This is a genomic window from Pantoea sp., assembly GCF_039594315.1.
GTDB lineage: Bacteria > Pseudomonadota > Gammaproteobacteria > Enterobacterales > Enterobacteriaceae > Pantoea.
This window is the reverse complement of sequence record NZ_JBCNNP010000031.1, coordinates 1-46,981: the sequence shown is the minus strand read 5'-3', so window position 1 is coordinate 46,981 and position 46,981 is coordinate 1. Positions and strand designations below refer to the sequence as shown.

Annotated in this window: 39 protein-coding genes; 16 read left to right on the top strand and 23 right to left on the bottom strand. The window is 54.8% G+C overall.

Annotated elements, in window-relative coordinates; genetic code table 11:
- The coding region (gene tyrS, locus ABDW13_RS16325; RefSeq protein WP_343553602.1) for a tyrosine--tRNA ligase at nucleotides 1-1,149 on the top strand (1,149 nt) is incomplete at its 5' end.
- Between the two features lie 68 nt (nucleotides 1,150-1,217).
- The gene (pdxY, locus tag ABDW13_RS16320) at nucleotides 1,218-2,078 is read left to right on the top strand and encodes a pyridoxal kinase PdxY (protein WP_343553601.1); all 861 of its coding nucleotides are present in this window, start codon (nucleotides 1,218-1,220) and stop codon (nucleotides 2,076-2,078) included.
- 99 nt (nucleotides 2,079-2,177) lie between these two features.
- On the opposite strand, the gene gstA is transcribed toward pdxY, so the two are convergent.
- The 3 genes from gstA to dtpA all read right to left on the bottom strand — a co-directional run bounded on the left by gstA (nucleotide 2,178) and on the right by dtpA (nucleotide 5,407).
- Complete coding sequence (gene gstA / locus ABDW13_RS16315; protein WP_343553603.1) at nucleotides 2,178-2,783, bottom strand: glutathione transferase GstA; 606 nt, start codon at nucleotides 2,781-2,783, stop codon at nucleotides 2,178-2,180.
- A gap of 99 nt (nucleotides 2,784-2,882) precedes the next feature.
- Complete coding sequence (locus tag ABDW13_RS16310; protein ID WP_343553600.1) at nucleotides 2,883-3,764, bottom strand: LysR family transcriptional regulator; 882 nt, start codon at nucleotides 3,762-3,764, stop codon at nucleotides 2,883-2,885.
- Between the two features lie 137 nt (nucleotides 3,765-3,901).
- The gene (gene dtpA, locus ABDW13_RS16305) at nucleotides 3,902-5,407 is read right to left on the bottom strand and encodes a dipeptide/tripeptide permease DtpA (RefSeq protein WP_343553599.1); all 1,506 of its coding nucleotides are present in this window, start codon (nucleotides 5,405-5,407) and stop codon (nucleotides 3,902-3,904) included.
- 653 nt (nucleotides 5,408-6,060) lie between these two features.
- On the opposite strand from dtpA, the gene ABDW13_RS16300 reads away from it, so the two are divergent.
- Nucleotides 6,061-6,750 (top strand): CTP synthase, encoded by a 690-nt coding sequence (locus tag ABDW13_RS16300; protein ID WP_343553598.1) that lies wholly within the window; start codon nucleotides 6,061-6,063, stop codon nucleotides 6,748-6,750.
- Nucleotides 6,751-6,783: 33 nt separating this feature from the next.
- On the opposite strand, the gene ABDW13_RS16295 is transcribed toward ABDW13_RS16300, so the two are convergent.
- The 10 genes from ABDW13_RS16295 to ydgT form a co-directional block, all read right to left on the bottom strand.
- Nucleotides 6,784-7,776 carry a zinc-dependent alcohol dehydrogenase family protein gene (locus tag ABDW13_RS16295; RefSeq protein ID WP_343553597.1) on the bottom strand — a complete coding sequence of 331 codons (993 nt, stop codon included), beginning with the start codon at nucleotides 7,774-7,776 and terminating at the stop codon, nucleotides 6,784-6,786.
- Nucleotides 7,748-8,383, bottom strand: coding sequence for an endonuclease III (gene nth / locus ABDW13_RS16290; protein ID WP_343553596.1), 636 nt, complete (start codon nucleotides 8,381-8,383; stop codon nucleotides 7,748-7,750). The genes ABDW13_RS16295 and nth overlap by 29 nt, the downstream gene beginning before the upstream one ends.
- Entirely contained in the window at nucleotides 8,380-9,081 is a 702-nt protein-coding gene (locus ABDW13_RS16285) for an electron transport complex subunit E (RefSeq protein WP_343553595.1), read from the bottom strand. The genes nth and ABDW13_RS16285 overlap by 4 nt, the downstream gene beginning before the upstream one ends.
- Nucleotides 9,074-9,709, bottom strand: coding sequence for an electron transport complex subunit RsxG (gene rsxG, locus ABDW13_RS16280; protein WP_343553594.1), 636 nt, complete (start codon nucleotides 9,707-9,709; stop codon nucleotides 9,074-9,076). The genes ABDW13_RS16285 and rsxG overlap by 8 nt, the downstream gene beginning before the upstream one ends.
- Nucleotides 9,706-10,770 carry an electron transport complex subunit RsxD gene (gene rsxD, locus ABDW13_RS16275; protein ID WP_343553593.1) on the bottom strand — a complete coding sequence of 355 codons (1,065 nt, stop codon included), beginning with the start codon at nucleotides 10,768-10,770 and terminating at the stop codon, nucleotides 9,706-9,708. The genes rsxG and rsxD overlap by 4 nt, the downstream gene beginning before the upstream one ends.
- Complete coding sequence (rsxC, locus tag ABDW13_RS16270; protein WP_343553592.1) at nucleotides 10,771-12,960, bottom strand: electron transport complex subunit RsxC; 2,190 nt, start codon at nucleotides 12,958-12,960, stop codon at nucleotides 10,771-10,773.
- On the bottom strand, nucleotides 12,953-13,531 hold the full coding sequence (rsxB, locus tag ABDW13_RS16265) for an electron transport complex subunit RsxB (protein ID WP_343553591.1): 579 nt from the start codon (nucleotides 13,529-13,531) through the stop codon (nucleotides 12,953-12,955). Before rsxB ends, rsxC begins: the two co-directional genes overlap by 8 nt.
- Nucleotides 13,531-14,112, bottom strand: a complete 582-nt coding sequence (rsxA, locus tag ABDW13_RS16260; protein WP_343553590.1) for an electron transport complex subunit RsxA — start codon at nucleotides 14,110-14,112, stop codon at nucleotides 13,531-13,533. Before rsxA ends, rsxB begins: the two co-directional genes overlap by 1 nt.
- 123 nt (nucleotides 14,113-14,235) lie before the next feature.
- Entirely contained in the window at nucleotides 14,236-14,679 is a 444-nt protein-coding gene (locus ABDW13_RS16255; RefSeq protein ID WP_343553589.1) for a DUF2569 domain-containing protein, read from the bottom strand.
- 110 nt (nucleotides 14,680-14,789) lie between these two features.
- Entirely contained in the window at nucleotides 14,790-15,005 is a 216-nt protein-coding gene (gene ydgT, locus ABDW13_RS16250; RefSeq protein ID WP_036622212.1) for a transcription modulator YdgT, read from the bottom strand.
- Between the two features lie 674 nt (nucleotides 15,006-15,679).
- On the opposite strand from ydgT, the gene ytfQ reads away from it, so the two are divergent.
- Genes ytfQ through yjfF form a run of 4 tightly spaced genes read left to right on the top strand, consistent with a single transcriptional unit; the run spans nucleotide 15,680 to nucleotide 20,205 of the window.
- Nucleotides 15,680-16,636, top strand: coding sequence for a galactofuranose ABC transporter, galactofuranose-binding protein YtfQ (ytfQ, locus tag ABDW13_RS16245; RefSeq protein ID WP_100699935.1), 957 nt, complete (start codon nucleotides 15,680-15,682; stop codon nucleotides 16,634-16,636).
- Nucleotides 16,637-16,692: 56 nt separating this feature from the next.
- Nucleotides 16,693-18,213 carry a sugar ABC transporter ATP-binding protein gene (locus ABDW13_RS16240; RefSeq protein ID WP_343553588.1) on the top strand — a complete coding sequence of 507 codons (1,521 nt, stop codon included), beginning with the start codon at nucleotides 16,693-16,695 and terminating at the stop codon, nucleotides 18,211-18,213.
- Entirely contained in the window at nucleotides 18,206-19,222 is a 1,017-nt protein-coding gene (gene ytfT / locus ABDW13_RS16235; protein WP_343553587.1) for a galactofuranose ABC transporter, ATP-binding protein YtfT, read from the top strand. Before ABDW13_RS16240 ends, ytfT begins: the two co-directional genes overlap by 8 nt.
- Nucleotides 19,219-20,205: a galactofuranose ABC transporter, permease protein YjfF gene (yjfF, locus tag ABDW13_RS16230; protein ID WP_343553586.1), complete on the top strand. Its 987-nt coding sequence runs from the start codon at nucleotides 19,219-19,221 to the stop codon at nucleotides 20,203-20,205. Before ytfT ends, yjfF begins: the two co-directional genes overlap by 4 nt.
- Before the next feature lie 164 nt (nucleotides 20,206-20,369).
- Here the strand turns inward: yjfF and araA are convergent, their stop codons facing one another.
- Both araA and ABDW13_RS16220 read right to left on the bottom strand, forming a co-directional pair.
- Nucleotides 20,370-21,860 carry an L-arabinose isomerase gene (araA, locus tag ABDW13_RS16225; RefSeq protein ID WP_343553585.1) on the bottom strand — a complete coding sequence of 497 codons (1,491 nt, stop codon included), beginning with the start codon at nucleotides 21,858-21,860 and terminating at the stop codon, nucleotides 20,370-20,372.
- Nucleotides 21,861-21,871: 11 nt separating this feature from the next.
- A complete protein-coding gene (locus ABDW13_RS16220) occupies nucleotides 21,872-23,557 on the bottom strand; it encodes a ribulokinase (protein ID WP_343553584.1) in 1,686 nt (561 codons plus the stop codon).
- Nucleotides 23,558-23,922: 365 nt separating this feature from the next.
- On the opposite strand from ABDW13_RS16220, the gene ABDW13_RS16215 reads away from it, so the two are divergent.
- From ABDW13_RS16215 to ABDW13_RS16195, 5 genes are all read left to right on the top strand, one after another.
- Nucleotides 23,923-24,906 carry an arabinose ABC transporter substrate-binding protein gene (locus ABDW13_RS16215; protein WP_061720153.1) on the top strand — a complete coding sequence of 328 codons (984 nt, stop codon included), beginning with the start codon at nucleotides 23,923-23,925 and terminating at the stop codon, nucleotides 24,904-24,906.
- 122 nt (nucleotides 24,907-25,028) lie between these two features.
- Nucleotides 25,029-26,549 carry an L-arabinose ABC transporter ATP-binding protein AraG gene (gene araG, locus ABDW13_RS16210; RefSeq protein ID WP_343553583.1) on the top strand — a complete coding sequence of 507 codons (1,521 nt, stop codon included), beginning with the start codon at nucleotides 25,029-25,031 and terminating at the stop codon, nucleotides 26,547-26,549.
- A gap of 17 nt (nucleotides 26,550-26,566) precedes the next feature.
- Complete coding sequence (araH, locus tag ABDW13_RS16205; protein WP_343553582.1) at nucleotides 26,567-27,553, top strand: L-arabinose ABC transporter permease AraH; 987 nt, start codon at nucleotides 26,567-26,569, stop codon at nucleotides 27,551-27,553.
- 64 nt (nucleotides 27,554-27,617) lie between these two features.
- Nucleotides 27,618-28,535 carry an arabinose operon transcriptional regulator AraC gene (araC, locus tag ABDW13_RS16200; RefSeq protein ID WP_343553581.1) on the top strand — a complete coding sequence of 306 codons (918 nt, stop codon included), beginning with the start codon at nucleotides 27,618-27,620 and terminating at the stop codon, nucleotides 28,533-28,535.
- 77 nt (nucleotides 28,536-28,612) lie between these two features.
- Nucleotides 28,613-29,653, top strand: a complete 1,041-nt coding sequence (locus ABDW13_RS16195; protein WP_343553580.1) for an oxidoreductase — start codon at nucleotides 28,613-28,615, stop codon at nucleotides 29,651-29,653.
- 64 nt (nucleotides 29,654-29,717) lie between these two features.
- Here the strand turns inward: ABDW13_RS16195 and add are convergent, their stop codons facing one another.
- From add to malX, 3 genes are all read right to left on the bottom strand, one after another.
- Nucleotides 29,718-30,716 carry an adenosine deaminase gene (add, locus tag ABDW13_RS16190; RefSeq protein ID WP_343553579.1) on the bottom strand — a complete coding sequence of 333 codons (999 nt, stop codon included), beginning with the start codon at nucleotides 30,714-30,716 and terminating at the stop codon, nucleotides 29,718-29,720.
- A 118-nt stretch (nucleotides 30,717-30,834) separates the two neighbouring features.
- On the bottom strand, nucleotides 30,835-32,013 hold the full coding sequence (locus ABDW13_RS16185) for a MalY/PatB family protein (RefSeq protein ID WP_343553578.1): 1,179 nt from the start codon (nucleotides 32,011-32,013) through the stop codon (nucleotides 30,835-30,837).
- On the bottom strand, nucleotides 32,013-33,599 hold the full coding sequence (gene malX, locus ABDW13_RS16180; protein WP_343553577.1) for a maltose/glucose-specific PTS transporter subunit IIBC: 1,587 nt from the start codon (nucleotides 33,597-33,599) through the stop codon (nucleotides 32,013-32,015). The genes ABDW13_RS16185 and malX overlap by 1 nt, the downstream gene beginning before the upstream one ends.
- Before the next feature lie 174 nt (nucleotides 33,600-33,773).
- Between malX and malI the strand changes: the two genes are divergently transcribed.
- A complete protein-coding gene (malI, locus tag ABDW13_RS16175; RefSeq protein WP_343553576.1) occupies nucleotides 33,774-34,802 on the top strand; it encodes a Mal regulon transcriptional regulator MalI in 1,029 nt (342 codons plus the stop codon).
- 32 nt (nucleotides 34,803-34,834) lie between these two features.
- Here the strand turns inward: malI and ABDW13_RS16170 are convergent, their stop codons facing one another.
- Both ABDW13_RS16170 and manA read right to left on the bottom strand, forming a co-directional pair.
- Complete coding sequence (locus ABDW13_RS16170; RefSeq protein WP_343553575.1) at nucleotides 34,835-36,334, bottom strand: YdgA family protein; 1,500 nt, start codon at nucleotides 36,332-36,334, stop codon at nucleotides 34,835-34,837.
- 130 nt (nucleotides 36,335-36,464) lie between these two features.
- Nucleotides 36,465-37,640 (bottom strand): mannose-6-phosphate isomerase, encoded by a 1,176-nt coding sequence (gene manA, locus ABDW13_RS16165; RefSeq protein ID WP_343553574.1) that lies wholly within the window; start codon nucleotides 37,638-37,640, stop codon nucleotides 36,465-36,467.
- Between the two features lie 197 nt (nucleotides 37,641-37,837).
- Between manA and fumC the strand changes: the two genes are divergently transcribed.
- On the top strand, nucleotides 37,838-39,235 hold the full coding sequence (fumC, locus tag ABDW13_RS16160) for a class II fumarate hydratase (RefSeq protein ID WP_343553573.1): 1,398 nt from the start codon (nucleotides 37,838-37,840) through the stop codon (nucleotides 39,233-39,235).
- A gap of 39 nt (nucleotides 39,236-39,274) precedes the next feature.
- On the opposite strand, the gene tus is transcribed toward fumC, so the two are convergent.
- On the bottom strand, nucleotides 39,275-40,204 hold the full coding sequence (gene tus, locus ABDW13_RS16155; protein ID WP_343553572.1) for a DNA replication terminus site-binding protein: 930 nt from the start codon (nucleotides 40,202-40,204) through the stop codon (nucleotides 39,275-39,277).
- A 158-nt stretch (nucleotides 40,205-40,362) separates the two neighbouring features.
- Here tus and ABDW13_RS16150 point away from each other — a divergent pair, with 158 nt between their 5' ends.
- Both ABDW13_RS16150 and ABDW13_RS16145 read left to right on the top strand, forming a co-directional pair.
- Nucleotides 40,363-41,550, top strand: a complete 1,188-nt coding sequence (locus tag ABDW13_RS16150; protein WP_343553571.1) for an MFS transporter — start codon at nucleotides 40,363-40,365, stop codon at nucleotides 41,548-41,550.
- Between the two features lie 159 nt (nucleotides 41,551-41,709).
- A complete protein-coding gene (locus tag ABDW13_RS16145) occupies nucleotides 41,710-42,195 on the top strand; it encodes an Rrf2 family transcriptional regulator (RefSeq protein ID WP_008110154.1) in 486 nt (161 codons plus the stop codon).
- A gap of 111 nt (nucleotides 42,196-42,306) precedes the next feature.
- On the opposite strand, the gene oqxB is transcribed toward ABDW13_RS16145, so the two are convergent.
- Together oqxB and ABDW13_RS16135 are read right to left on the bottom strand one after the other, a co-directional pair.
- Nucleotides 42,307-45,459: a multidrug efflux RND transporter permease subunit OqxB gene (oqxB, locus tag ABDW13_RS16140; RefSeq protein WP_343553570.1), complete on the bottom strand. Its 3,153-nt coding sequence runs from the start codon at nucleotides 45,457-45,459 to the stop codon at nucleotides 42,307-42,309.
- Nucleotides 45,460-45,476: 17 nt separating this feature from the next.
- The gene (locus ABDW13_RS16135; protein WP_343553569.1) at nucleotides 45,477-46,631 is read right to left on the bottom strand and encodes an efflux RND transporter periplasmic adaptor subunit; all 1,155 of its coding nucleotides are present in this window, start codon (nucleotides 46,629-46,631) and stop codon (nucleotides 45,477-45,479) included.
- Between the last annotated feature and the right edge of the window lie 350 nt (nucleotides 46,632-46,981).

Sequence of the window (46,981 nt, the reverse complement as noted above, 5' to 3'; positions counted from 1 at the left end):
ACCGCTGATAGCTTGCATTTGGGCCATCTGGTGCCGCTGCTCTGCCTGAAACGTTTTCAGGATGCCGGACACAAGCCGGTCGCGCTGGTGGGTGGTGCCACCGGTCTGATTGGCGATCCCAGCTTTAAAGCAGCAGAACGTAAACTTAACACCACGGAAACGGTCGGTGAGTGGGTCGAAAAGATCCGCGGTCAGGTAGCACCGTTCCTCAGCTTCGATTGTGGTGACAACAGCGCCATCGCTGCGAACAACTACGATTGGTTTGGCGGTATGAACGTGCTGACTTTCCTGCGCGATATCGGCAAGCACTTCTCGGTAAACCAGATGATCAACCGTGAAGCGGTGAAGCAACGTCTGAATCGTGAAGATCAGGGGATCTCTTACACCGAGTTCTCTTACAACCTGCTGCAAGGCTACGACTTTGCCGAGCTGAATAAGCGTCACGATGTGGTGCTGCAAATCGGTGGTTCCGATCAGTGGGGCAACATCACTTCAGGTATCGATCTAACGCGTCGTCTGCATCAGCAGCAAGCGTGGGGCTTAACCGTTCCATTGATCACTAAATCGGACGGCACCAAATTCGGTAAAACCGAAGGTGGCGCGGTATGGCTGGATGCGAAGAAAACCAGCCCGTACAAGTTCTATCAATTCTGGATCAACACGGCGGATGCCGATGTTTACCGCTTCCTGAAGTTCTTCACCTTTATGAGCATTGAAGAGATCAATGCGCTGGAAGAAGAAGACAAAAACAGCGGTAAAGCGCCACGCGCCCAGTATGTGCTGGCAGAACAGGTTACACGTTTGGTGCACGGCGATGCAGGTTTAACTGCCGCCAAGCGCATCACCGACAGCCTGTTCTCAGGCAGCCTGAGCGAGATGACGGAAGCAGACTTCGAGCAACTGGCGCAGGACGGTATGCCGGTGATCAATCTGAACGCTGAAGACGATCTGCAACAAGCGCTGGTGGCAGCTGAACTGGTGCCATCACGCGGTCAGGCTCGTACCATGATCGGTTCTAACGCCGTCTCGCTGAATGGCGAAAAACAGTCTGATGCGGAATACCGTTTTAGCGATAGCGATAAATTGTTCGGACGCTTCACCTTGTTGCGTCGTGGTAAAAAACATTACTGCCTGATTAACTGGCAGTAAGCGTTCAGGGCCGGTTTCCGGCCCTTTTTTATGGCAAGGCAGTTCAGGGCAATCAGTACAGGTTAACAATGAAAAATATTCTCGCGATTCAATCTCACGTTGTTTACGGACATGCCGGTAACAGCGCCGCCGAATTTCCAATGCGTCGTATGGGCGCAAACGTTTGGCCGCTGAATACCGTGCAATTTTCCAACCATACGCAGTACGGTCACTGGACTGGCACGGTGATGCCTGCCACGCATTTGACCGATATCGTGAAAGGTATCGCGGCCGTGGATCGTTTGAAGACCTGCGATGCGGTGTTGAGTGGCTATTTGGGATCGGCAGAACAGGGCGAGCAGATTCTTGAAATCGTGCGTCTGGTAAAAGAAGCCAACCCGAATGCGTGGTTCTTCTGCGATCCGGTGATGGGGCATCCAGAAAAAGGCTGCATCGTGGCGCCGGGCGTGGCGGAATTCCATTGTAAATTGGCGTTACCGGCCAGCGATATCATCGCGCCGAATTTGCTGGAGCTGGAAATGCTCAGCGGCCATGAGGTTGCCAATATTGAGCAGGCCGTGGTTGCCGCGCGCGATCTGATTGCCAAAGGGCCAAAAGTGGTGTTGGTGAAACATCTGGCGCGTGCCGGACGTCGTAGCGATCGCTTCGAGATGCTGCTGGTGACCGCTGATGAGTGCTGGCATATCAGTCGTCCGCTGGTGGACTTTGGCGTGCGTCAACCAGTCGGCGTGGGTGATTTAACCAGCGGATTGCTGCTGGTTGATTTGCTGCACGGTAAATCGCTGCAAGATGCGCTGGAGCACATCACCGCCGCGGTATATGAAGTGATGCTGAAAACCCATGAAATGGGCGAGTACGAATTGCAGTTGGTAGCGGCGCAGGATGCAATTGCTAAGCCAACGCAGCACTTTGCTGCCGAGAAGCTGTAAATCGTCAGGTGCGTATTGATACGCACCTGCAATCCTGGTCGCTATTCATGGCGACCATCACGCGGGCAAGAATGTTTCAGCCCTGAGCGCAGTCCTCAATTACACCAAGCCTTCCGCTTTCAACGCCGCTTGCACCGCCGGGCGTTCTGACACACGATCAAACCAGGCTTCCAGCGCATCCAAACCTGTTAGATCCAGCTTGATGGCTTTGGCCCAACGCGTCACCACAAACAGATACGCATCCGCCACGGTAAAGCGCAGCCCCAGCAACCACTGTTTGTCCTGCAAGGCGTCATTGACGATTTGATACTTCTTCTGCAACAACCCGCGCGCGGTGGTTTTGTACTCTTCCGGCGTATCCTGACGGAACAGCGGGCTAAAGCCTTTATGTAATTCGCTGCTGACAAAGCTCAACCACTCGATGGTGTGATAGCGCGTCAAACTTCCGGTTGGTGCCAGCAGATTGCGGTCCGGCTTAAGATCCGCCAGATATTGCACAATCGCTACGCCTTCAGTCAGCAGGCTGCCATCATCAAACTGCAGTGCTGGGACTTGTCCTTTCGGGTTGATCTGCCAGTAATCTTCCCCTTGCTCAGTCAATTTTTTCTGCAAATCGACATTCACTTGGGTAAAGTCCAACCCACATTCAAGCGCGACAATATGCGGTGACAGCGAACAGGCACCGGGCTTGCAATAGAGTTTCATCATAGCTTCTCCTTAAGTGTTGTAGCGATCGAAGCAGCATAAGTCTGCCCGTCATTTTTGCCAGTGACCGCGATCAGTTTTGCGGTAACCGTTCAGAATTTATTCAGTAAAGCAGGGCAGTAACGGCAGTTTTTCGAGAGCGAAATCCCAAAACTGTCTGACCTTTGGCGTCATATTCTTCACCCGTTGCGTCACCAACTGTACTGGCAAAGCCGCGGGTTCCCATTCCGGCAGCAAACGCACTAATTTGCCCTGCTGAATATCGTCGAGCACTTGATACGACAACAAACGCCCAATGCCGTGCGCGTCGCGTAATGCCTCAAGCTGTCCTTCAACGTCATTAACGCGCAAGCGCGGGGTGATACGCACCCGTAAATCCTGGGCAAAGCGCCACTCGCGAGTGTGGCGAAGATTGGCGACTAAAGCGTGCTGGGCGAGTTCTGCAGGATGCGTCGGCGATCCCGCGCGCTGCAAATATGCGTGGCTGGCAACCAGTGTTGATCGCACGCTACCGACTTGCCGCGCCACCATCGACGAATCCTGCAACTCGCCAATCCGTAACGCAATGTCGAGCCCATTTTCAATCAAATCCTGATAGCTATCGCTCAGCACTACTTCAATTTGTATTTCAGCATGCTGTTGCAGGAAGGCGTTGACCAACGGCATCACGTGGCGTCGGCCAAACAATACCGGCGCGGTAATACGCAGCAGGCCATACAGGCCGCTGTGGTGCGCGCTATCGATAGCGCGTTGATAATCGTGTAATACGCGCTGCGCATGCTCAAAGAGCTGCCAGCCCGCTTCGGTGGGGGCTAATTGACGCGTGGTGCGTTCAATCAAAGTGGTGGCGAGACGGCTTTCCAGCGTATTGAGCGTGCGAGTGATCACCGGCGGTGAACGCTGTAATACTCGTGCCGCGCCAGCCAAACTGCCTTGCTGAATCACTGCGACGAACACTTGCAGCTCATCGAACCTGTCCATGCGAGTTCCCGCTTGATTAACCGTGAGCGGCTATCATGAAGTTAACTAAGGCAAAAGCGAAGAGTGGACAGCAGAAAAGGTTAAAGCAAATGTAAAAGCGGGCAGAAAAAAGCCGGGACTCGCCCGGCTTGTTTTGATTACTGATTGGCGCTGGCGCGTTTCAGTTCAGGTTGCACATCATCCTGCGTCATGCGGTTCAGCAATGGCGCGGTGATCAACATCAGAATCGCAATCACACCGGTAGCAATCCCGATCTGCTGGAACACCTGGCTGTAAACTGCCAGTGAAGCGTGTGGATCGGTAACGTTGTCTGGCACCGCCATCAGATTCGCCACTTTACCGGCGATCATCGCTGCGCCAGCCGTGGTCAGGAACCATGAACCCATGATGAAGCCCATCAGACGCTGAGGCACCAGCTGCGCCACCATCGCCAGGCCGAGGCCAGAAATCATCAACTCACCGATACTTTGCAGTGCATAGCTGATGATCAGCCAGTTAACGGAAACGATACCCGCGTCATTCGCGAACTTAGCACCGAACGGCAGCACCAGGAACGCCGCTGAACACAGCACCATACCGATGGCAAATTTGTGCGGCATCGGCAGCTTGTCGCCTAATTTGTTGTACACCGCCGCCAACAGCGGGCTGGCCAGCATGATCCAGAATGGGTTCAATGCCTGGAACTGCTCTGGCTCAAAGGTGATACCTAGAATCGCGTGCTCAACGTTGCGGATGGCAAAGAAGTTGAGTGAAGTTGGCATCTGCATATACAGCACGAAGAACACAATCGCTTCGACCATCAGCAAGAAAGCCACGATCATTTTACGACGTGCCGCGCCTTTCAGGGCGAACGCTTCTTTAGCGAAGATCAGCACGATGCCGGCGGCAATCACGCCCAAGGTGATACGTGCAATGCTCTGGTGATGCAGCAACCAAGCCGCCAATGCTACCAATACCACCACGCCAACCAGCGTCATCAGCAATTTGCCGACTTGCAGCGGAGCGAAGTCAGGTTTGGAACCGTAGTTTTTCACCAAACGTTGGCAGAACAGGAAGTTCAACAGGGTGATCACCAAACCGACCACTGACAGCGAGAACGCCGCGCCCCAGCCATATTTCGCGGCCAGCCACGGTGTCAGCATCATTGAGAACAGTGAACCGATGTTGATCGACATGTAGAACATGGTGAATGCACCGTCGAGGCGCGAATCATCTTTCTCATAGCAAGTCGACAGTAAGGAAGACGGGTTAGCTTTGAACAAGCCGCTACCGACGGCGATGGTCGCCATGCCGATATACACCATCGAAACATCATGGCCTGAGAAGGCAATCAACGCATAGCCCAGTGCCAGCACGATCACGCCGAGCACGATGACGCGCTTGGTGCCCAGCACTTTATCGCCGAGCCAGCCGCCGATCGCCACCAAACCGTAAACCAGGGCGCTGAATGAGGTGAACAGGGTGATGGAATCCGCTTCGGACATCCCCAGTTGTTTCACCAGATAAACCGCCATGATGGCTTGCAGGCCATAGAAACCGAAACGTTCCCATAACTCGATGGAGAAGATCAGATAGAACGCTTTTGGTTGCTTAAAAGCGTTGAGGCTTGGCGCCCCGTCAGTGTGTTTGTTTGCAGTTGACACGTGTACCTCAGTTTATACATAGCCTGTTTTGTGACAGGAATTAAGTCTGCGTCGGGCTGGGTAATCCCGCGCAACATTGTTATTAGAAAGGAAAAACGGCGACTAATTTGGCTGAATTAGCGCATCAGGGCAAGAATTTTCTGCACGCTGAAATACTTGCAGTAGGTAGGGTTAATGCCGTCTTACGAAGTTGTTAATCAGTGTTAAATCTTGCTTAGTGGCATTATATCAGGATAAAGATGTTAATTGGAGATCTGGAAGGCGGTTTTCCTGATATAAACTGCGAAATGGTTATTTAGCAGCATATTACACCGATGAACAGCAATTAAGCAGAAAATAGGCTGTCACATGTCCACTTATTAAGCATATTAGCTTGATTGCTGAGCACAATAAGCAGTCAAAAGCTTCCAGAACGCTAATTTGTTGATCTTGCGCACATAACCACGAATTAATTAAAACCGTAAAAGAAGTAATCGATTGCGTGGCTGACAAGTGGCGAAGATTAGCGCGATAAACCGCGAGTTTAGCCAGATAAATGTGCGGATTTTGTCAAAGTTAGTCGCGTTTAAAACAGCAAAAATAGGTCATTCAAGTGCTTTAGACAGCCAGACTACTTTGCTGTAACCTCCTTTTTTCCCTGAAAGGACGTAATCATGACGCAGTCGATTCGTGTCGCCCTGATAGGCGATTACCGTGCCAATGCCGTTGCGCATCAGGCCATTCCTCCCGCCGTGCAACTTGCCGCTAAAACCTTATCCCTCACCGTCAATGCCGATTGGATCGCGACACCCGAACTCGATCAGCTCAATCTTGCCGATTATGATGCGATTTGGCTGGTGCCGGGCAGCCCGTACCTTAATGATGAGGGCGTATTCGCCGCGATTCGTTGGGCGCGCGAAAGCGGTAAACCGTTTTTAGGTTCGTGCGGTGGCTTCCAATACGCGATTGTTGAGTACGCACGCAACGTGCTGGGTTGGGAAGATGCGGGACATGCCGAAACCGATAGCGGTGGGCGCTGGGTGATTGCGCCATTGGCTTGTTCGCTGGTGGAACAGCGGGGCACGGTGACCTTCCAGCCGAAGTCGCGCATTGCGCAAGCTTACGGTGCACTGGAGAGTGATGAAGGCTATCACTGCAATTTTGGTGTTAACCCGGAATTCAGCACGGCGCTGGCCACGCAGAATTTGCAGATCACCTCATGGGATCTGGAGGGTGATGTGCGTGGTATTGAATTGAGCGATCATCCGTTCTTTGTCGCCACGCTGTTCCAGTCTGAACGCGCCGCGTTGCAAAACCGCTTATCACCGCTGGTGGTGGCGTGGTTACAGGCTGCAAAAGGCTAATCTGTCGGGTCGCCATTTATGGTGACCTGGTTTTCACATCCCGCTCAATTGCAACAGTGGCTTACGCGCACGCCCCGATTGCTGATAACAGCGAATCGCCTCCTGCCATTGCGCTATAGGAAAAATCTCCACCTCACCACATTCACTGCTGCGCAACAGCGGCCACAATTCGGTAAACCATTGCTGCCAATCCTGATGCGCTAAATCCGCGAGTGAATGCCGCACGTGAAACCAATGCAGCGCCGGACGCGCCGCCGTCACCTGCAGCGGTTTACCGCTCAACACGCCATAGGCAACAAACTGCGCCTCTAGCGGCAGCGACTGCCACAGCAATTGGCCGATTTCGCCGCCCACCGCATCAAACACCAGATCACAGCGTTGCGCAGCGGCAGTAACCGCATCACGCTGCGTCTCCAGCAATGTATCAATGCCCAACGCCTGCAACCGTTTGGTATGCGCAGGCGCACGGTGAATCGCCGTCACGGAATCTGCACCCATTTGCCGCGCCCATTGCGCCAGTAACAGAGCACAGGCAGAACCGCCTGCGGTGATCAGCACACGTTTATTCTTCGGCGACCACTTTTTCAGCATCAACCATGCTGCAATGGGATTGATATAGGCGCGCGCCGCCAGCGAGCTGCTGATATCTGCCGGAACGGGGATTGCCAGCAACGGAGCGCAATCGATATAACGCTGCCAGGTTCCGCCACTGCGCAGCGGCAACACGCGCTGCCCTAATAAATAGGCAAAAGCAGGCGGCGCAGAAATCACCGTGCCAACACCTTCATAACCGGCGATCAGCGGTGGCTGCACACGATGGCGATAGGCGCCAGTTATGGGGATCAGATCGGAGGCGTTGATCGGAGCAAATTGCATGGCAACGCGCAGCTTTTCCGGCGCGCAGGGTAATAAAGAGGGAGATACCAGCGCGAGCACGCTGAGCGGATCGCCAAACTGCCGATAAACGAGCGCAAGGTTATCGTTTATCGGCAGCGACTCAGAGTTCGGTTTTGGCGTCGAATTCACACAAATCTTCGATCAAGCAAGAACCGCAGCGAGGCTTACGCGCCACGCAGGTATAGCGACCGTGCAGGATCAACCAATGGTGGCAATCGACTTTGAACGCGGCAGGCACTACTTTCAGCAATTTCTCTTCGACTTCTTCGACATTCTTGCCCGGCGCAAAGCGGGTACGATTGCTGACGCGGAAAATGTGCGTATCCACCGCGATAGTCGGCCAGCCAAAAGCGGTATTCAGCACCACATTAGCGGTTTTGCGTCCCACGCCCGGCAAGGCTTCTAGCGCTGCACGATCTTCCGGGACTTCGCCGCCGTGCTGTTCCAGCAGAATGCGGCAAGTTTTAATCACGTTTTCGGCTTTGCTGTTAAACAAGCCGATAGTTTTGATGTATTCCTTCACGCCATCAACGCCCAACGCCAGCACGGATGCGGGCGTGTTGGCGACCGGATAGAGCTTGGCAGTGGCTTTATTGACGCTGACATCCGTGGCCTGTGCCGACAGCAGCACCGCAATCAGCAATTCAAACGGTGAGCTGAAATTCAGTTCGGTGGTGGGATGCGGATTTTCATCGCGCAGGCGCGTGAGAATTTGCGCGCGTTTCTCTTTATTCACAACGCTTTCCCGGTTGCACCTTGCGGCTCAGCTTCTGGCGCAGCAGCACGATTCGCCGCGCGCTGTTTCATTTTCTGATCAATCAGATATTTCGCCGCCAGCAGCATGCCGAGGCCAATGAACGCGCCCGGCGGCAGCATTGCCAACAGCATTGGGGAATCGAAATGCACCACTTCGATACGCAGCGCTTTGGCCCACGGGCCGAGCAGTTGATCCGCACCGTTAAACAGCGTGCCGCTGCCAATCAGTTCGCGAATCGATCCCAACGTCACCATGGCGCAGGTCGCGCCCATGCCGATGGCAAAACCATCCAGTGCGGAGAGGGGAATGCTGCTCTTTGATGCCACCGCTTCGGCGCGGCCCACCACGATGCAGTTGGTCACAATCAGCGGGATGAAGATGCCTAATGACTGATACAAACCGTAAGCATACGCGTTGATCAGCATCTGCACGCAACTCACCACCGAAGCGATGATCATCACGTAAATTGGAATACGAATTTCCGACGGTACCCAACGGCGCGAAGCGGAAATGGCGCTGTTGGTGATAGTCAATACCAGCGTGGTGGCCAGGCCTAAACCGAGGGCATTGGTCGCGGTTGAGGTTACCGCCAGCAGCGGGCATAAGCCGAGCAACTGCACCAGCGCGGAGTTATTTTTCCACAGGCCGCCGACCAGCAGGTTCTTCGCTTCACTCATTTGCATCTCCACATTCAGGCAGCGAAGCGAGCTTCGCTGGCAGTGTTTCAATCAGCAGCGCGGTACGTTTGGTGGCATTCACCACCGCACGCGGCGTAATGGTTGCGCCGGTGAATTGATCGAATTCACCGCCGTCTTTTTTTACGGCAAAATTCTTATCTTCTGCGCCATGAATCACTTTGCCATTAAAGCTGTTGATCCAGTCAGAAATGCGCAGTTCGATCTTATCGCCCAGGCCTGGCGTTTCATGATGTTCCACCACGCGTACGCCCAAAACTTTGCCGTGGAAATCGGCACCGACCAACATTTGAATCGCACCAGAATAGCCGTCTGGCGCGGTGGTCTCAAGCGCGGCAGCAACCGGCTGATCGCCTTTGCGCGCCAGATAGAGATGATGTGGTTTGCTGTTGCCCAGCGCGACCGCATCGGTAACCAGATAACACTCTTGCTGGATGTGATTGTCATACAGATCGGTCGGCACCACCTGATCCAGCAGGTTTTTCTGTTGGAGCGCCGTTTGATGTTCAACCGTCGGTTTAGTGACATAGTTCACCACCGCTGTGACGCCGGTGGTGATCACCGCGAAGGCGGCAAGCGTGACGGCATTTTTACGAATAGCGTCAATCATCTTGAATCCTTGCGATGGCCGTAAACGCGCGGCTGGGTGTAGTAATCAATCAGCGGAACACAAATGTTGGCCAGCAACACCGCAAATGCCACACCATCGGGATAGCCGCCAAAGCTGCGAATCAGCCACACCAGTAAACCAATCAACGCACCATAAATCAGACGACCACGATTGGTGGTCGAGGCGGTGACCGGATCGGTGGCAATAAAGAACGCACCGAGCATGGTGGCACCGGAGAACAGGTGGATCATCGGGGTATTCAGCGACTCAGGCGAGAACAGCCAGCCGAGCGTGGCGCAGAACGCCAGCGAGACGAGAAAACTCACCGGAATGTGCCAGCGAATGGCATTTTTCGCCAGCAGCAGCATGCCGCCTAACAGATAGCCGAGGTTAATCCACTGCCAGCCCAATCCCGCCAATACGCCGGTGTAAATCGGTTCCGCCAGTAGCTGATCGGCGCTGTGTCCAGCACGCAGACCGGTTTTGAAGTTATCCAGCGGTGTTGCCTGGCTGATGCCGTCCACGCTGAGTTGCAACTGCTGCATGGTTTCACCCGCCAACGTGTGATGAGTGAAGATCATGCTGAGGGAATCCATCAGGCCCGGTTTGATCGCCTGCAAACTATCGGGCGGCAGCCAACTGGTCATCTGCACCGGGAAGGAGATCAGCAACACCACGTAGCCGACCATCGCCGGATTGAATGGGTTTTGCCCCAAACCACCATAAAGCTGCTTGGCAATCACGATGGCGAAAAGGGTACCCAACACCACTAACCACCACGGTGCTAACGGCGGCAGGCTAATGCCGAGCAGCAGCGCAGTGAGCAGGGCGGAGTTATCGGATAACGTTGGCACCACCGGTGCTTTGCGCAGACGCAGAATCGCGCCTTCGGTGGCCCATGCGGTGGCGATGGCCAGCAATACCTGAATCAGAAACCCGACGCCAAAGAAATACCATTGTGCCGCCATGCCTGGCAGCGCGGCCAACACCACCAACAGCATGATATTGCCGGTGCTGCGACGGTTGTGGGTAAAGGGAGAACTTGCGATACGAAAAGCCATTTATTCCTCAGTGTTCGAAGGCTGCTGCTGCGCTTTACGCGCTTTGGCACGGGCGACCGCAGCGGCAATCGCTGCTTTACGTGGGTCGGCGGAGTCAGGAGAGGCAGCGGCCTCCACGTCAGGCGATACTGTTTCAGCCTGCTGCGCGGCGGCAGCGGCTTTTTTGGCTTTAGCGCGGGCAATCGCCGCCTCGACGGCAGCTTTACGCGGATCAACGTCGGCTTTGGTTGCTTCTGTTTCCGGCTCGGCTGGCGCCGCTTCAACCGGTTGCGCGGCAGCGGCTTTCTTGGCTTTGGCGCGGGCAATCGCCGCTTCCACCGCGGCTTTGCGCGGATCCACATCGGCTTTCGCTACTTCTGCTTCCGGCTCGGCTGGCGCCGCTTCAATCGGTTGCGCGGCAGCGGCTTTTTTGGCTTTAGCGCGCGCAATCGCCGCTTCAACCGCAGCTTTGCGCGGATCGACTTCCGCGGTTGCCGCGTCACTTGCCACTTCTACTGGCGTCGTTGCGGAAGCTTTTTTCGCTTTGGCGCGGGCAATCGCGGCTTCCACCGCCGCTTTACGTGGATCGCCTGATTGGCGGCTTAACGCCTGGGTTTCCGCTTGTTTCTCAGCCTGCTGCGCTAACGCTTGCGCATGGCGTGCTTCACGTTCAGCGGCTTCTTGTTCCGGTTTTTTTTCTTTACGTGCTTTGGCGCGCGCGACGGCAGCATCAAGCTCACCTTGATCGCTGCGTGCAGAGCGCTGTTTCGCTTGTTCATGGCGCGCTTCACGCGCCAGTTTTTCGCGTTCTAAACGCGCCTGACGCGCTTCGAAACGCGCTTTGGCTTCGGCGGTGCGTTTCGCTTCCAGATCGATGGCGCGCAGTTCCGCCTTCTCCTGGCGATAATATTGCACCAGCGGAATGTTGCTCGGACAAACATAGGCGCAGGCGCCGCACTCGATGCAGTCACCGATATTGTGCGCACGGGCTTTATCGTGATCGCCGCCCTGGCTGTACCAGAACAGCTGCTGCGGCAACAGTTTTGCCGGACAAGCATCTGCGCAGGCGCTGCAACGAATGCAGGATTGCTCTTCCTGATCGCTGCCCATTTCGCTCGCTGACGGGGCCAAAATGCAGTTGGAGATTTTCACCAGCGGCACGTTTAGCGATGGCAAGGTGAAGCCCATTAGCGGGCCGCCCATAATCACCATCTGGCGCGATCCCGGGGTAAAACCGGCGTGTTGCAGCAGATGGCTGATTGGCGTGCCGAGACGTCCCCAAACGTTGCGCGGTCGTGCCAGCGCTGCGCCAGTTAAGGTCACCACACGTTCGGTGATCGGTTCGCCATCGACAATTGCGCGTTTCACCGCCCACGCGGTGCCGACGTTTTGCATCAAAACGCCGATGTCGGTAGAGCGTCCACCGTGCGGCACTTCCAGGCCGGTGAGGATTTGCGTCAGCTGCTTTGCGCCGCCGGAGGGATACTTGGTCGGGATGACGCGGATTTGCAGCTCACGATCGCCGCCCAGTGCTTGTTTCAGTGCGGCAATCGCCTCAGGTTTGTTGTCTTCAACGCCAATCAACACGCGTTCGGCCTGTAACACCCAAGCGAGGATGCGGCAGCCTTCCAGCACTTCAGCCGCGCAATCCTGCATCAGGCGGTCGTCGGCGGTGATATAGGGTTCACACTCGGCGGCATTAATGATCAGTGTTTTCACGCCGCGCAATCCGCCGCGCAGTTTAGTGGCGGTAGGGAAGCCCGCACCGCCTAAACCGGCAATTCCGGCATCGTGAATACGTTTGACTGCATCCTCACGCGTCAACGCACGGTAATCAGGTTGCGGATCCAGTGTGGTCCAGCGATCTTCGCCATCGGCGCGCAGGAAAATACACAGTTCCGACAAGCCAGAAGGGTGCGCCGTCATGTGCGGGGCGATATCTTCGATGGTGCCAGAGGTCGGCGCGTGCACCGGCAGCATGCGTCCTCCGCCAAAGGTCAGCGGCTGGCCGCGCAGCACTTTATCGCCAGGCGCAACGCAGATTTCACCTTCATGACCAATGTGCTGTTTTAGCGGAATAATAAAGCGTTCAGGCAGCGGCAACTGGCTTAGCGGCGTGCCGTTGGACTGTGTTTTCATTTCCGGCGGATGAATGCCGCCCTGAAAATCCCACAGTTTCTCTTTGCGGAACAGGTTGAACAAATTAAGCATGGGTTTCTACCGGGATCACCCGTACAGGAATGGTGTCGAGATTCCACTTCCAGTTGGCCGTGGTGGTGGCAACCGGACGCATCTCAATGCAGTCGGTCGGGCAAGGGGCAACGCACAGATCGCAGCCGGTACATACGTCGCTCAGCACGGTGTGCATGGCGCGCGTGGCACCGACAATCGCATCGACCGGGCAAGTCTGAATACATTTGGTGCAACCGATGCAGTTGGCTTCATCGATCCACGCCACGGTACGTATCGGTTCCAGCACTTCCGCGCCGCCATCCAGCGGTTGCGGTTCGACGTTGAGCAGCGCCGCCAGCTTGAGCATAGTTTGCTCGCCGCCGGGCGCACATTTGTTAATCGCTTCGCCGTTATTACCCACAGCATCGGCATACGGACGGCAGCCGGGGTAACCGCATTGACCACATTGGCTCTGCGGCAAAATCTCGTCGATCTGCTCAACGATGGGATCTTCTTCCACTTCGAAGCGACGCGAGGCGTAACCGAGCAGTGCGCCAAACAACAGGCCCAATACGGCTATCGCGCCAATGGCAATCCAAATCGCGGTCATTAGAATTTCACCAGCCCGGTGAAGCCCATAAACGCTAACGCCATCAAACCAGCGGTGATCAAGGCAATCGAGTTACCTTTGAACGGGGCAGGCACATTGGCCAGCACCAAACGTTCGCGCATACCGGCGAACAGCACCATCACCAACGAGAAACCGAGTGATGCACTGAAGCCAAATACTGCCGCTTGCAGGAAGGTGTGATTGAGGTTAACGCTCAGCAACGGCACGCCCAACACCGCACAGTTGGTGGTGATCAGCGGCAAGAAGATACCCAGCAGGCGATACAGCGACGGGCTGGTTTTGCGTACTACCATTTCGGTGAACTGCACTACCACCGCGATCACCAGGATGTAGGCGAGGGTGCGCAGATAAACCAGATCGAGCGGCACTAAAATCAGGTGATTCACCAGCCAGGCACAAATCGCCGCCAGCGTGATCACGAATGTGGTGGCAAGTCCCATGCCAATGGCCGTTTCCAATTTTTTTGACACGCCCATAAAGGGACAGAGGCCGAGGAATTTTACCAACACGAAGTTGTTCACCAGCACAGTGCCAACAAAGAGAAGTAGATAGTCGGTCATTATTTAACCTGGAAAGCCGAAAGGCGTCTATTATCCGGAATTGAGAGCTGCATCTCAACCTTCACGCGGTTTGTGTGGTGGTTGAGAGCACTCAGAATTAAATTGCTGACGAAACTCGCGTCACTATGGCTGGATAAACGTCTGTTTCACGCGCTGCGAGCGCTTTAAATAGGGCACAAACACCGCCGCAGCCAACAACGACAGCAGCAAGGTCTGAATCGCTTTGCCATCTGCCACCGGCGTGAAGGCGAAGGTTTTCAATGCCAGCAGGATGGTCATCAACAACCACAAAATGTAATGGCGCGGTAAGCGACGCGAACGTTTACAGAAAATCCAGCACACCCAAATGCTGTACAGCCATACAACCGATGCGGTCAGCAACGAGATGGACCATTGCGTTAACAGCATGCCGCCATGAGAGAACAGCGTGGCACGCAATTCAGTATCAAACAGCGGGCTTAAATACATCGCCACCACCAACGCGCTGGTCAGCATTGTCATGATCAGCCACGCCAGTGGCAGCAGCAGCCAGCCAGCAATACGCGGCGGGTTCACCTGTTCGGTCATGTTAAGAATCCTGTTTCAAAGCAAGAGGGCGATGCAGAGCGTATCATGTCCAAACGGGGCACGCCCGATATGGACAACGCAGAAGCGCAGATGATGAGAGGGGAAATCAATTAGATCACGTAGCGCCATACGGTTTTTGGCACACGACCCAGGTCGTATAAACGTCCGCCGGAAACCAATTCGGCACGGCGATGGTCGGCAGCGCGATACATATTGATAATCTCATTATCATCAGTCAGCGAATAATTAAGATGGTCGTAGAGTTTTTCCAGACTATCGAGATTATTCACTTTGCGGAATTTCATCAGGTAATCTAACGCAGTCATGATTGCCATTTAAAAATAGAGTACTCGGAAGTGCCCAAGTATAGGGAGCAAGAAGCCAGAGTCCATACACGGCAGTTAAAAAAACGCAAAAATCAGACAACAAGTGCTAATTCGCTCATCAACGGAGATTTTTTCCGCCTTTCATGCATGAAAACGCATCTTTTTGGTGCGTGCTAAGGCAAATTCAGCCCCGGTTTTGTTAGGTGTGTGAGAAAAACTCACACGCTTATTACGCATATTCTTCGCCGCTATTTTTATTCATCTAAACGCTATTTATTGATTAACGCAGCGTGAATTTACGTTAATTATTCCCGCCTGGTAGTCAAATTAGTGAACACAGCATGAAACCCCAGATCGCATTGTGTGCGAACTATCACAAATCCAATAATTGATTGCCTGCTCAAGCAGTAACCATTCTTTACGCATCCGCTGTAATCGTTTCCAGTAGCAGTAAACATAACCGATTCTGTTTATTACATTTATTTAACCTCAATCAACACATTATGCAGGCGATTTGTCCATAACGTGATGGGCATGCATGCCTTGCAGGTTCGCGTAACTCCTTTAAATCACTCTGATTTGTGAACTATGTCGCGCTTGTTTCGTGGCTTTTACGCCAGGCTTAATTCGCGTTTTGTACCCCTACAACACACTCCCTTCAGAGGAATGAAATTATGTGGAAACGTTTACTCTTGACCGCCATGGTGAGTTCAGCGCTCAGTACCTCGGTGCTGGCGGCTGATATGACGGTGGGCTTCTCACAGGTTGGCTCGGAATCTGGCTGGCGTTCAGCGGAAACCAATGTGGCGAAAAGTGAAGCGCAAAAGCGTGGCATCACCCTGAAAATCGCCGATGGTCAGCAGAAACAAGAGAACCAAATCAAAGCCGTACGCTCCTTCATTGCGCAAGGTGTTGATGCCATCTTCATCGCGCCGGTAGTGCAAACGGGTTGGGAGCCGGTACTGGAAGAAGCCAAAGACGCCAAGATCCCGGTGTTCCTGCTTGATCGCGCCATCGTGGTGAAAGACAAATCGCTGTATATGGCGGTGGTCACGGCGGATAACGTGCTGGAAGGCAAGTTGATTGGTGACTGGCTGGTGAAAACCGTCGCCGATAAGAAATGTAACGTAGTCGAACTGCAAGGTACTGTCGGCGCCAGCGTGGCGATTGACCGTAAGAAAGGCTTTGCCGAAGCCATCGCCGGACACAACAACATCAAAGTGATCCGTTCGCAGTCTGGCGACTTTACCCGCAGCAAAGGTAAAGAGGTGATGGAGAGCTTCATCAAAGCGGAGAACAACGGCAAAAATATCTGCATGGTTTACGCGCATAACGATGACATGGCGATCGGTGCGATTCAGGCGATCAAAGAAGCGGGCCTCAAGCCGGGTAAAGATATCCTGACCGGTTCCATTGACGGCGTGCCGGATATTTACAAAGCGATGCTGGCCGGTGAAGCCAACGCCAATGTGGAATTAACGCCAAACATGGCGGGTCCGGCATTTGACGCGCTGGAGAAATTCAAGAAAGACGGCACCATGCCGCCAAAAATCATCAAAACCGAATCGAAACTGTATCTGCCTGATTCCGCACAGGCGCAGCTCGATACTAAAAAAGGCATGGGTTACTGATCCCCGCAACCGCCCTTCGGGGCGGTTTTTCATGACGTAAGGCGAGGTAGAACCTGATGAGCACCTCTGATGAAACCGCACTGCTGACCATCAGTGGCGTCAGCAAAGGCTTTCCCGGCGTAAAAGCGCTGGATAACGTCTCGTTCAGCATCCGCAAGGGCGAGATCATGGCGCTGCTGGGCGAAAACGGCGCGGGAAAATCCACCTTAATTAAAGTCCTAACCGGCGTTTACACCCGTGACGCTGGCACCGTGACGTTGAATGGCAAGGCGATTGCGCCGCATAACACCGCCGATGCGCAGGAAATGGGCATCGGCACGGTGTATCAGGAAGTCAATCTGCTGCCAAATATGTCGGTGGCGGATAACTTGTACATCGGCCGTGAACCGCGACGGTTTGGCATGATCGACCGCAAACGCATGGTACGCGATGCTGATGTGTTAATGCGTAATTATGGCTTCGCACTGGATGTGACGCGTCCATTGGGACATTACTCGGTGGCGATGCAGCAGATCATCGCGATTTGCCGCGCGGTGGATCTCTCGGCGCAGGTTTTGATTCTCGATGAACCAACCGCCAGCCTCGATGCCAATGAAGTAGAAATGCTGTTTACCCTGATGGCGCAGCTCAAGGCCAAAGGGATGAGCCTGATTTTTGTCACCCATTTTCTCGACCAGGTATACCGCATCACCGACCGCATTACCGTATTGCGTAACGGCCAGTTTATCGCCACGCGCGATACCGCTACCTTGCCACAAATTGAATTGATCAAATTGATGTTGGGCCGCGAACTGCTGGAAACGGCATTGAAACGTCAGGGCAGCACGCTGCGCAGTAATCAGCCGATCGTCTCGTTTGAGGATTACGGCAAGAAAGGCACCATCGAACCGTTTAGCCTGCAAGTGCGTCCGGGTGAAGTGGTGGGATTGGCCGGATTGCTGGGATCGGGTCGCACCGAAACTGCGGAAGTGCTGTTTGGCATTCGCCGCGCCGATCGCGGCACCGCCACGATTAAAGGCAGAGTGCAGCATATTCGCACACCCGCTAAAGCCTCGCGTTTGGGCATGGGTTTCTGTCCGGAAGATCGTAAAACCGACGGCATTATTGGCGGCGCCTCAGTGCGTGAAAACATCATCTTGGCTTTGCAGGCGCAGCGCGGCTGGCTGCGACCGATCAAACGGCGTGAACAGCAGATAATTGCCGAACGCTTTATCAAAAGTTTGGGCATTCGCACGCCACACGCTGAGCAACCGGTGGAGCTGCTTTCCGGCGGCAATCAGCAGAAAGTGTTGCTGTCGCGCTGGCTGGTGACTAAACCGCAATTCCTGATCCTCGATGAGCCGACGCGCGGCATTGACGTGGGCGCGCACGCCGAGATCATTCGCTTAATTGAAACCTTGTGCGCCGATGGATTGGCGCTGCTGGTTATCTCCTCTGAACTCGAAGAGCTGGTGGGCTATGCCGATCGCGTGTTGATCATGCGCGATCTGAAACAGGTGGCCGAAATCCCGCTGGAGCAACTGTCGGTGGCGTCGATTGTGAATGCCATCGCCGATGGAGGAGCACAACATGCTTGAATCCCCTATGACACACGACAAACCCGAACGACGTAAACCGAAGTTGCCGCCCGGCATGCCGCAAATTGTGGCGCTGATTTTGGTGCTGCTGGTCGATAGCCTGGTGGCGAATAACTTTTTTGCCATTCACATCCAGGATGGACGCTTGTTCGGCAGCCCGATTGACATCCTCAATCGCGCCGCACCGGTGGCGCTGTTGGCGGTTGGCATGACGCTGGTGATTGCCACCGGCGGCATCGATCTTTCGGTGGGCGCGGTAATGGCGATTGCCGGTGCGACGGCGGCAACCTTGACCGTGGCGGGCCACAGCTTGCCATTCATTATTCTGGTCACGCTGGGAACCGGTTTGGCCTGCGGTTTATGGAATGGCGTGCTGGTGGCGCTGCTGAAAATCCAGCCGTTTGTCGCCACCTTGATTCTGATGGTGGCGGGGCGCGGCGTGGCACAACTGATCACCCAAGGCCAAATTGTCACCTTCAACAGTGACAGCCTGGCGTGGTTCGGTAGCGGTTCGTTGTGGCTGTTGCCGGTGCCGGTGTGGATTACCTTATTGGTGGCGCTGGCGGTCTGGCTGCTAACGCGCAAAACCGCGCTGGGGCTGTTTATCGAAGCGGTCGGCATCAACCTGCGTGCGGCGCGTAATGCCGGCGTCAACGGCTGGCTGGTGGTGATGTCAACCTACGCGATCAGCGGTGTGTGTGCAGCGGTGGCGGGTTTGATCGTGGCAGCGGATATTCGCGGGGCCGATGCCAACAACGCCGGTTTGTGGTTGGAGCTGGATGCGATTCTGGCGGTGGTAATTGGTGGCGCATCGCTGATGGGCGGACGCTTTAATCTGGTGCTGTCGCTGATTGGCGCGCTGATTATTCAATCGATGAACACCGGCATTCTGTTGTCCGGCTTCCAGCCGGAATTGAATCAGGTAGTCAAAGCGGTGGTGGTGATGTGCGTGCTGTTGCTGCAATCGCCGCGCTTTATCGCCATGCTGAAACGGAGACGTCCGAAATGATTAAGCGTCATTTGCCTTTGATGATCACGCTGCTGGTGTTTATCGCCGGTTATCTGTTTTGCCTGAGCCAGTTTCCCGGCTTTGCCTCCACGCGCGTGATTTGCAACATTCTGACCGACAACGCGTTCCTCGGCATTATTGCGGTCGGCATGACCTTTGTGATTTTGTCCGGCGGCATTGATTTGTCCGTCGGCGCGGTGATCGCCTTTAGCGGCGTGTTTTTGGCGCGCGCGATTGGCGATTACCATCTCGATCCGATTCTGGCGTTTGCTATCGTGCTGGCGATGGGCGCGTTGTTCGGCGCCATGATGGGTTGGCTGATCGACGCGCTGAAAATCCCGGCGTTTATCATTACGCTGGCAGGGATGTTCTTCCTGCGCGGCTGTAGCTATCTGGTGTCAGAAAACTCGATTCCTATCGATCACCCGTTGTACACCACGTTGTCGAGCCTGGCATGGAAAATCCCCGGCGGCGGGCGCTTGAGCTTGCTGGCGGTGATTATGCTGGTGGTGGTGATTGGCGGCATTATCCTGGCGCACCGCACGCGTTTTGGTAATCAGGTGTATGCGATTGGCGGCAGTTTGACGTCGGCACAGCTGATGGGCGTTTCGACCCGCGCCACCACCATTAAGATTTACATGTTGTCGACGACATTGGCGACGCTGGCCGGGATTGTGTTCTCGATCTATACCTCGGCGGGTTATGCGCTGGCAGGATTAGGCGTGGAGTTGGATGCGATTGCGTCGGTAGTGATCGGTGGCACGCTGCTGTCGGGCGGCGTCGGCACGGTGTTGGGTACGCTATTCGGCGTGTTGATTCAGGGCTTGATTCAAACCTGGATCAACTTCGACGGCACGCTCAGTTCGTGGTGGACCAAAATCGCTATCGGCATTCTGTTGTTTGCCTTTATCGCACTGCAACGTTTGCTGACCGTGATGTGGGATCGCCAGCAGAATGCGCCGGTTAAACGTATCGCGTCATAATGTCCCTCACCCCAACCCTCTCCCGCAGGCGGGAGAGGGAGCCGATCGGCGCCGTTTAAAAGAACAGTTTAAGTAGAGTTGTAAAGCGGAAACATTTACCGAACGGTTCCTTCTCCCGCGAGCGGGAGAAGGCTAGGATGAGGGGAAATTCGCAGAGGACTCAATCAACGCGCTAAACGGTAATACGCTTCATTCCAACGCAGCGCATCTTTAAACGCCGGCAATTTGGTCTCCTCATCAATCACCAACACTTCAATACCGTTCAACTCGCCGTATAAATACATATCATCCAAATCCAACGCCTGGCTGAACACCGTATGGTGCGCGCCACCGGCCAGAATCCATGCTTCGGAAGCGGTGGCCAGCGAAGGCTGAGCGCGCCACAGTGCACGCGCCACCGGCAGTTTAGGCAACGGCTTCGGCTGTTCGATCGCATCCACCACATTTACCAGTAAACGGAAGCGATCGCCCATGTCGATGACGCTGGCATTGACTGCGCGCCCGGCTGGCGTGGAGAAAATCATGCGTGCCGGATCGGCCTTCGCGCCAATGCCGAGGAACTGCACATCAATCAGCGGCTTCTCTTCTTTGGCGATTGAAGGACACACTTCCAGCATGTGTGAACCCAGCACCAAATCGTTGCCCGGCGAGAAATGATAGGTGTAATCCTCCATAAATGACGTGCCACCGGGACGCGTTCCCGCCTGCACTTTAAGGATGTGCAGCAGCGCCGCGGTTTTCCAGTCGCCTTCACCGGCAAAGCCGTAACCTTGTCCCATCAAGCGCTGTACCGCCAAACCTGGCAACTGCGTCATGCCGTGCAGCGTTTGGAAGTTGGTGGTGAACGCTTTGCAGCCTTCGGCGTCGAGGAAGCGTTTCAAACCCAACTCTATGCGTGCGGCATCCAGCACGTTCTGGCGTTTTTCGCCATTCGCCGCCGCAGCGTCACTAAAGCGATACTGGCTTTCGTATTCGTCGATCAGTGCATTGACGTCGCCATCGCTGATGCTGTTCACCACTTCAACTAAATCGCCCACGCCCCAACCATTCACTGCATAGCCAAACTGGATTTGCGCCGCGACTTTATCGCCTTCAGTGACCGCCACTTCGCGCATGTTGTCGCCGAAGCGCGCCACTTTAAGTTGCTGGCTGGCTTGTTTCGCCAACGCGGCATTGATCCAGCGACCGATACGTTGTTGGCTGGTTTTATCCTGCCAGTGACCGGTCACCACACTGTGCTGCAAACCCATACGCGCGCCGATAAAGCCGAACTCGCGTCCGCCGTGCGCGGTTTGGTTGAGGTTCATAAAGTCCATATCCATGCTGTCCCACGGGATCTCCGCGTTGAATTGGGTATGGAATTGCAGCAACGGTTTATTCAGGATACTCAAACCACCAATCCACATCTTGGCGGGCGAGAAGGTGTGCAGCCAGGTAATAATGCCAACGCATTGATTATCATGATTGGCCTCGCGGCACAGCGCTAACGCTTCGTCCGGTGATTTCACCAGTGGCTTCAGTACCAACGGCACCGGCAATGTGCCAGCCTGATTCAATCCTTCCATCACCTGGCGAGCGTGCTGCTCCACCTGACGCAACGTTTCCGCTCCGTAAAGATGCTGAGTCCCGATAACAAACCACACGTGCTGTTGCATAAACTTCTCCTTTACTTAGCGGATGTGGTGCGCGCGGCATATTGCGGTTCCGCTGCCTGGCACCAGTTTTGATAACGTTGATAAAGTTGCTGATATACCGCAACGCGATCGGCGTTGGGTTGCAGCGTGACATCAATCGGGCTGGCCATAACCTGCTGCGCCGCAGGCACATCGGCATAAACCTTGGCGGCAACCGCGGCAAATATCGCCGCTCCCAGCGCACAACATTCGTCAGAGGCGACGATATCCAGCGGGCGGTTCATCACATCGCAGCACGCCTGCATGATGGCGGGAGATTTACGTGCGATGCCGCCGAGCGTCAGGATGCTTTGCACCGGAATCTGTTGCTGTTCGAAGCACTCCATAATCGCGCGTGCGCCGAAGGCGGTGGCGGCGATCAGACCGCCAAACAGTGCCGGCGCATCGGTACCGAGATTGAGATCGGTGATCACGCCTTTTAAGCGCTGATTGGCGTGCGGCGTGCGGCGACCGTTAAACCAGTCCAACACCACCGGCAGGTGATCGAGTTGCGGATTGGCGGCCCAGGCTTCGGTGAGGTGACGAATCAGATCTTTTTGTAGTTTTTCGAGCTGAGGCTGGAGTTCTGGATGGTGCTGCGCGGCCTGTTGTAGCGGCCAACCGAGTAAGCGGCTGAACCAGGCATAAATGTCGCCGAACGCCGATTGACCGGCCTCGCAACCAATCGCACCCGGTACCACGCTGCCGTCGACCTGGCCGCAAATACCGGCAATCGCCCGGTCGCCAACGGTTTCGCTATCGGCGATCAGGATGTCGCAGGTCGAGGTGCCGATCACTTTAACCAACGTGTAAGGTTGCGCACCGGCACCGACCGCGCCCATGTGGCAATCAAAAGCCCCGCCGGAGAGGATCACCTGCTCGGAAAGTCCCAGGCGCTGTGCCCAGGCTTTGCTTAAGGTGCCCACCGGCACATCGGCGGTCCAGGTCTCCTTGAACAACGGCACATCAAGCTGTTCGACTAACAGCGGATCCAGCGCATGCAAGAATTCAGCGGGCGGTAAGCCGTTCCATTCCGGATGCCACAGCGATTTGTGTCCCGCGGCGCAGCGTCCACGCCGCAATTGCGCTGGTGCGGTAGTGCCGCTGAGTAGCGCGGGCACCCAATCACACAGTTCCACCCAAGACACTGCCGCTTCACGCACCGCAGCATCGGCGCGCGAAACGTGCAATATCTTGGCCCAGAACCACTCCGACGAATACACACCGCCGATATAGCGGGTGTAATCGTTGAAACGACCACTACGGCACAACTGATTGATCTCTTCGGCTTCTTCAATCGCGGTGTGATCTTTCCACAGCACGAACATCGCATTGGGGTTGCTGGCGAACTCCGGTCGCAATGCCAGCACATTGCCGTCGCGATCAATCGGTGCTGGCGTGGAGCCGGTAGAGTCCACACCAATGCCCACTACGGCAGCGCGTTGCTGCGGCGTTAAGGCGTTGACCACGCTGACAATCGCTTGCTCCAGCGCATCGATATAGTCCTGCGGATGATGACGAAAGCGGTTGGCGTGCGCGTCGCAAAACTCCCCGTTGGCCCAGCGCGCATAATTCACTACTGCTTTTTCCAGCTCTTTACCACTGTGGCACTCGACGGCCAGAGCACGCACCGAGTCACTGCCAAAATCCAGCCCAATTGTTATGGCGCCCGCACTCATCGGGATTCTCCTGTGTGAGTTATCTGATTCCATCCTGGAATGGGGCGGCCAAAGCGGTTAGTCATCGTCGGCTGAGAATATGCACTTTTCTGTCATCGACGTGGATGTGTGATCGGCAGCAAAAGTTAACGACTGGTTAAATTCGCTGAATATATGGACGTTTTTGTCATCGTTTTGGGATGTGATACCGCTCTACATTTTTCTGCGCTTTTCCCGCTACAACTAGCCCAGCGTTTGCACAGCCCTTGTACAACCTTTGAGCTAACGCGCTGATTTTGTGAAGTGTCCGATTACGAATTTTGAATGGTAGCGTTTACACCGATTCGTTAATTACAGCTAAAAACACCATTGTGCCGGAGAGCATCATGCATAAATTCACTAAAACGCTGGCGGCGGTAGGTCTTGCTGCGGTTATGTCACAATCCGCTATCGCCGAGACCATGAAACTCGGTTTTCTCGTCAAACAACCGGAAGAACCCTGGTTCCAAACCGAGTGGAAATTCGCCGATAAAGCCGGCAAGGATTTGGGCTTTGAAGTGATCAAAATCGCCGTGCCCGATGGTGAGAAAACCCTTAACGCCATTGATAGTCTTGCCGCAAGCGGTGCCAAAGGCTTCGTCATCTGTACGCCCGATCCCAAACTGGGTTCAGCGATTGTGGCCAAAGCACGTGGCTACGGCTTGAAAGTGATCGCCGTGGACGATCAGTTCGTCACCGCCAAAGGTAAGCCAATGGACACCGTGCCGTTGGTGATGATGGCGGCGACCAAAATCGGTGAACGTCAGGGCCAGGAACTCTACAAAGAGATGCAGAAACGCGGTTGGGATGTGAAAGAAACCGGCGTGATGGCGATCACCGCTAATGAACTCGATACCGCACGTCGTCGCACCAGCGGTTCGATGGACGCGCTGAAAGCGGCGGGCTTCCCGGAGAAGCAAATCTACCAAGTGCCCACCAAATCCAACGATATTCCGGGCGCGTTTGACGCCGGTAACTCGCTGCTGGTGCAACATCCGGAAGTTAAACACTGGCTGATTCTCGGCATGAATGACAACACCGTGCTTGGCGGCGTGCGCGCCACTGAAGGGCAAGGCTTTAAAGCGCCAGACGTGATTGGTATCGGCATCAACGGCGTGGATGCGGTGAGTGAACTGTCGAAAGGTTCTGCTACCGGTTTCTACGGTTCGCTGCTGCCAAGCCCGGACGTGCATGGCTATAAAAGCAGCCAGATGCTTTACAACTGGGTGACCAAAGATCAAGAGCCGCCGAAGTTCACCGAAGTGACCGATGTGGTGCTGATTACCCGCGATAACTTCAAAGCCGAGTTGGATAAGAAAGGGCTGAAGTAATACGCCGCATCCAATTTGAATCATGCACCTTCCGTAGCGGCGCGATTTATCGCGCGGGGTTTAACAACGCGCAATAAATTGCGCCGCTACGAGTTGGTGAGGCTATAAACTCAGGAGTCTCCATGAACACTGATCCAGCTTTTCTGTCGTTTCATGGCATCAGCAAAACCTTTCCTGGCGTGAAAGCGTTGCAGGACATCTCATTCTCATGCCGCGCAGGCGAAGTACATGCCTTGATGGGCGAAAACGGCGCCGGTAAATCGACGCTGTTGAAAATCCTCAGCGGCAGTTATCAGCCGAGCGCTGGCGAGATCCGCATTAAAGGCCAGGCCAAAAGCTTCAACAATACCGTTGATGCGCTGGATGCCGGCGTGGCGATCATTTATCAGGAACTGCATTTGGTGCCGGAAATGAGCGTGGCGGAGAACATCTATCTCGGCCAGTTACCGCATAAACGCGGGTTAGTTAATCGCAAATTGCTGCGCTATGAAGCCGGTTTACAGCTAAAAAATCTCGGCATGGATATCGATCCCGACATGCCGCTGAAGTACCTGTCGCTCGGTCAATGGCAAATGGTGGAGATCGCCAAAGCGCTGGCGCGCAACGCCCGCATCATCGCATTCGATGAGCCCACCAGTTCGCTGTCGGCGCGTGAAATTGAACACCTGTTCCGCGTGATTCGCCAGCTGCGCGCGCAAGGCCGCACGGTGCTGTACGTCTCGCATCGAATGGAAGAGATTTTCGCCCTCAGCGATGCGATTACGGTGTTTAAAGATGGTCGCTACGTGCGCACCTTCACTGACATGAAGAACACTCATCACGACGATTTGGTGCAGGCGATGGTTGGCCGCAACCTGGGCGACATCTACGGTTATGCGCCGCGCGATCTTGGCCCGGTGCGCTTGCAGCTCGACAAGGTGGAAGCGAAGGGCGTGCGCATGCCGATTTCGTTGACGGTGCGCGCCGGAGAGATTGTCGGCCTGTTTGGTCTCGTCGGTGCCGGGCGCAGCGAACTGATGAAAGGGCTGTTTGGTGCCACTAAGTTACGAGCAGGCAGCGTGACGCTGGATGGCAAAAAGCTCAACATCCGCCAGCCAATCGATGCCATTCGCGCTGGCATCATGTTGTGCCCGGAAGACCGGAAATCCGAAGGCATCATTCCGGTGCACTCGGTGCGCGACAACATCAACATCAGCGCGCGTCGCCACAATCTCACCGCCGGATGCCTGATTAAACCGGGTTGGGAGGCGAAAAACGCCGACATCCACATTCGTTCACTCAATATCAAAACACCCGGACCGCAGCAGCTGATCATGAACCTTTCCGGTGGCAATCAGCAGAAAGCGATTCTCGGACGCTGGCTGTCGGAAGAGATGCACGTGATTTTGCTGGATGAACCCACGCGCGGCATTGATGTGGGCGCGAAGCACGAAATCTACAACCTGATTTACGCGCTGGCGAAAAAGGGCATCGCGGTGCTGTTCGCCTCCAGCGATCTGCCCGAAGTGATGGGCCTGGCCGATCGCATTTTGGTGATGCGTGAAGGCGAAATCGCTGGCGAGCTGACACATGACACGGCCACAGAGCAGCTGACGCTGAGCCTGGCGATGCCGAAAACTACTCAAGCGGCCGCCGTGGCCTGATGTAAAGGAGAGCAACAATGGCTTCATCTACCACTTCCAATACGCCGCCTGTGCAGCGCAATGGGCTGCAATTAGGACGCATTTGGGACAACTTCGGCATGCTGGTGGTGTTCGCGCTGCTGTTTATCGTCTGTGCCATCTTCGTGCCGAACTTTGGTTCGATTATCAATATGAAAGGGCTTGGGCTGGCGATGTCGATGTCCGGCATGGTGGCGTGCGGCATGCTGTTCTGCTTGGCTTCCGGCGATTTCGACTTGTCGGTGGCGTCGGTTATCGCCTGCGCGGGCGTGGTCACCGCGGTGGTGATCAACATGACTGAAAGCCTGTGGATTGGCGTCGCCGCCGGTTTAGTGCTCGGCATGGTAACCGGCTTTATCAATGGCTTTGTTATCGCCCGCCTGAAAATCAACGCGTTAATCACCACGCTCGCCACCATGCAGATTGTGCGCGGACTGGCGTATATCTTCTCCGATGGTAAAGCGGTTGGCATTGAAGATGAGCGCTTCTTCACGCTGGGTTACGCCAACTGGCTCGGCGTGCCGGCGCCGATTTGGCTAACTATCGCCACCATGGTGCTGTTTGGTTTCCTGCTGAACAAAACCACGTTTGGCCGCAACACGCTGGCGATTGGCGGTAACGAAGAAGCCGCGCGGCTGGCCGGTGTGCCAGTGGTACGCACCCGCATCATCATCTTTATTTTGTCCGGTTTGGTCTCAGCGGCAGCGGGGATTATCTTGGCTTCGCGCATGACCAGCGGCCAGCCGATGACCTCGTTGGGTTACGAGTTGATCGTGATTTCCGCTTGCGTGTTGGGCGGCGTGTCGCTGAAAGGCGGCATCGGCAAAATTTCGTATGTAGTCGCAGGTGTGTTGATTCTCGGCACGGTTGAGAATGCGATGAATTTATTGAATATCTCGCCATTCTCACAGTATGTGGTGCGCGGTTTGATACTGTTAGCGGCGGTGATTTTTGACCGCTACAAACAGAAAAATAAAGCCGCCTAATTATCTACCGTAAGCGGGTCCGTGCTGGCCCGCTGAACGTATTGCACGCGAAAGTGAGGGCACTATGTACCATCGCGAACCGCCAAATGAGCAGCAGAATCCGTTATTGCCTGGTTATCCGTTTAACGCCTGGCTGGTGGCGGGACTGACGCCAATTAACGCCCATGATGCGCTGGATTTCTTTGTCGATCGCCCGCACGGCATGAAAGGCTACATCCTCAATCTGACCATCAAAGGCCAGGGAAGGGTATTTGATGGCGAATCGGCGTTTGATTGCGAACCCGGCGATCTGCTGCTGTTTCAACCGAAAACCCCGCACTATTATGGCCGCGCGCCCGATAGCCCATGCTGGTTTCATCGCTGGGTCTATTTCCGTCCGCGTGCTTACTGGACCGATTGGTTGCAGTGGCAGGATGAACGGCAGGGCGTTGGGCGTTTGCGTTTGTCCGAAACCCAGCGCGGCGAGTTTGATCGCCTGTTTGCCAGCATTGAACAAACCCACAATTCCGGTCGCCGCTTTGCCGAAGAGTTGGCGATGAATTTACTTGAGCGCCTGCTGCTACGCGCAGTAGAGGAAGATCCGCGCAGTCATCAGCAAATTCGCGATCCGCGGGTGATCGAAGCCTGTCAGTACATCACCAACCATCTTGCGGGCGAGGTGAAAATTGAAGAGGTGGCGCGCCACGTGTGTTTATCGCCATCGCGCTTAGCGCATCTGTTCCGCGAGCAAATGGGCATCAATTTACTGCGCTGGCGCGAGGATCAACGGGTGATCCGCGCCAAGCTATTGCTGCAAACCACGCAAGAACCCATCGCCTCGGTCGGCCGCGAAGTGGGCTATGACGACCAGCTCTATTTCTCACGCGTGTTCCGGAAACGCGTCGGCGTCAGCCCCAGCGACTTCCGCCGTCGCAGCCAGGATGCGCAGGATGCTTTAGTGGCGCACGAAAGCTGGCAATCCGCACGGAGTGCTATTTCCTGAGTTTTCAGGTGATTCCGCCTTGTTCTTATAGACTGATTCGTCTTAAATCAGTCTGGTAACGAACAAGAGGAATGAGAATGAGCGATAAATTACGTGTCGGCCTGATTGGCTACGGTTTTGCCAGCAAAACCTTTCATGCACCCTTGATCGCCGGCACGCCGGATGTTGAGCTGGCGGCGATCTCAAGTAGCGATGCCAGCAAAGTGCATGCGGACTGGCCTTCAGTGCAGGTGGTTTCGGATCCACAAGCGCTGCTGGATGACCCGACACTGCAACTGATTGTTATTCCTACCCCGAATGACACCCACTTCCCGCTGGCGAAAGCGGCGCTGAATGCCGGTAAACATGTGGTGGTCGATAAGCCGTTCACCGTGACGTTGTCACAAGCGCGTGAGTTGGATGCGTTGGCGAAAAGCAAAGGTTTGATGCTTTCGGTGTTCCATAACCGTCGCTGGGACAGCGATTTCCTTACTCTAAAAAGCTTACTGAACGACGGTACGTTGGGTGAAGTGCGCTATTTCGAATCCCACTTTGACCGTTTCCGCCCGGAAGTGCGTCAGCGCTGGCGTGAAATGAAAGGCGCGGGCAGCGGCATTTGGTTTGATCTCGGCCCGCACGTGCTGGATCAGGCTTTGCAGCTTTTTGGCACGCCAGTGGCGATCAATGTTGATATGGCTGAACTGCGTCCAGGCGCGCAAACCACCGACTATTTTCATGCGGTGTTGACCTATCCAACCCGTCGCGTGGTGTTGCACGCCAGCATGTTGGTAGCGGCAGAATCGGCACGCTATATCGTGCACGGCACGCGTGGCAGCTACGTTAAATACGGTCTCGATCCGCAGGAAGATCGCCTGAAAGCTGGCGAACGTCCACCGCAGGAAGATTGGGGCTATGACATGCGCAACGGCACGCTGACGCTGGCGGAAGGCGATGTGATGGTGGAGAAAGAACTGCTGACGCTACCGGGTAATTATCCGGCGTACTATGCGGCGATTCGTGATGCGATTGCTGGAACCGGCGCTAATCCAGTTGAAGCCGAAGAGGCGATTCAGGTGATGGAGTTGATCGAGTTGGGCTTGCAGTCCGCCGAGAAGCGCCAAACCATGTCACTGAAGTAATCACATAGAGGTCGCCAAAAATGGCGACCCTACGTTAAACGGTACGCAAATGCGTACCGTTTTTTTAGGCAGCTACTCGCGCACGCAGCGCGGCTTTTTCCGCATCGCTCAGGAACGCGATGGTGACGCCGTTATCCTGCGCCTGACGCATCTGTTCCTGGCTCAATCCAGCAAGCGGTGCCGCCACTTCATATTCATGCGCCAATTCCACGCCCTGAACCGCCGGATCGTCAGTGTTGATGGTGGCGAGAATGCCGTGTTGCAGGAACGCTTGCAGCGGATGGCTGGCGAGCGATGAAACCGTGCTGGTCTGAATGTTAGAGGTCAGGCAGGATTCAATACCAATGCGCTGTTCAGCGAGGAAATCCATCAGCGCGCGATCTTCAATCGCCTTAACGCCGTGACCAATACGTTCTGCACCCAACTCGCGAATCGCCTGCCAGATGCTTTCCGGGCCTGCGGCTTCACCAGCATGCACGGTAATGCGGAAACCGGCGTCACGCGCGCGATTGAAGTGGCTGAGGAATTCACTGCCCGGAAAACCGAGTTCATCGCCGGCCAAATCGACCGCCGTGATGCCATCGCGATGGGCGAGCAATCCTTCCAGTTCACGCAAACAGGCTTCTTCACCAAAGGTACGGCTCATAATCCCGGTCAAGCGCACGTCAACGCCGTATTGCTGAATACCGGCGTGCACGCCATCAATCACCGCTTCAACTACACCGGCTATCGGCAATTTATGTGTCATCGCCATATAGCCTGGCGAGAAGCGCAGTTCGGCATAATGAATGCCCGCCCGCGCCGCATCTTCGACGTTTTCCAGCGCAATACGACGACAGGCATCCAAATCGCCCAGTACTTTCACGCCCCAATCGAGTTTTTGCAGGAAGCTCACCAGATCGGGTTCATTGGCGGTGACTTGCACATGCGGACGTAAGTCTTCGAGCGAATGAGCGGGCAGCGCGAGGTTGAACTGGCGACCTAAATCAAGAATGGTTTGTGCGCGGATGTTGCCATCAAGGTGGCGGTGAATGTCGGTAAGGGGGAGTTTAGGATCAATCATGTCGCACTCGCTTAAGTTTCGTAAAGTGCAGAGGATTATAAAAACATCTTGCGCAACTGCGCCAGTTATTTGCGCAAACGCGAAAACGGATGCTGAATTAATCAGCATCCGTCACCGTTTAGAACGATTTCAAAGCGGCAATCAGACGATCTAATCCATCGTCCAGTTTACTGCGTGGGCATCCGGCATTGAGGCGCAGATAGCCGCGGCTGGCGGCACCATATGTGGAACCTGGCATGATCGCCACTTTGTGCTGCTGAATCAGACAGTGTTGCAGCGCCTGTTCATCAATGCCCAAAGGATTGAGATCGATCCACGCCAGATAGGTTGCCGCGGGCGGCTGCCAATTCAGCGTTGGAAATTCAGCATTCAATCGTTGCGCGATGTGCTGCATGTTAGCGCTTAGATATTGGCGTAATGCATCCAGCCAAGGCGCGCCATCGCGATAAGCGGCAATGGTCGCCGCCACCGCCATCACCGCAGGCGAAGATAAGCCATCCTGCTTTTTCAATGCATGGAACCAGGCTTGACGATCTGCTTGGTCAGGAATGATGCCCCATGCGCCAGTCAGCGCCGGGATGTTGAAGCTTTTAGATGCTGAGGTAAACAGCGCCCAATCGTTTTCAGCCACCTGGCTCCACGGCGTATGTTGAGCGTCACTCAGCACCATATCCATATGGATCTCATCGCTGATCACCTTCACACCGTGCTGTTTGCACAACGCCGCCATCTGACGTAATTCCTGCACTTGCCACACTTTGCCAGTTGGATTGTGTGGGCTACACAGCAACATCACTTTGCAACGCGGGCGAGCCAGCAACGTTTCCAGTTGCGCCATATCACAAAGCCATGCATTTCCGTGACGTTGTAACGGTAATTCCAACACCTTGCGTTGATTGCCGTTAATGGTGTTGTAGAACGCATCATAGGCGGGTGTGTGAATTAACACTTCGTCGTCAGCTTGCGTCCAGTGGCGCAACAACTGCGCAACCATATAAATCACCGATGGACCGTATACCACTGATTCAGAAGCGACTTCCGTAGCAAAGCGGCTGCGCATCCAATGCTGAATCGCCGAGATAAAATCATCATGCTGCCAACGGCTATAACCAAAAACGCCATGATCAAGCCGCTGCTGTAATGCCTCAACGATGCAAGGCGACGTGGCGAAATCCATGTCGGAAATGGTGAAGGGCAGCAAATCCGCCACGCCAAAGCGGTCGGCGACGAAATCCCACTGTGTGCACCAACTGCCGTGACGATCAACCACTTGATTGAAATCGAAATCCTGCATCATTACACCGTTGCGCTCATCAGGTGCGCCATCTCATCTTTCACCGACTGAACCTGCGGGCCCATCACCACTTGCAGGTTAGTGGCATTAACGTGCACCACGCCGATTGCGCCGTTGGCTTTCAAGGCCGCGTCATCGACTTTGCTCATATCGACCACGGTCAAACGCAGACGCGTCAAGCAATTATCCAGCGACGCGATGTTTTCGATGCCGCCCAAGGCCGCCAAAATAGCTGGCGTATCGAAGCCTGATTTGCCGATGTTGGCGCGATTTACTTGCTGGGCAACGCTGTTGGTTTCGACTTCGCGGCCTGGTGTTTTGATGTTGAAGTGGCTGATGGCGAAACGGAAGATGGCGTAGTAGCCGACGAACCATACCGCGGCGATCACCGGTACCCAATACCATTTGGTCGACAAGCCGTGCAGCACGCCGAAGACGAAGAAGTCGATGACGTTGCCGTCGGTGTTACCGATGGTGACGCCTAGCATTGCCATCACGGTAAAGCCCAAACCGGTCAGAATGGCGTGAATGAGATACAGCACTGGCGCAACAAACAGGAACAGGAATTCCAGCGGTTCCGTGGTGCCACCGACCACACAGGCCACAACGCCAGAAATCAGCAGGCCTTTAATTTTATGACGGTTTTCTGGGCGCGCGCAGTGATACATCGCTAATGCCGCGCCAGGTAAACCACCGAGGAAGGCTGGCATTTTACCTTGCGACAGGAAACGCGTAGCGCTCTCAGCAAAGCCGTGGGTATCCGCACACGCTAACTGCGCCTGGAAGATAGTCAATGCGCCGCTGACGCTTTTGCCACACACATCCATAGTGCCGCCCGCATCGGTAAAGCGAATGATCGCCACCAGAATGTGCTGCAAACCAAAGGGCAGCAACAGACGTTCACCAGTACCAAAGATCATCGGACCAAACTCACCGGCGCTGTTGATCACCCAGCCAAGGCCGGTAATCGCACGCGCAAAGAAAGGCCAAATCAGCGGTACGACTAAACCGAGCACTCCCATCGCCATCGCGGTCACGATGGGCACAAAGCGCGTACCGCCGAAGAACGCCAATGCATCCGGCAAGCGAATGTTATGGAAGCGTTCATGCAACCAGAACACCACGATGCCAACAATCACCGCACCGAGAATACCGGTATCGATCGACTGAATACCAAGGATGTTTTGTACGTTGTTGGCTTTCAGCACTGCGGCATCGGTGGTCGGCAGAATGCCATTGATGTTGAGCCAGAAGTTGATGCTGAGATTCAGTACCGCGTAACCGACAAAACCGGCAAACGCCGCCACACCTTTGTTCTCACGCGCCATACCCAGCGGAATGGCAATCGCGAACATCACCGGCAAATAGCTGAAGGCAAATGAACCGATCTTCGCCAGCCAGATAAACAGGTATTGCAGGAACGGCTGATCGAGCATCGGAATCAGCGTTAACACGTCGTGGCTGCTGAGTGAGCTACCAATCCCTAACAGAATGCCGCAGAACGACAGCAGAGCGACGGGCAACATAAAGGTTTTGCCCAGACTTTGGAAAAACTCCCAAAGTGACATTTTGGGGCGGCTGGCGGACATAGGTACTCCTGGCGATAAAAGTGAAAGGGTTCAATGTGGTCAAGGATGATAAAACGTTTTATCAATACGTTTTGTGGCTATAGTCACAAAGAGTGACTAATCGCAGACTTTATTTTTGTCGAAATCAGTGTAACGTTTTATCACTTCGTATCTGGACGTCGGTAATGGAACACTATGTCCCAGCAGAAAACCACTATTCATGATGTGGCCGTGGTCGCCGGGGTTTCGGTCTCTACCGTATCGTTGGTGCTCTCCGGAAAAGGGCGTATTTCGCCTGCCACGGCGACACGTGTCAATCAGGCGATTGAGCAACTCGGTTATGTGCGTAATCGCTCTGCTTCCATCTTGCGCGGCGGCGAAAGCGGCGTAATCGGCTTAATCGTGCGCGATCTCAGTCAACCGTTTTATGCGGCGATGACCGCTGGACTGAGCGAAGTATTAGAACAGCAAGGCAAAGTGTTGGTGTTGACGCAAAGCGGTCAACATGGTCAGCATCTTAAGCGCTGCTATGACACGCTGGTGGCGCAGGGCGCGGATGGCATTGTCTTGGGCGGCGCGGTGGCGCAGGCCGAAACGCTGGTACCACAGGCGCAAGAACAGCAGATCGCCTTGGTGTGCGCTTCGCGTGCCAGCAGTCTGGATAACGTTGACTCTTTACGTCCTGACAACAGTCAGGCGGCACGCATGGCGACGGAATATTTGATCCGCCAGGGACATCAGCGCATTGCGTGGATGGGCGGGTTGGGATCGTCATTGACACGAGCTGAACGCATCGGCGGCTATTGCGCGACGTTGTTGCAGTACGGTTTACCGTTTCGCGCTGACTGGATTATTGAATGTGATGATCGCCAGCAAAGTGTGGCAGCCTTAACGCTGGAGTTGCTGCGTCAGCATCCCGGCATCACCGCGATTCTGGCGCACAACGGCAGTACCGCGCTTGGCTGCTATTTTGGTGCACTGCGATGTGGACGCACCTTTGGCGAAGGCGCGGTTGACAGTTATTACACCCAGCAATTGGCGTTGGTGGGTTTTAATGACGATCCACAACGTGAACTGCACGATCCCACCATGACGTTTGTCAGTAGCGAAGCGCGTGATGTGGGAAGGCGGGCAGCGGAGCGGATGTTACAACGGTTGGCACAGCCGGAAGGAGAGGTTCAAAGCCTTATCGTGCCGCCACAATTGATTCGCGGTGAAGTGTAATGGAGGCCCAACGGGCCTCCAATCTAAAAAGATTACTCCGGCATGCCTTCGCTGGTCGGTGCGCCCAGCATATAGCGTGACAGGAACTGCTCCAGCGTCATCTTATCGCCATTCATGGTGACCTGGCCGTTACCGTATTGCAGGCTGGTGACGATGTTGTCATTCTGCTGCTGGGTCAGACGGAACATTTGGCCCATCGCTGCCAAACCTTTCACCTGCTGATCTGCCAATTTCTGCGCGTCATCGCCCTGATAACCTTCTGCCAGACCCACATTGCGCATGGTTTCGGTCGCCATCGGCATATTGATCGTCAGCTTGCCATCGAGGCTTTTCAGCACGCGATCCACTGCGGCGCCTAAATTCTGGGCTTCACCGGTGACGGTGGTCGGATCGTTGAAGCCGACATTCAGGTTGAAGGTGCTTTCACCTTTGTCATTTTTCCAGCTCAGCGGTGCAATGCTCAGCGTTGGCGAGCCTTTCAGCAGCGTCGGCAAGTTATTACGCAGGATGGTTTGCACGCTGGCTTGATAACGAATCGGATCTTCCGCCACGCCCGGTTGATTGAGCAAATCCTGCATTTGCGTGTTGTAAGTATCCGAGAAGGCTTTCACCGCTTGCGCATCAAACTGGGCAAATTTCATTGCTAGCTTAGCCTGACCAAACGGCTGTTTTTGCAGGGTGATTTTGTCGGCATTGACATCCAACTGGCCGCCAATCTTGCCGTCTTTGTTATCAAACGAAGAGGTGGTTTTCAGGTTCTCTAGCGATAAACCTTCCTGGCCGTTGATGCTGGCATTGAGTTTATCGAGTGAAATCGATTGATCGCCGACGCGCACGCCTTCCGGACTGAGATGCGTATCGCCGCTCAGTTTTAGGCCGTTGAGGGTAAACAGCACTGGCATATCAACCTGATTCTTGCTGGTGACCGCAATGCTGGAGAAATCACCATCGAGGCTGACTTTATCGCCTTTATTGTCGGCGCTGATGTTCAACGTGCCGCCATTGGTCGCCAGGCGATCGCCGGTTTGCGCATTGTTGTAATCCACCGCCAGCAAGTTGAGCGCCGTCGCGGTCGCGCCGTTGTAGCCCACGCGCGTATCCGCGGTCACCAGCGATTTGCCGTCGGTCAGCTCAAACAGTTTCTTCACCGCATCGGTGTTTTCCAGTTCGCTGTGCACTGATGCCATGCTAGGGATCAGGATGCCGCGTTTTAACTGCGCAAACGGGAACGGGCCGTGATCAATGGTTTCGTTCAGAACGATGCTTTGACCCGGTTTTAACAGCGGATTGTCATTGGTTTGCGAACTGGCTTGCACCACCAATTTGGTTTTGCTGCTGAATACGCCACGCTGATAATCCTGATAGCTCAACGTCAAGCGGCTGTTCGGCGCATAGGCATTCAGCTGCGCATTGGCATTCTGCAACATCTCATCCATATGGCTTTCCAGTTGCTTACCGGTAAACCATGAAGCACCAGTCCAAATCACGCCGAGCGCCACAATCACACCTACGGCAACCTTGGTCTTTTTCATCGCTGTGTCGTCCTTATCCTTGCGTCCGCACGCCGCTGGTCGGTGCGCGACGGGTGAAGAAAAACGCCCGCAGGCGTTTTAAATTAATAGTTTGAAAGAATAGCAGTTAATGCTGCAAGCGTCAGCCGGTTCAGTCCAGCGTATTGTAGACGCGCGCCAGTCGTCCGGTACCGGCAGCGTTGACTGGCGACTCGTTGGCCGCGATAAAGCAAGATTCACCCGGCTTCAGTACCAACTGCTGACCTGACTTCTCAATGATCGCCTGGCCTTCAATACAGAACAGCAGGGCAGCGCTATTTTGCGCCAGCGCTTGTGGCACCGCTGAAAGTGCATGAATCGCAAAGGCAAAATCATCAACCGGGATCGGGAAGATCAAATTTTCGCCGTCACGCTGCGGCTGGGTGAGCAAGGTTGCCGCCGGTTTGGCGTGGAATTTCAGGTTGGCCATCAGTTCCGGAATATCAATAAACTTCGGCGTTAGTCCCGCGCGCAGCACGTTGTCTGAGTTCGCCATCACTTCCAGCGCCACACCTTTCAAGTAGGCGTGCGGCGTTTCGGCAAACAGGAACATCGCTTCACCTGGTTGCAGCGTAATCACGTTGAGCAGCAGCGGAGAGAACAGGCCACTGTCATCGGGATAGTCAGCGGCGATCATTTTAATGGTCTGCCAAGGTTCACCTTCGCGGGAATTTAGCGCGGACTTCAACACGCCGATAGCGCGCGATTTGGCTTCATCCTTCAGCGATAACAGGGTAGAGAACAACTTAGCCAGGTTGGCTTCATCAGCATTTTCCAGGAAGTGGGCGATTTGCGGATGCGCGCCGGCCACCGGTTCCAGCAGTGAGACGATCTCATGCAGCTCGCGGAAACCGTTCATCGCCTGGAATGGTGTTAAGGCATACACCAATTCTGGTTTGTGGTTGGCATCTTTATAGTTACGTTCAGCGGCGCTTAGCGGAATGCCCGCAGCATTTTCGCGCGCGAAGCCTTCCTCGGCTGCGGCTTTGCTTGGATGCACCTGAATCGATAGCGCTTGATCGGCGCACAGCACTTTGAACAGAAACGGCAGTTCGCCAAAACGCTCGGCAACGGCTTTGCCCAAGATGGCGGGCTGGCCAGCATTGATCACATCGCGCAGGGAACGGATCTCACCGTTGATTTCGACGGTTGAAGGGCTTTTCGGATGAGCGCCCATCCACAGCTCGGCCATCGGTAATCCTTGTGGATTTTCAATGCCATAAAGCTCTGTCAGCGCAGTTTTGCTGCCCCAAGCGTAATTTTGCAGCGAATTGTTCAATTTTTGCATCATTTGCCCTTAGTAACCGTAAGTAATTAGGCTTATTAAAGCAGAAAGTGCCATAGAAAATACACGAACAAGTGCAATAAAGGCGATAGGCTCGCATAATGTTAAATTCTTGTATGTGACAATCTTGCTCGCTCTGTAGCGTCGCGGGAAGGCGTTTAGAGCGGAAATCTCAAAATCTGAGCTAAGGAGACGTAGTCATGGCAGCCAATCGCATTGAAAAAGACTCAATGGGACCGATCGACGTACCGGCAGATAAGTTGTGGGGCGCACAAACCCAGCGTTCGCTGGAACATTTCAAAATCTCAACCGAGAAGATGCCGGTGGCATTGGTACACGCGTTGGCGTTGACCAAACGCGCGGCGGCGCAGGTTAATCAGGATCTGGGCTTACTGCCCGCCGATCGTGCACAAGCGATCCTTAAAGCCGCTGACGAAGTGTTGGCTGACAAGCACAGTGATGAGTTTCCGCTGGCCATCTGGCAAACCGGTTCCGGCACGCAAACCAACATGAACATGAATGAAGTGTTGGCCAACCGCGCCAGTGAAATTTTAGGCGGCGAGCGCGGCATGTCGCGTTTAGTGCATCCCAATGATGATGTAAATAAAAGCCAAAGCTCCAACGATGTGTTCCCCACCGCAATGCACGTGGCAGCGGTCATCGCGGTGCGCGAGCAACTGCTTCCGCAAATTCAGGTGTTGAAAAAGACGCTGAGCGAGAAATCCGAGGCTTTCAAAGATATCGTCAAAATTGGTCGTACCCACTTGCAAGATGCCACGCCACTAACGCTCGGCCAGGAAATCTCCGGTTGGGTGGCAATGCTCGAGCACAACCTCAAACACATTGAAAACAGTATTCCGCATGTGGCCGAGTTGGCATTGGGCGGTACGGCGGTCGGAACCGGTCTGAATACTCATCCGGAATACGCGGTACGTGTCGCCAAAGCGTTGGCCGATCTTACCAAACAGCCATTTGTTACCGCGCCGAATAAATTCGAAGCGTTGGCGACCTGCGATGCCTTGGTGCATGCGCACGGCGCGCTGAAAGGTTTAGCGGCTTCGTTGATGAAAATTGCCAACGATGTGCGCTGGCTGGCGTCCGGTCCGCGCTGCGGCATCGGCGAACTGGCGATCCCGGAAAACGAACCGGGCAGTTCGATCATGCCAGGCAAAGTCAATCCAACCCAATGCGAAGCCTTAACTATGCTGTGCTGCCAGGTGATGGGCAATGATGTGGCGGTTAATATTGGCGGTGCATCCGGCAACTTTGAACTCAACGTGTTCCGTCCGATGGTGATCCATAACTTCCTGCAATCGGTGCGTCTGCTGGCCGACGGCATGGACAGCTTCAATCATCATTGCGCGATTGGCATCGAGCCGGTACGCGAGCGCATCGATCAGTTGCTCAACGAATCGCTGATGTTAGTTACCGCGCTAAATACCCACATCGGCTACGACAAAGCGGCTGAAATCGCTAAGAAAGCGCATAAAGAAGGACTGACGCTGAAAGGCTCGGCGCTGAAATTGGGTTATCTCACCGAAGAACAGTTCGATGAGTGGGTACGCCCGCAAGATATGGTTGGCAGTATGAAGCAGTAATCACTGTCCAGCCTCTCAGGCCAGCAATGCTGGCCTTTTTTACGCCAATCGATCGCTCCACAAATGCATGCGCGGAATAATCAGATGCAGCGGTTCCGCCAGCGGTTTATGGCGATGCGCGACGTTATCGGCATCGTAATTGATCAATTCACCCAATATCGGCACTTGCGTGCGATCGCGGCACAACACCAGCAGTGGAGAAGGGCACGCCAGTTGCACCTGCTTTTTCTCGCTGGCGCGCCACACACGGGCAATCGGCTGCACTTTTACCGGACGCTTAATTTTTAATTTGGCATTAGCCGGTAACGAAAGAATCGCCTCCAACTCTTGCTGCACTTTCTCCGCCCACTGTTCACGCGTCCACGGTGCCTGCGCGCGATTGGCTTTCAGACTGCGCTCCAGTTGCTCAATCACCGCATCGCGCGTGACGTTCTTTATGATGTTTTTGTTCGCCCAGCCGAAGCGCAGACTGTCTGGCGAATTGAGTAACGTGACGCTGCGATAGGCGTTCAGCGTTATTAATCCGCGCAGATGCTGGTGGACAAACTCAAAGCGCGCCTCGCTTGGCAGACCTGAATCCACGGTAATCAACTGTTCAAGCCGCTGCTTCAAGGTATTGATCTCATTCATTTGCTGCGTAATGCGCTCATGCATAATCTCATCCGCTTCGATGCAAATCGCGCCAGGTAAACGTACCGCCGCTTTGGTACTGAGTTTTTCTGACTGATGCTGCATAAACAGCCGGCAATAGTGCGTCAGCGCCATTTCGCGTGCGGTTTTACCCAGATGCTGAGTCACCGCGATGCGTTCAATTTCGTCATGTTCATGGCCTTTCTCGATTTCCGGCAAGCTGAACACGCGCGCGATCAGCAATGGCTGATCTTCTACTTGCTGACGTAACGCCGCTAATGCTCGCTCCAGCGCATTCACGCAATCATGGAGATCGGCCACCAAATCATAACGCGCCATAAAAATGCCCTCATAGTTACAACATACTGAATAGTGTACTGGCTGTGGTGCCAATCTGCCAGCTGTGTGCGAAGAAATCGTTAAGCAGGAAACGTCGGCATTTTTCCTGCTGGATTAACGTGTTATAACAATGCTTTGCCTGCTAACGGAATATTGTTGTGACGTCGCATCCTAAGCCTCCCGTTCCCGCCATCATCACGCTCGGACTGGTTCAAATCCTTTCATGGGGCGGATCATTCTATCTGATGGCAGTGATGGCCAATCCTATCGTGGCGGACACTGGTTGGTCGCAGCAATGGGTGTACGGCGCACTGTCGCTCGGCATGTTGATTTCCGGATTGCTGGCACCGCTGAGCGGCCGCTTGATATCCCGCTCCTATGGCCGCGTGTTGCTGGCCGCGAGCGGGGCGGTGATGGCGCTGGGCTTGGTGATCATGGGATTAAGTCACAATCTGCCGCTGTTTCTATTTGCCTGGCTTATTATCGGCATTGGCATGGCGATGGGATTGTACGATGCGCTGTTTGCCACGCTCGGCACGTTGTATGGCGGCCAGGCGCGCGGGGCGATTACCGGCATCACGCTAATTTCGGGATTTTGTACCACGTTAGTCTGGCCGGGTACGGCGCTGCTAATTCATTGGCTGGATTGGCGTGGCGCTTGTTTTGCTATCGCCGGATTGCTGTGTTTATCGGTTTTACCGGCTTACTTGTATGCGCTACCGGCACCGGAACGTCGCCTTACCGCCAGTAAAACCGTTCCCAACAGCAATGGAAATGAAATTGCGCCCACGCTGTTCTGGTTGTTGTGCAGCATTTTCACTCTCGCCTCGGTGATCATGACGGCAATATCCGTGCAGTTAATTACCTTGCTGCAAGCCAGCGGCCATACGTTGGCTTCGGCGTTGGCCATCAGTGCGATTCTCGGCCCATGCCAGGTTGGCTCGCGCATTGTTGATATCGCCTTTAAGCGCGGTCACCCAATCTGGACCACCTTCTGTTCGGTGGGATTGGTGGCGCTTGGCTTGTTGCTGCTGGCGATTTTTCCGCAATTTGCGGTGCTGAGTATGGTGTTGTACGGTGCCGGAAATGGCTTGCGCGCGATAGTGCGCGGAACTTTACCGCTGGTGATGGTCAAACCAGAAGCCTACGCGATTGTGGTAGGACGCATGGCACGTCCCGCGTTAATCGGCCAGGCGTTAACGCCGCTGGTTGGCGGTTACGTGTTTCAGCATCTCGGCGCTAACGCCACCTTGTGGTTACTGTGCGTGTTGGCGTTGATTAACGTGCTGCTGGTGGTGGCGCTGAAGCAGAAATTGCCGCAGCCAGAAAGGGCAGTGATAAACTAAGCAGCCTGTGCGCTTATGCCGGATCAAATGATGAATACGTGCCTTGATCACAGTGGTCGGCTTCTAAAAAGCAACAGTGTTTGTTATATTTATTGCTTATTCATTACACACATTCGCGGCATAAAAACAACGAAATAGCCCGCAACTCAGGAAATTGAAATGCTTGATTACCGCTTCCCGACAGCTTTGCAGATGGTCTTGAGCGTAGCGATGGCGGAGCAATTGGGTAAACGCTCGACCAGTGCCATTTTGGCGTACGGTCTTGAAGCGAATCCCAGTTTCATTCGGAAACTTATGGTTCCGCTCACGCGAGACGGCATTATCGTCTCAACGCTTGGTCGCACCGGCTCGATCCACTTAGGTCGCCCGGCTGCCGAGATTACGCTGCGTGACATTTATACTTCTGTGATTGAAGACAAAAAGCTCTGGGCCTCACGTCCCGATGTGGCACCGCGTTGTTTAGTGAGTGCCAACCTGTGTTGGTATTTTAAATCAATTGCAGAAGAGGCCGAAGAAGCGTCGCTGAAGGTACTGGAAACCCGCACCGTAGCGGATGCGCTGGCTGAACTAAAGCATAACGACACCAGCAACTGCGAAGAACTGCCGGATCTCGAACTCGCCGATCTGTGCAAAAAAGGTCGATAATCTCCCCGCATCCCCGAAGGTCGCCATCACGGCGACCTTTTTTATTGCCCAAATTCAGCGCATAAAAAATCCGGGCACAGTGGCCCGGATGGTTCACTTCAACGCTAACCGTTATGCGGTCTGCACTTCCGCTTGCGGCTGTTTGCGCGTCACCAGCTTACGCAAGGTCACATAGAACACCGGCGTCAGGAACAGCCCGAACAGCGTTACGCCAAGCATCCCGGAGAACACGGTAATCCCGGTGACGCCGCGCACTTCCGCACCTGCACCTTCGCCGAGAATCAGCGGAATGGTACCGGCGATAAAGGCGATCGAGGTCATGACGATCGGACGTAAACGCAGGCGACAGGCTTCCAGCGCCGCATCGACAATGCTGCGGCCCTGCATCTCCAGTTCACGCGCAAACTCGACGATAAGAATCGCGTTCTTACAGGCCAGCCCCATCAACACTACCAGACCAACCTGCACAAACACGTTGTTATCGCCGCCGGTCAGCCACACACCAACCAGCGCAGACAACATGGTCACTGGCACAATCAGGATCACCGCCAGCGGCAGCGTCCAGCTTTCATACAGCGCCGCCAGTACCAGGAACGCCAACAGCACCGCCACCGGGAACACAATCAGCGCGGTATTGCCCTGGGTGGATTGCTGATAGCTCAGATCGGTCCATTCGATGTTCATGCCGTTTGGCAGCACCTGGCTCGACATCGCTTCCAGCTTCTGCATTGCCTGCGCTGAAGAGAGCACGCGCGGATCGGCATCACCAATCAAATCTGCTGCCGGATAGCCGTTGTAGCGGATCACCGGATCGGGGCCGTAAGTGGTGGTGATATTCACCATGCTGCCAATCGGCACCATTTCGCCACGATCGTTGCGGGTACGCAGATTACCAATGTCCTGCACGCTATCGCGGAACTCGCCATCCGCCTGCGCCATTACACGCCAGGTACGACCAAATTTATTGAAATCATTGACATACGACGATCCCAAGTAGGTTTGCAGCGTGCTGAACAGATCGGTCAACGACACGCCTTGCGCTTTGGCTTTGTCGCGGTCCACCTGCACATCCAACTGCGGTACGTTGGCTTGATAAGAGGAGATTGGGAACATCATGCCTGGCGTCTGCAATACCGCGCCGGTCATGGTGTTGATGGCGGTTTGCAGTGCTCCGTAACCTAATCCAGCGCGATCCTGCACATACAACGAATAACCAGAACCTTGTCCCAGACCCAAAATCGGCGGAGGCATGATCGAGAAACCAAAGCCTTGCTGAATCTTGGATATCTTGGCGTTGATTTCGGCGTTAATTTCCGCCGCCGTACGCGTGCGTTCATTAAACGGCTTCAAGCCAAAGAATACAGTGCCGGTATTTGGCGTATTGGTGAACTGCAAGGCATTCAGGCCAGGGAAGGCAACAGAATAGGCCACGCCTTCGGTGTTCATGCCGATTTCGCTCATCTTACGAATCACTTCATCGGTACGCGCCAGCGAAGAACCTTCCGGCATTTTTACACCACCAATCAGATACAACTTATCCTGCGTGGGGATAAAGCCGCCCGGCACGGTGTGGAACATAAAGCCCGCGCCCGCCAGCAGCAGCACGTAAACCCCGAATACCGCGCCACGACGACGCAAGGTTTTGCCAACCAGCGATTCATAGCCGTCTGAACTGCGCTGGAAGAAGCGGTTGAACGGGCGGAACAGCCAGCCGAGCAAGCGATCAATAATGCGCGTCGGCATATCTTTCGCTGCGTCATGTGGCTTCAGCAGCAGCGCCGCCAGCGCCGGTGACAAGGTCAGCGAGTTAATTGCCGAAATCACTGTAGAAATGGCGATCGTCACCGCGAACTGCTTGTAGAACTGACCGGTTACACCTGAAAGGAATGCCATCGGCACGAACACCGCACACAACACCAAGGCGATAGCGATAATCGGTCCCGACACTTCGCGCATCGCCTGATGCGCCGCCGCGGTCGGTGACAAGCCTTGCTCAATGTTACGCTCGACGTTCTCCACCACCACGATGGCATCATCCACCACGATGCCGATTGCCAACACCAGGCCAAACAAACTCAAGGTATTGAGCGAGAAGCCCAGCAGATAAAGGATGCTAAAGGTACCCACCACCGAAACCGGTACTGCCAGTAACGGAATGATCGAGGCGCGCCAGGTTTGCAGGAACAGAATCACCACCAACACCACCAGCACAATCGCCTCAAACAGCGTTTGCACGACGGCGCGGATCGAGTCGCGCACAAACACCGTTGGATCGTACGGCGCTGCCCACTGCACATCGTCCGGGAAGCGGGTTGCCAGCTCGGCCATTTTGTCGCGAACCGCATTCGACAAATCAATCGCGTTGGCGCCCGGTGCCTGGAAGATACCGATGCCGACCGCATCTTTATTGTTGAGCTGCGAACGTAACGCATAACTGCCGGAACCCATCTCGATGCGCGCCACGTCACGCAGGCGCACCAAGGTGCCGTCGTCAGCGGTTTTCAGAATGATATTGCCGAACTGTTCTTCGCTTTCCAGGCGGCCTTGGGTATTAATCGACAGCAGGAAATCGCTCTGTTTCTTCAGCGGTTCCGCACCAAGCTGACCGGCAGAAACCTGCACGTTCTGCTCTTGCATCGCGCTAACCACATCAGAAGCAGTCAAACCGCGCGCCGCGACCTTATTCGGATCGAGCCACACGCGCATGGCGTATTCACCGGCACCGAAGATCTGAATCTGCCCGACGCCCGGCAGGCGCGCCAGTTCATCCTTCACTTTCAAGGTGGCGTAGTTACGCAGATACAGAGAATCGTACTTGCCGTGCGGCGAAAACATGTGCACCACCAGCGTTAATGTCGGCGACATCTTCTGCGTGGTGAGGCCCAGTTGGCGCACTTCTTCCGGCAAACGCGCTTCGGCTTGCGCCACGCGGTTCTGTACCTGAACCTGCGCCTGATCCGGATCGGTGCCTGGACGGAAGGTCACGGTAGTGACCAGCACGCCATCGGAACCGGCGACAGATTTCATGTACATCATGTTTTCCACCCCGTTGATCGCTTCTTCCAGCGGCGTCGCCACGGAATCTGCAATCACTTTGGGGTTGGCACCGGGATATTCCGCGCGTACCTGCACGCTCGGTGGCACCACGTTGGGATACTCACTGATCGGCAGCAGCGGAATGGCGATCAATCCGGTGGTAAAGATCAAAATCGACAGCACCGCCGCGAAGATCGGTCGGTCGATAAAAAAGCGGGAGAAATCCATAAAAGGCAGTCTCGAAGTTATTGAGCGGAGCGCATCGCTACCGGTTGAGCGGTCACCGGCATGCCAGGCATAAAGACTTTCTGCAAGCCGTTAACGATCACCTTGTCACCAGGTTTCAGCCCTTGCTGCACAATGCGCAGGCCGTTGGCCAAATCACCGGCCTGAATATCGCGACGCTGGGCTTTACCTTGCGCATCAACCACGTAAACGTATTTACGATCCTGATCGGTCAGCACCGCTTTATCATCGATTAACAGCGCGGTGAAATCGGCGCTGCCCGGCAAACGCACGCGCGCAAACAAGCCCGGTGTGAATTGACGTTGCTGATTATCCAGGGAAGCACGCATGCGAATGGTGCCGGTGCTGGCGGTCAGTTGGTTATCGAGGAAATCGACGGTGCCGCGATGCGGGAAACCTTGTTCGCCGGTCAATGCTACTTCCACCGGCAGCGAGCCACGGTTTTCGCCTTTGCGTGCCATTGCCTGATAGTGCAGGTAAGTGGCTTCATCGACGTCGAAATAGACGTACATACGATCCTGCGACACCAAGGTAGTCAGCACGCTGGCGCTATCGCCGGCGGTCACCAGGTTACCGGTGGTGATCATTGCGCGGCTGGCACGACCTTCAATTGGCGCGGTCACGCGGGTGAAATCGAGGTTGAGCTGCGCCATATCCACCGCCGCTTGCGCGGAAAGCACATTAGCCTGCGCCTGATTGGCCGCCGAACGACGCTGTTCCCACTCTTCGCGCGACACCACGTTGGTGCCGATCAGCTTATCGGTACGCGCCGATTCGCTGCGCGCCAATGAAGCCTGGCTGCGTGCGTTAGCCAGTTCGGCTTGCGCCTGCTCCAGCGTGGCGCGATAGGTGCGGTCATCGATAGTGAACAGCACCTGGCCTTTTTTCACTTCATCGCCTTCGCGATAGTTAACTTGATCGATATAGCCGGAAACACGCGGACGCAGCTGGACGCTTTGCACCGCTTCGAAACGGCCATTAAAGCTATCCCATTGGCTGACTTTCTGCTCTACCACCTGCGCGACACTCACTTCGGGCGGTGGCGGCGGGGCGTTTTGCGCCACACCGCGATCGCAACCGGCCAGCAGGCTTCCCAGCAACATCACTCCTGACAGGCTTACCGCCCATTGAACCGTATATGTTTGCAGATGCATTGTTGTTATTCCGCTTTGGTGAAAAAGAAAGGAGACGTACGAAAAATCTGCAACTTTTATGATTGCATTAAAACGCCACGAGTGTAGGCTTGCTCAAACTGCATCTGCAAGAATATCTGATACACTTTATGTGCGGTTTTGATCATTGCGTTGCACGAGGATCAAAGCCCCTACGCGCAGTGCGGCATTTAATGCAATAATAAAACTTGCATTAAATGGCATAGTCGTTCAACCTTAAAGTGTAATTGCAACTGATACTGATACTGTTCGCAACGGCGACCGGAGAAAACGAGATGATGACCACCGCATTTATTCACGATTTGATCGACTGGATTGACAACAATATTGAA

Bases quoted from the DNA above. Each gene is read 5' to 3' on its own strand.
- pdxY (WP_343553601.1), top strand. From the start codon at position 1,218: ATGAAAAATATTCTCGCGATTCAATCTCACGTTGTTTACGGACATGCC.
- gstA (WP_343553603.1), bottom strand. From the start codon at position 2,783: ATGAAACTCTATTGCAAGCCCGGTGCCTGTTCGCTGTCACCGCATATT.
- ABDW13_RS16310 (WP_343553600.1), bottom strand. From the start codon at position 3,764: ATGGACAGGTTCGATGAGCTGCAAGTGTTCGTCGCAGTGATTCAGCAA.
- ABDW13_RS16300 (WP_343553598.1), top strand. From the start codon at position 6,061: ATGACGCAGTCGATTCGTGTCGCCCTGATAGGCGATTACCGTGCCAAT.
- ABDW13_RS16285 (WP_343553595.1), bottom strand. From the start codon at position 9,081: ATGAGTGAAGCGAAGAACCTGCTGGTCGGCGGCCTGTGGAAAAATAAC.
- rsxG (WP_343553594.1), bottom strand. From the start codon at position 9,709: ATGATTGACGCTATTCGTAAAAATGCCGTCACGCTTGCCGCCTTCGCG.
- rsxD (WP_343553593.1), bottom strand. From the start codon at position 10,770: ATGGCTTTTCGTATCGCAAGTTCTCCCTTTACCCACAACCGTCGCAGC.
- rsxC (WP_343553592.1), bottom strand. From the start codon at position 12,960: ATGCTTAATTTGTTCAACCTGTTCCGCAAAGAGAAACTGTGGGATTTT.
- rsxB (WP_343553591.1), bottom strand. From the start codon at position 13,531: ATGACCGCGATTTGGATTGCCATTGGCGCGATAGCCGTATTGGGCCTG.
- rsxA (WP_343553590.1), bottom strand. From the start codon at position 14,112: ATGACCGACTATCTACTTCTCTTTGTTGGCACTGTGCTGGTGAACAAC.
- ABDW13_RS16255 (WP_343553589.1), bottom strand. From the start codon at position 14,679: ATGACCGAACAGGTGAACCCGCCGCGTATTGCTGGCTGGCTGCTGCTG.
- ydgT (WP_036622212.1), bottom strand. From the start codon at position 15,005: ATGACTGCGTTAGATTACCTGATGAAATTCCGCAAAGTGAATAATCTC.
- ytfQ (WP_100699935.1), top strand. From the start codon at position 15,680: ATGTGGAAACGTTTACTCTTGACCGCCATGGTGAGTTCAGCGCTCAGT.
- ABDW13_RS16240 (WP_343553588.1), top strand. From the start codon at position 16,693: ATGAGCACCTCTGATGAAACCGCACTGCTGACCATCAGTGGCGTCAGC.
- ytfT (WP_343553587.1), top strand. From the start codon at position 18,206: ATGCTTGAATCCCCTATGACACACGACAAACCCGAACGACGTAAACCG.
- yjfF (WP_343553586.1), top strand. From the start codon at position 19,219: ATGATTAAGCGTCATTTGCCTTTGATGATCACGCTGCTGGTGTTTATC.
- araA (WP_343553585.1), bottom strand. From the start codon at position 21,860: ATGCAACAGCACGTGTGGTTTGTTATCGGGACTCAGCATCTTTACGGA.
- ABDW13_RS16220 (WP_343553584.1), bottom strand. From the start codon at position 23,557: ATGAGTGCGGGCGCCATAACAATTGGGCTGGATTTTGGCAGTGACTCG.
- ABDW13_RS16215 (WP_061720153.1), top strand. From the start codon at position 23,923: ATGCATAAATTCACTAAAACGCTGGCGGCGGTAGGTCTTGCTGCGGTT.
- araG (WP_343553583.1), top strand. From the start codon at position 25,029: ATGAACACTGATCCAGCTTTTCTGTCGTTTCATGGCATCAGCAAAACC.
- araH (WP_343553582.1), top strand. From the start codon at position 26,567: ATGGCTTCATCTACCACTTCCAATACGCCGCCTGTGCAGCGCAATGGG.
- araC (WP_343553581.1), top strand. From the start codon at position 27,618: ATGTACCATCGCGAACCGCCAAATGAGCAGCAGAATCCGTTATTGCCT.
- ABDW13_RS16195 (WP_343553580.1), top strand. From the start codon at position 28,613: ATGAGCGATAAATTACGTGTCGGCCTGATTGGCTACGGTTTTGCCAGC.
- add (WP_343553579.1), bottom strand. From the start codon at position 30,716: ATGATTGATCCTAAACTCCCCCTTACCGACATTCACCGCCACCTTGAT.
- ABDW13_RS16185 (WP_343553578.1), bottom strand. From the start codon at position 32,013: ATGATGCAGGATTTCGATTTCAATCAAGTGGTTGATCGTCACGGCAGT.
- malX (WP_343553577.1), bottom strand. From the start codon at position 33,599: ATGTCCGCCAGCCGCCCCAAAATGTCACTTTGGGAGTTTTTCCAAAGT.
- malI (WP_343553576.1), top strand. From the start codon at position 33,774: ATGTCCCAGCAGAAAACCACTATTCATGATGTGGCCGTGGTCGCCGGG.
- ABDW13_RS16170 (WP_343553575.1), bottom strand. From the start codon at position 36,334: ATGAAAAAGACCAAGGTTGCCGTAGGTGTGATTGTGGCGCTCGGCGTG.
- manA (WP_343553574.1), bottom strand. From the start codon at position 37,640: ATGCAAAAATTGAACAATTCGCTGCAAAATTACGCTTGGGGCAGCAAA.
- fumC (WP_343553573.1), top strand. From the start codon at position 37,838: ATGGCAGCCAATCGCATTGAAAAAGACTCAATGGGACCGATCGACGTA.
- tus (WP_343553572.1), bottom strand. From the start codon at position 40,204: ATGGCGCGTTATGATTTGGTGGCCGATCTCCATGATTGCGTGAATGCG.
- ABDW13_RS16145 (WP_008110154.1), top strand. From the start codon at position 41,710: ATGCTTGATTACCGCTTCCCGACAGCTTTGCAGATGGTCTTGAGCGTA.
- oqxB (WP_343553570.1), bottom strand. From the start codon at position 45,459: ATGGATTTCTCCCGCTTTTTTATCGACCGACCGATCTTCGCGGCGGTG.
- ABDW13_RS16135 (WP_343553569.1), bottom strand. From the start codon at position 46,631: ATGCATCTGCAAACATATACGGTTCAATGGGCGGTAAGCCTGTCAGGA.